Below are 48805 nucleotides of genomic sequence, written 5' to 3'. Positions count from 1 at the left end.
ACCGAAAATCCCTTGTGGGGGCTTGCTCGCGAAGGCGTCAGTACATTCAAAACTGACGTGTCAGACACACCGCTTTCGCGAGCAAGCCCGCTCCCACAGTTGATTGCTGTCGTTCACTGATGTTGTGTTCACCGAAAATCCCTTGTGGGGGCTTGCTCGCGAAGGCGTCAGTACATTCAAAACTGACGTGTCAGACACACCGCTTTCGCGAGCAAGCCCGCTCCCACAGTTGATTGCTGTCGTTCACTGATGTTGTGCTCACCGAAAATCCCTTGTGGGAGGTGTTAGCCCTGATTCTTGAGAATGCGCCCCAAAGTCGCCAAAGCCTCATCAATCCGTGGCGAATACGGCGCGCCACAGCCAATGCGTACAAAGTGATCGAAGCGATGGGCGTTGGAAAAGATATCCCCAGGCGAAATCTGGATGCCGACCTTCAGCGCTTCCTGAAAAAGCATCATCGATGAATGCCGGCGAGGCAGTTCCACCCACAACAGCGTGCCGCCTTGCGGATGGGTCACGCTGGTGCCGATGGGGAAATAACGGCTGATCGCTGCACTCATCTGCTCGCGTTGCACCGTCAGGGTTTTCCTCAACCGCCGCAGGTAACGTTCGTAGGACGGTGTGCGGATGAATTCGCTCACCGCCAATTGCGATAACACCTCACACCCCCGCGACTGCGTATGCTTGAGCATCTCCACGCGGTCGTGCCATTTGCCGGCGCTGATCCAGCCCAGGCGGATGCCCGGTGCCAGGGTTTTGTTCAGCGAGGCGCAATAGATCACGTTGTCGGTGCGGTCCCAATGTTTGAGCGTGGACAGCGGCTGCTCGCTGTCCACCAGGTCGCCGTAGGTGTCGTCCTCGATCAGCACGGTGTTGTGCTCGGCGCACAGTTTCACCAGCCGAGCCTTGTTGGCGTCGGTCATGATGCTGCCCAGCGGGTTTTGCAGGTTGGGAATGACGATCAATGCCTTGACCCGTTCGGGGCCCTGCAGCAGCAGTTGCAGGGCTGCCAGATTGAGCCCGGTGTGGGCCGAGGCCGGGACTTCCAGCGCGCGCAGGTTCAGGCTTTCGAGAATTTGCAGCAAACCGTAGAACGTCGGCGACTCCACGGCCACGGTGTCGCCAGGACGGGTGACCGCACGCAAGGCCAGGTTGATCGCTTCGCTGGCGCCGTTGGTGATCACGATCCGCTCGGGGGCCAGGTGGGTCTTGCTGGCCAGAGCCCGCCGGGCAAGGATGTTGCGCAAGGCGCTGTTGCCGCAGGTCGAACCCGCGGCACCGAGCAGGTTGGCGTCGTAGCGCAGGGATTTGATCATGCTGTCTTGCAAGGTCTTCAGCGGGTACAGCTCTGGCGCGCAGTAGGCGCTGGCGAAATTGACCTTGATCGTCGCGCGCTGACTGGCCTTGAGCACCGCGCAGACCTGTTCATGAATACCGACATAGATACTGGAATCCAGCGCTGGCGCGAAGGCCGGGGCGGGTTTGGGCGCGGAGTCGGGCTGGCGAATGTAGTTGCCGGAGCGCGGCCGGGCTTCCAGCACACCGTAGTCCTCCAGTTCCCGGCACACCTGCACGGCGGTCGACAGGCTGACGGCGTGTTTTTCCATCATCAAGCGGATCGAGGGCAAGCGTTCACCGGTTTTCAGGGTGCCGCTGCGGATCGCGTCCAGATAGTGGTTGGCCAGTTGGCGATACAAGGGAGTCGTGTTCATGATGACCTCAGCAGTTGCACCACCGAGGTCTGGGCTGGAAAGTGAGTTGACGCTCCCCGCAGGCGGACCCGTGGTGCTCATGGGTTAAGGGAAGTGTTGTTCTGCGTCGATACTGGAAGAGTAATCGCGGTTTTGCCCGAATCACGGGCAATAAAAAGCCCCGCACTGATGGCGGGGCTCTTGACTGGTCGCTGAGGACCTTGTGGCGAGGGGGCTTGCCTGTGGCGAGGGGGCTTGCCCCCGTTGGGTGGCGCAGCCACCCCTAATCAAACTATTTGAGTTATTGCAGGAATACCGCATTCGCCGGATTTACGACGGCTTCGCCGCCGAACGGGGGCAAGCCCCCTCGCCACAGGCAAGTCCCTCACCACAACTGCCGTGATTACTGCGCGGCGATGCTGTAACCATCGAACGCGGTCTGCTGCTGCAGGGCGGTGATGATGTTCTTGCGGTTGACCGCTTGCTCGGCGCCGCTGTTGTCCAGGAACGTCTCGCTTTCCAGCTCCGCCTCTTCGCCTTCGCCAACGAAAGTGAATCCAAGGAATTCCAGGGCTTCACGGTCGACGTTCAGGCGCGAACGCGGGGTGCGCAGCGGCAAGGTGACGCTGATGCCGTCCTTGCTGATGGTGAACACTTCGACTTCTTTCTTGGCCTTGGCAGCCTTGCTCTTGCCGCCGCTCGGGTTGCTGATGGCCTGGTGCGTCTGGTTCAGTACTTTCAGGGCCAGGCCGTAGACGATTTCCTGGAACGCCGGATCGTCCTTGAAGCTGGACAGGATGCGGCTGATCGGGAATTTGCTGCTCAGGTCTTCCAGGGCGGCGATGTCTGCCGACTCGGCGTCCTTGAGCTGCTTGAGCTGACCCATCAGTTCGTAGGCCTTATCGTCGTCGAAACTGTCGTGGGCGTGGCGGATCGCGGCGCGAAGTTCGCGGATCTGGTCGCTTTCGCGGGTGGACTGGAACGCGTCCAGCACCATCTCGCTGATGGTTTTCGCCTGGGGTACGTGTTGTGAAAGATTGATGGAGTTTTCGTATTCCGCTTTGGACGACAAGGTAACTACGGATTCGGCGGTGTTGGAATCGGACATTGAAATTTCACTACTTCTTTGAACTTGAATAGGGGCGAGAAAGCTTGGGGGCTTTTTCAGGCCGACTAATCTATTGGACCGGGGCGACGTTGTCACGGGCGAACAGGCGGCTGGTCAAGTTTTTGATCCTTTGCAGGTGCGAGCTTGCTCGCGATGGACGTCAACGATAACGCGTTCATCCTGAATGAACGCGGTGTCCTTGAAACCATCGCGAGCAAGCTCGCTCCTACAAGGTGTGATCAGGAATGCTGCAATTTCTGCGCACGCTTGTCCGCCAGATGCTGCACCACCAGCCTGCCGATCAGCACCAGCAAGGTCAGGCTGATCAACAACACCGAAATCGCCGCGACACTCGGGTCGACGTTATCGCGCAAGCCGCTCCAGATGCGCTTGGGCAGGGTGTCGACGTTGACGCTGGTGATGAACAGCGTCACCGCCACCTCTTCCCAGGACAGGGCGAAACCCAGCAGGGCGGTGGAGGCCAGGCCCAGTTTCAGGTTCGGCAATATCACCATGAAGGTGGTCTGCATCAGGCTGGCGCCGAGGTTGCGCGAGGCCAGTTCGATGCGCCGGTCGATGTTGCTCAACGCCACCAGCATGGTCACCACGCCATACGGCACCACCATGATCACGTGGGCAATCACCACGCCGGTCAGGGTGTCGTAGCCCATGCCCGGCGCGAAGCGGCCGAGCTTGGTTTCCATGAAGTACAGCACCAGCGCGGAAATCACCGGCGGAATCGCCATCGGCAACAGCACCAGGCCGATCAGCGCGGTGGCCCATTTGGAGCGCATGTACCAGATGCCGAGGCTGAAACTCGCCGCGAGCAAAGTGGCGATGATGCTGGTGGCGAAGGCGATGGTCAGGCTCTGGCTGATCGCATGGAACCAGTCCGGGTTGCTGACCAGCGCCTCGTAGTGACGCAGCGACCAGTTGCCTTCGGGCATCGACAGGAAGCGTTTGCTGGTGAACGACACCGGAATGACTGTCAGCAGCGGGAACAGCATGAAGGCCATGGCGATCACGGCCAGCAGCCGGGTACTCAGGCTTGTGCGATGGGTATTCATGGTTATCTCAGCCTACCAGTCGGTTCACGCGGGTCATTTTCAACAACACCCAGATCAGCGCGCTGACCAAGGCCAGCAACACCACGCTCAGTGCCGCCCCCAGGCCCCAGTTGCTGGTCTGGAACATTTGCAGGAACACGTATTCGGCGATCATCACCGTTTGCCCGCCACCCAACAGTACCGGGGTGATGAAGAAGCCCAGGCAGAACACGAAGACCATGATGAACGCGCCGAGAATCCCCGGCAGGGTCTGCGGCAACAGCACTTGCCAGAAGGTGCGCAAGGCGCCGGCACCCAAACCGCGAGACGCCATGAGCACACGCTGATCGAGTTGACGCATGGTCGACAGCAGCGGGAACACCGCGTACGGGATCATGACGTGGAGCATGCCGATGACCACGCCAATCTCGTTGCGGCTCAGTTGCAGCGGCTGATCGATCAGGCCCATGCCCATCAGCCCGTTGTTGAGCACACCGTTGCTGCGCAGGGCAATCAGCCAGCCGAAGGCGCGCACCAACACGGAAATCCAGAACGGGATGAAGATGCAGATCTCCACCACCCGCTGCCAGAACGGCGGGCTGAACACCCAGCAGTACGCCAGCAGATAACCGATCACCAAGGCCAGGCCACTGACGGTCAGGCACAGGCGCAAGGTGCGCCAGAGCATCTCGTGGATGGCCGGGTCCGTGGCGATGCGCTGGTACTGCTCGATGCCCGGCGTCGGCAGCGAGAAGCTCCAGCCGACCACGCCGAGAAATGGCAACACGTAGAACACCAGCAGCAACACCGGCAGCGGGAACAACAGCAAGCCGCGCTCCAGGCCCGGCGAACTGAAGCGGGGCTTGGGGGCGGTCAGGGTTGAGGTCAGGGTGGTAGTCATGGTCACAGGCTCACTTGGACAACCGCGTCAGGTACTCTTCGAGGGCCTTGGAGTAGTTATCGGCGTACCACTGGGCGTTGAGGGCGATCTGCTTTTTCAGGTTTTCTTCCGAGGCGCAGTTCGCTTCCAGTTGCTTGGCCGACATGAGCTTTTCCGTGGCGCTGTTGGACGGTCCGTTGCCCAGCAGTTCAAACAGCTTGAGCTGGCCATCAGGCTGCAACGCTTGCTGGATGAACTGCATGGTTGGCTGGGTGCCGCCCGGGTTGCCGTTGAGCACCGCCCAGCTGCTGGAGTTGATGAAGCCGTTGTCGAAGCTCCAGCGCACGCGGTTGTCGGTGTCTTCGCTGAGCAGCTTGGCGCGGGTGTGCCAGATCGCGCCGACCGACACTTCGCCGTCGACCATCAGTTGCTGGCTCTCGGCGCCCGAGCTCCAGAACGACAGCACGTGGGGCTTGATCTCGTCGATTTTTTTCATCGCCCGTGGCACGTCCAGCGGGTACAACTGATCAGCCGGAACGCCGTCGGCCAGCAACGCCGCTTCGAGCATGCCGTTCATCCACTTGTACAGCGTGCGTTTGCCGGGGAATTTCTTCACGTCCCAGAAATCGGCCCAGGTCTTCGGCCCGTTTTCACCGAATTTTTCGCTGTCCCAGGCCATCACGTAGCTGAACTGGTAGCTGGCGATGCCGAAATCGGAGGAGAGCGCCGGGGCCACTTGATCACGCTTGATGGTGTTGTAGTCCAGCGGTTGCAGGATCTTTTCCCGGCCCAGCACGATGGCGCTGTAGCTCTCGACGTCGACGACGTCCCAGCTCGGTTGACCGCTGGCCAGTTGCGAGCGGATCGCGCCCTCGGTCGGGCCGGCGCCATCGATGCGCACCTGGATGCCGGTGTTCTTGGTAAAGGTGTCGGTCCATGCCGAGCGGAACGCATTCAGGGCATCGCCACCCCAGTTGACCACTACCAGCGGCTTGTCCGCCGACCAACTGATGCCGCTGCGTAGCGCCAGTGGTACCGCGGCCAGCAGGCCCATGGCCTGGATGAAGGTGCGACGGTTGACCTGACCGTCACGGGCCTTTTCGATAAGCACTTCGATGCAGTCTTGTTGGTGATCCTGGCGCATGGGCAAGTCCTCAGGCGGCGGGTGCCTGCGTGGGCACCGGCCTTTTTGTTGTCATTGGAAGAGAGCTTTGTGACGCAATTTCTTGGGGGTCAGGCCTGTAGCAGGAAGCTTTGTTGCACCGGCCAGCTCAGCCACACCGGGGCACCGCTTTGCATCAGCGCGCCCGGGTGATTGCCGGGCACGGACAGGTTGATCGGCAGCGTGTCGCCGCCGACCTTGAGTGCCAGGTGGGTACTGGAACCCTGGTAGACCTTGTCGGTGAGTTGCGCCGGCATCACGTTGTAGCCGTCGCGAGTCGGGCAGTCGCTGTGCAGTTCCATGTGCTCGGGGCGCACGGCCAACACGATCGGTGCCGCGCTCAGTGCGTTCGGGGCCTGGGCATGCAATACGCTGGTGCCGCAACGGCCGCTGGCGGTCTGGCCGTTGCGGGTCAGGTTATCCAGCGGGAACAGGTTCATCTTGCCGAGGAACTCGGCGACGAAGCGGCTCTCGGGGCGGTTGTAGATGTTTTCCGGGGTGTCGACCTGGGTCAGCTTGCCGTGGTTGAAAATCGCGATGCGCGAGGACAGTGCCAGGGCTTCGTTCTGGTCGTGGGTGACGAAGACGAAACTGGTGCCGACCTGACGGTGGATGCGTTGCAGCTCGGTCTGCAGTTGTTCGCGCAGGTTCTTGTCCAGCGCCGACAGCGGCTCGTCGAGCAGCAGCATTTCCGGCTCGAACACCAGCGCCCGGGCAATCGCCACGCGCTGTTGCTGGCCGCCGGACATTTCGGATGGCTTCTTGTGCATGTGCGCGCCGAGGCCGACCACTTCAAGGATGTGCTTGACCCGACGATTGCGTTCTTCGGCCGGGACTTTGCGGATGCGCAGCGGGTAGGCGACGTTGTCGGCCACGGTCATGTGCGGGAACAGTGCATAACCCTGGAACACCATGCCGTAGTTCCGCTTCTCGGCGGAGCGCTTGATGATGTCGACGCCTTGCTCCATCAGCTTGCCCGACGTCGGGCTGAGGAAGCCGGCCAGGATCATCAGCAAGGTGGTCTTGCCCGAGCCGGACGGACCCAGCAGGGTAAGAAATTCGCCTTTGCGAACGTCGAGATCGACGTTATCCAGCGCCGCGAAACGGCCGTAATACTGGCTGATACCTTGAGCGCTGAGCTGAATCGCTGAACGGCTGGACACAATGAGGTTCCTCTTTTTATTGCCCATAAGACGTACGAGGACGGATGTGAATCCGAAATGGGCTTTGAGGCTTATTATTGTTAAAAATATCGCTACATCAATGGAATTATTTTGCTCGTATTGGTTAGTTTTATTGAACAAATAAGCGTTGTTTCCATCTCCGCCAGATGCACCGAAACAGAGCCCAATGTGGGAGCGGGCTTGCTCGCGAAGGCGGCGTCATATTCAACATGTTTGCTGACTGACCCACCGCTTTCGCGAGCAAGCCCGCTCCCACATTGGGTATGCGGTGAGTATTAGAGGGTGTCCTGCCAGGTTTGATGGGATGACTGCAACTGCGTCTTCACCCAATTGCTGAAGGCCTGGACCACCGCACGCTCGGCCTTCTGCGGGTCGGAAGCCAGGTAGTAGCCACGGTGCAGATCAATGGTGATCTCGAACGGCCGCACCAGCAAACCCTTGGATAACGCATCGCCGCTGATCAGGTTGTCGCCGATGGCGATGCCCTGGCCGGCGATGCACGCCGACTGCGCGCAGTGCGCGTCTGAGAACAGGATTCCGCTGGTCGCGTTGACCCCGGAAGCACCGGCGGCGGTCAGCCACACGCGCCAGTCCGAATAGTCGGTCATGTGCAGCAACGGGTAGTTGCTCAGTTCCTGCGGGCTTTTCAGGCCGCTCAAGGCGTTGATCAAGCGCGGGCTGCACACCGGGAAAAAGCGCAGCGCGACGATTTCTTCAACATTCATTTCCGGCCAGTCGCCAATCCCGTAGGCGATGAACAGGTCGACGGCGGGGTTGTTGACGTCGTCCGGTGTGCGCGGGGAGATCAGCTGCAATTGCACTTGCGGGTACTGCCGCAAGAAGGCGCCGATGTGGTGGCACAGCCAATAGGTGGCGAACCCCGGCGCGCAGCTGACGCACAGCCGTCCGGAAATCTCCTGGTCGTCGATCAACTGCCCGGCATCGAGCAGGTTCAACAGAATCCCGTGGACTTCCCGCGCATAACGCTCGCCCTGATACGTCAGGCCGATGCCCCGGCCAATGCGCTCGGTCAGGGCAAAACCGACGCACTCCTCAAGCTTGCTGATCTGGTGGCTGATCGCGCTGCGGGTCAGGTTCAGTTCACGGGCGGCGATCGACACGCTGCCTGTGCGGGCAACCGCATCCAGCGCACGAAGGGCTGTCATCGAAGGAAAGCGCATAATTCATCCCGTTCAAAGATGGAAGAAAAGGCCAGCGAACACCGGTTCCTTGTGGCGAGGGAGCTTGCTCCCGCTCGACTGCGCAGCAGGCGCAAAGCTCGTCGTGTCATGCAATTGGGGCTTCTACGCAGCCCAACGGGAGCAAGCTCCCTCACCACAGGTTCACCTTTGGCCTTCCGTATGGTGACGTAAATCGAACAGTCAGGCCAAAAAAAATCGATTGTTGTATCGGTTGATTCAACAATACTAGCCCCATTCGTCGTTGGGCCGATGCGGCCCCTTATCCAAGAGGTGCTGCATGACCCGTTGTGCCGAGGCGCTCGTTCAGTTGCTGGAAGGCTATGGCGTTGAAACCGTCTTCGGCATTCCCGGCGTGCACACCGTCGAGTTGTACCGTGGCCTGCACGGCAGTCGCCTGCAGCACATCAGCCCGCGCCACGAGCAGGGCGCCGGGTTCATGGCCGACGGTTATGCCCGTGCCAGTGGCAAGCCCGGGGTGTGCTTCATCATCACCGGTCCCGGCATGACCAACATCATCACCGCCATGGGCCAAGCCTATGCCGACTCGGTGCCGATGCTGGTGATCTCCACCTGCAACCGTCGCGAACACCTGCGCCTGGGCCATGGTCACCTGCATGAACTGCCGGATCAGCGCGCGCTGGTCGCCGGGGTCTGCGCTTTCAGTCATACATTGCAGCACCCGTCGCAATTGCCGGAAGTGCTGGCGCGGGCTTTTGCCTTGTTTGGCTGCACGCGGCCACGGCCGGTGCACATCGAGATTCCACTGGATGTGCTGGAGATGTCTGCCGACGATCTGGACCTGCGCCCGCGTTCGTTGCCGGCCGCGCCAGCCCCGGCGCTGGAAAGCATTGACGCGGCGGTTGCGCTGATCAGCAAGGCGAAGCGTCCGTTGATTCTGGCCGGTGGTGGTGCGCACCGGGCCTCTGAAGTCCTGACCGCACTCGCCGAACGCTTGCAGGCACCCGTGGCACTGACCACCAACGCCCGTGGTTTGCTGTGCGCCGAACATCCGTTGCTGCTCGATGGCGTGCTGTCGTCGGCCCATGGTCGTGAACTGATCGCCGAGGCTGATGCAGTGCTGGCGGTCGGCACCGAACTGGGTGAAACCGACTACGACTTTTTCGGCCTCGGCCCGGTGGCGTTCAAGGCGCCGCTGATTCGTCTGGACATCGACCCGCTGCAAATCCTCGGCGTACAAGTGGCCACGGTCGGTTTGCTGGGTGATGCCGAACAGGGCTTGCTCGCGCTGTTGGAGCGCCTGCCGCAACGCCAGGCCGATTCGGCCTGGGCAGGTGAGCGGGTGAGCCGGGTCAACGCCATCGAACGTGCTGGCTGGAGCGCGAAACAGAGCCGTATGCAAGCGTTGCTCGATACGGTCCGTGATCACCTGCCGCAGCCACTGATTGTCGGCGATTCGACTCAACCGGTGTATCAGGGCGCCCTCGGCTACCGCGCGCCAACTCCCAACAGCTGGTTCAACGCCGGCAGCGGTTACGGCACCCTCGGCTACGGTTTGCCCGCCGCCATCGGCGCCAAGCTCGCCCAGCCATTGCGCCCGGTGGTGGCGTTGGTCGGCGACGGTGGCTTGCAGTTTTCCAGCGCCGAACTGATCGCCGCCAAAGAGGCCGGCGTCGGCGTGATCCTGCTGCTGTGGAACAACAGCAGCTACGCGGAAATCCGCGACTACATGAACGCCAAGGCGGTGCCGTTGCTGGGGGTGGACATCCTCACGCCGGACTTCGCCGCGCTCGCGCAAAGCTGCCACGTCAGCCATCACCGGGTGAGCAATCTGCATGGCTTGCGCGAGCTGCTGGGGCAACTCGACAACATCAACCAACCGGTCATGGTCGAGGTCGACGCCGCGACGTTTCTGGCTGACTAAAACAACAACAATTTTTTCAGGTCCCCGACTCGCATAACGAACGGTGGACCTTTCAATCTCCCTGAACTCGAAGGTGGCTTACATGGCTGAGTCCGATAACTTTTCCTCTACCCATTCCGTGCAGGGGACCTATGCCGACCTGATCCTCGTCAACGGTCGCATCTACACCCAGGACCCTGCCAACCCATGGGCCGAAGCGGTGGCGATTCGCGATGGCAAGTTGATCGGTGTCGCCGGGCTCAGCCAGATCGAAATGTTCAAGGGCCCAATCACCCGTGTGCATGACCTGCAAGGCGCGTTCTGCATGCCCGGCCTGCACGACATGCACACCCACCCCGACCTCGCGCTGGCGCCGCGCTACGCCGATGACCTCGACGTCGGCATCGAAGACCCAACCCCGGAACAGCTGCGCGAAAGCATTCTTGCCTACGCCGACAGCCATCCCGGCGACGGCTGGATCTACGGTCAGTACTGGGTGCGCTACACCTTCCGCGAAGCCGGCCTGACCCCGGGCCGGGCCTGGCTCGACAGCGTCATGCCGGACCGCCCGGTGGCGTTGCTCGACCGTATGTGGGGCACCATGATGGTCAACTCCAAGGCCCTGGAACTGGCCGGCATCGATGGCAACACGTCCGACCCGCGCAACGGCTATTTCGAGCGTGACGAGCTGACCGGCGAACCCACCGGCCTGATGATCGACGGCGCCTACGCGATGATCCACGCCGCCATGCCGCCGACCCCGGTCAGCGTGCTGCGCCGCGCCTACCGCGATGGCGTGCACTTTCAGAGTTCCCGTGGCGTCACGGCGAGCAAGTACGTGCACGTCTGCGAACAGCGCTTGCAGGCCCTCAAGGAGCTGGACGACAGCGGCGAACTGACCGTGCGCATCGAGGCGGCGATCAGTTGGCAGGACGACATTTTCCCGGTGCGTCGCCGCTGGGAACTGCTGGCCGGCGAACGTCACTACTACCGCAGCGCACGCCTGAGCGCCAACGCGGTGAAGTTCCATTTCGACGGTACCGTGGAGCCGAAGTCTTCGTATCTGCTGACCCCTTGGCCGCAAGAAAAAAGCTGGCGCGGCAAGCTCAACCTGACCCCGGAACACATTACCGACATGGTGGTGGACATGGACCGCAAGGGCATCCGCGTGATCGCCCACTGCACCGGCGACGGCGCCTCCGACGTGTTCCTCGATGCCGTGGCCGAGGCCCGCCGTCGCAATGGTTTCAGCGGTGTGCGCCACCAGTGCGCCCACAGCACCTTGCTGCATCCGGGCAACCTGCCGCGTTTCAAGGAACTGAATGTCATCGCCGAGTTTTCCCCGGCGGCCTGGTACCCGACACCGTTCGCCAGCGGCGCGCGTTCCGGTTACGGGCAGGAACGCCTCAAGCGTATCTACGACTTCAAGGGCGTGCTCGCTGCTGGCGGCACTGCGGTGATGGGCACCGACTGGCCGGTGGCGTCCATCGACCCGTGGCTGGCGCTGGAAACCATGATCACCCGGCAGAACCCGTGGAACGACGACCCGGCCTGCTTCGGTGACCCGATCAGTCTCGAACAGGCACTGACCGTGATCACCAGCAACGGTGCGATCGCCATGGGCCTGGAGCACAGCACTGGCAGCTTGCAGGTGGGCAAGGCGGCGGACCTGATCGTGATCGACCGCGACCTGTTCGCCGAGCCAGCGCGCAACTACATCCACAAGACCCAGGTGCTGCTGACCTTCGTTGAAGGGCAACTGGTCTACGACCGCCATTCGACGCTCGAAGCTGTCGGCCTCAAGGCCGTGTGGCAGGGCGAACCACCGGTGCTGGAGGGCAAGGCAGAATGACTTCCCAACGCATCGCCGTGACCGTCGTCTCGGGCTTCCTCGGCGCCGGTAAAACCACGCTGCTCAATCGCATGGTGCGCCGTGCCGAAGGCAGTCGACTGGCGGTGATCGTCAACGACTTCGGTGAGTTGAACATCGATGCGGCCATCGTCTCCGAAGTCACCGACGCGGTGTACAGCCTGCAAAACGGCTGCATCTGCTGCACCGTGCAGGAAGACCTGCTGGCGCAACTCGGCAGCCTGGCGCAGCTTGAACCAAGGTTGGAGCGCATCGTCATCGAGTGCAGCGGCGTGTCCGACCCGCAGCGCATCGTGCAGACCCTGGCTTATCCACAGCTGCGCAGCCAGATGCAACTGGACATGGTCATCACCGTGGTCGATGCCACCCGTCATCTGCAACTCGATGGCGAGTACGCGCGACTGGCCCGGGCACAGGTGGCCGCTGCCGACTTGCTGCTGTTGAACAAGACCGACCTGGTCGACGAGGCGCAGTTGCAGGCGCTGCGCGACGCGTTGGGCCTCAGGACTCGAGTACACGAAAGCGTGCAGGCGCAGCTGCCGGATGCGCTTTGGCTCGACACGGATCTGGAGCTTGAGCCGCGCACAGTGAAACCGCTGACGCGGGTGGCCGATGGCGATCACGGCGAGATGTTCAGCAGTTGGCTGTGGCAGAGTGACAAGCCCCTCGATGCAGAAGGATTGCGTGGCTGGTTGCAGGCGCTGCCCAGCGATGTGTTCCGGGTCAAAGGGCTGGTCAAGCTGGCGCAGGGCAACAAGGCGCATTGGCTGCAACACGTCGGCACACGCAGTCAGTTTCTGCCGGCCACGGATGAAGCGCAGGCGGTCACCACACGCCTGGTGTTTATCGCCCGCCGTGGTTTCGACGACTGGGAAGCGTTGGGGCAGGGGCTTGAGGCCTGCACCGTGAAGGTGAGCGCATGAATCCGACCGAACAACGGTTGCGTGAAGAACTTGCCGCCTGCTATCGGCTGGTTGCGCACTTTCGCATGACCGACCTGATCTTCACCCACATCTCGGTGCGCATTCCGGGGCCGGAGCATCATTTTCTGATCAACCCTTACGGGCTGATGTTCGACGAGATCACCGCGTCGAACCTGGTGAAAATCGACCTCGATGGCCACGCCGTGGAGCCGTCGCCATACCCGGTGAATCCGGCCGGTTTCGTGATCCACAGTGCCATCCATGGCGCCCGTGACGATGCGCAATGCGTGCTGCACACCCACACCAAGTCCGGTTGCGCGGTGGCGGCGCTGAAGTGCGGGTTGTTGCCGGTGAACCAGATATCGATGGAGTTCTACGGCCGGGTCGCTTACCACGACTATGAAGGCGTGGCGCTGGATTTGAACGAGCAAGAGCGCCTCGTGCAGGACATCGGCGACAAGCCGGTGCTGATGCTGCGCAACCATGGTTTGCTGACCGTTGGTGAAACCGTAGGCCAGGCGTTCATGCGCATGTACTACCTGGAAAAGGCCTGCGACATTCAGTTGGCGGCCATGGCTGCCGGTGAGTTGGTACTGCCATCAGATGAGGTTTGTGCGCATACCGAGCGGCAATTCAATGACCCGGGGCGGCCGCTGGAAGAGGGGGAGCTGGCTGACCCGGATGTGATGCAACTGGCTTGGGCGGCGTTGTTGCGTTTGCTGGAACGGGTGGCTCCGGGGTATCGCGACTGATCTGAATCCTCGGCTGATTGTGCTGGCCCCTTCGCGAGCAAGCCCGCTCCCACAGGGTGAGTGGATGTACGCAAAATCCGCGACCGACAAAAACCACTGTGGGAGCGGGCTTGCTCGCGAAGAGGGCCTGTCAGGCGACATCGATGGTGGGTGTAAGGACGCCTTCGCGAGCAAGCCCGCTCCCACAGGGTGTGTGGGTGTACGCAAAATCCGCGAGCAACCGAGACCCTGTGGGAGCGTGGCTTGCCCGCGATGCAGGCGCCTCGGTCTGTCAGGCCTGCCGCGGGGTATTCAGGTTCATCGACCGCACCGCCAACGCCGATGCCGTCTCTTCATCAATCGGCAACGAAAACCGAAACGTCGCCCCACGCCCCGGCACATCGATCAACTGAATCTCGCGCCCGTGCAGTTGCAGGATGCGATGCACGATCCGCAGCCCCAGCCCGCCATCACGCCGTGCGCCGCCGATGTTGAACGGGCGCAGGAACAGGCCTTCGCGCAGTTCCGGGGCAATGCCGGGGCCGGTATCGCTGATCGTGACTTCGATGAATGACCCTTGCGGACGCAGGCCCAGTTCGACCTCGCCACCGGCCGGGGTATGGCGCAGGGCGTTGTCGAACAGATTGGTCAGCACCCGCTCGATCAACCCGAGATCCGCGCAGGCCGCCGAGGCATTTGGCGCGAAGGTGGCCTTGAGTTCGACTTTGCGCGCTTCGGCAGTGAGTTCGAATTTCTGGAAGATGTCCTGGGCCAGATCGGTGAGAGAGAAGCGCTCCAGCACCGGTTGCACGAAGCCATGTTCCAGCCGCACCAGTTCCAGCAGCGACTGAGCCAGGCCACCGACCTTGCGGCTCTGGTCCAGCGCGATGCCGAGGTAGCGACGGCGGTCGGCGGGAGACAGCGTGGCGTCCTTGAGCGACAGGGTTTCCAGATATCCGTGTAGCGAAGCCAGTGGCGTGCGCAAGTCGTGGGAGATGTTCGCCACCAGTTCGCGGCGTTCCTGATCCTGGCGGGTCAACGAGCGCCATTGTTCTCCCAGGCGTGCCTGCATCTGCCGGAACGTGGCATCGAGCACGGCGATTTCATCGTGGCTCGCGGTTTTTTCCACCGCGACAGGCAGGGCCGGTGTGACCGGGACCCCATCGATGTCGAACTGGCTGACCGTTTCGGTCAAGCGGCGCAGTGGCCGGGTGATCAGGGCAAACGCGGTGAGACCGGCAATCAGGCACAGCAGCGCCACCAGTCCGATGGATAACAACGCTGTGTTGAGCGCCGCGCTGGTCGCGCCACGTTCGGCCAGGCGGTCGTGATCCTCACCGAGCAATACGACGTAGAGATAACCGGCCGGCTTGCCATCAACTTTCAGCGGTGCGGCGCTGAACACCTTGCGCGCATCGAGGCTGCGCGGGTCATCACCGAGAATCGGCAGGGCATCACCGCGCAACAGGCGCTGGACCGGCGCCAGGTCGACCCGTTCGCGTCGGATCCGGCCCTCGGGCGCAGCGCTGCCGACAATCTTGCCTGCGGAATCGAGCAGGTACACCTCGACGCTCGGGTTGACCTGCATCAGTTTGCTGAACAGGTCACGCACGGCGTTGGGCATCAGGCCCTGGGTGTCCATCAGCACCGTGTCATTGGCGATGTGCTGCGCCAGTTCCCGGGACAAGCCTTGCACCACTTCCTGCTCATGCATCTGGTTGGAGCGCACCTGCATCCACGCCGACGTGCCGCAGCACACCAGCAGCAGCACGGCGAACACCAGTGACAGGCGTTGCGTCAGGGTCAGCCTCATGGCTGTGGCTCCTCACCGGAGGCGAACTTGTAGCCGCGGCCCCACACCGTGAGGATGCGCACCGGTTGCGCCGGGTCGGCCTCGATCTTGGCGCGCAGGCGGTTGATGTGGGTGTTGACCGTGTGCTCGTAGCCTTCGTGGCTGTAGCCCCACACGGCATTGAGCAGGTCCATGCGCGAAAACACCTTGCCGGGCTGGCGGGCGAAGAAGTACAGCAAGTCGAACTCCCGGGGCGTGAGGTCCAGGCGCCGTCCGTCGAGGGCCACTTCGCGGGTGATCGGGTCGATGGCCAGGCCGTCGATGAGCAGGCTGCCGGCGTCCATCTTCAGGTTGCGCGCCATGGCATCGACCCGGCGCAGCAGCGCCTTGACCCGGGCCACCAGTTCCAGCATGGAAAACGGCTTGGCCAGGTAGTCGTCGGCACCCAGTTCGAGGCCGAGAATCCGGTGCACTTCGCTGGAGCGCGCACTGGTGATGATGATCGGCGTGTAGCGCGCCATGGCGCGGGCGCGGCGGCAGATTTCCAGGCCGTCGACGCCGGGCAGCATCAGGTCGAGAACCAGCGCATCCCAGTTGCCTTGCTGCAGCAGGCGCATGCCTTCGGCGCCATCGGCGCTGTGCACCACCTCGAACTGCTCATCGCGAAGATGCAGGCAGATCAGGTCGGCGATGTGCTGGTCGTCCTCGACCACGAGGACGCGTTTGGTCTGTTCCATCCAGGTCAATCCTTCAGCGCAATGTGCAAAAACCTGTGGGAGCGGGCTTGCTCGCGAAAGCGTCAGGTCAGCCAGTACCACCATCGACTGACACTCCGCCTTCGCGAGCAAGCCCGCTCCCACAGGAATAGCAGTGTTCAAGATCGGGCGTTATGCATTGTGCGGGTTTTTCGGAGCCCGAGTTATCACGAATTGTTTAACTTCCCGTGAGGATTTGGCGATCACCCAAAGCCTAGGCTGTGTTCCATGAAACACCCCTGGATTTTTGGGAGACGAGCATGTTTTCACGACGGCAATTTCTTCTGGCGAGCGGCGGGCTGGGGATGACGGCCCTGGCAATCGGCCTGTTGCCAAAGTTTTCCACAGGCACTGCATGGATCAGCGAGGCCAGCGCGGCCGAGGCGTTCGAAGTGACCCACAGCGACAGCGAATGGCACACGATCCTGAGCGATGAGCAGTACGACATCCTGCGCGAAGAGGGCACCGAACGGGCCTACAGCAGCCCGCTGAACAACGAGCACCGCGACGGCACTTTTGCTTGTGCCGGTTGCGAGCTGCCGTTGTTTTCCTCGGCGACAAAATTCGACAGTCGCACCGGCTGGCCGAGTTTCTGGGCACCGCTGGACAAGGCCGTGGCCACCCGTCAGGACCGTGCGTTCGGCATGGTCCGCGAGGAAGTTCACTGCCGGCGCTGCGGCGGGCATCTGGGGCATGTCTTCGACGACGGCCCGAAACCCACCGGCTTGCGCTACTGCATGAACGGCCTGGCGATGAAGTTCGTGCCGACGACGGTGTGATTCCCTACCACTCACTTTTTGCAGGTAATCGCCATGTGGCTGCTGGTCCTCGCTTATCTCGGTGGTGTGCTGACGATTGTCAGCCCGTGCATTCTGCCGGTATTGCCGTTTGTCTTCGCCCGTACCGGGCAACCCTTCGTCAAAAGCGGATTGCCGCTGCTGGTGGGGATGGCGCTGACCTTCGCGCTGGTCGCCACGTTGGCGGCAGTGGGTGGTGGCTGGGTGGTGCAGCTCAACCAGTACGGGCGCTGGCTGGCGCTGGTGTTCGTCGCGTTGTTCGGTCTGACCCTGTTGCTGCCGCAACTGGCCGAGCGCCTGACCCGGCCGTTGGTGGCGGCGGGCAGTCGTTTGTCGGAAGCGGCGGGCGCCGATGCGCGGCCGCGTCCCGGTGCTTCGTTCCTGATCGGCGTGGCCACCGGCCTGCTGTGGGCGCCGTGCGCCGGGCCGATCCTGGGCTTGTTGCTGACCGGTGCGGCGCTGCAAGGGGCGAGCACTCAAACGACCTTTTTGCTGCTGGCGTACGCCGCAGGTGCGGCCACCTCCCTCGCACTGGCGTTGCTGTTGGGCGGCAAAGTCTTTTCGGCGATGAAGCGCTCGATTGGCGCTGGCGAATGGGTGCGTCGCGGCCTCGGCGCGGCGATGCTGGCCGGTGTGGCGGCGATTGCCCTGGGTCTGGACACGGGCGTTCTGGCGCGGTTTTCCACGGCATCGACCGGTGGTATCGAACAAGCACTGGTGGAGAAACTGTCCGGCAAATCTCCGCGCAACAGCGCGGCGATGATGGCGCAGAACACGGCCTCCGAAGGCGCGGTGCAAGTGGCTGACAAAACCCCGGGCACCTTGCCGGTCGAAGGCAACCTGCCGCCGCTGGATGGCGCCGTACAATGGCTCAACTCGCCACCCCTCGATGCCCAGGCGCTGAAGGGCAAGGTCGTGCTGGTGGATTTCTGGACCTACTCCTGCATCAACTGCCTGCGTTCGCTGCCCTATGTGAAAGCCTGGGCCGAGAAGTATCGCGATCAAGGCCTGGTGGTAATCGGCGTGCACGCACCGGAGTTTGCCTTCGAACGCGACGTCAACAACGTCACCAAAGCCATGAAGGACTTGGGCATCAACTACCCGGTGGCCATCGACAACGAATTCAAGATCTGGCGCGCCTTCAACAACGAATACTGGCCGGCGCACTATTTTGCCGACGCTCAGGGCCGCATCCGTTATCACCATTTTGGCGAAGGCGCGTACGACGAATCGGAGCGGGTCATCCAGCAGTTGCTGCGTGAAGCCGGCGCCGCCAAGGTCTCGGACGGGCTGATCAATGCCAAGTCTGACGGCGTGCAAATGGCCCCGGACAGCAACGAAGTGCAGTCGCCGGAAACCTACGTCGGTTATCAGCGCGCGGAACATTTCGTACCGGAAACTGCACTGGTACCGGACAAGGTCGCGGCCTACAACCCACCAACGCAACTGGCCCTCAACGACTGGAGCCTGGGTGGCCAATGGCATGTCGGCGCGGAGCGGGCCACGGCCAACGCACCGGCCAGTCGCATCGTCTATCGCTTCCACGCCCGTGATTTGCATTTGGTGCTCGGCCCAGGCGCCGATGGCAAACCGGTGCGCTTCAAGGTGCTGATCGACGGCAAGGCGCCGGGTGCTGACCACGGCATGGACGTGGCCCCCGATGGCAGCGGCACCGTGACTGACCAGCGCTTGTATCAACTGGTGCGGCAGAACGGTGGCGTGACCGACCGGACTTTCAGCATCGAGTTTCTTGATCCGGGCGCGTCGGCCTATGCCTTCACCTTCGGCTGATATCCCTTCAACGCTTCAGGAGTTCGCCCCATGAAAACCCTCTTTACCTGGCGCCGTACCCTGCTGGGGTTGGCGGCTGCCGGCATCATCAGCCAATGTTCGGCCTTCTCCTTCGGCGGCGCCGAAGAGGCGGTGATCATTCCACCACCGGCCCTCGATGAAACCACCCAGGCCCGCAGCGAATCCGCCGTATTTGCCGGCGGCTGCTTCTGGGGTGTGCAAGGTGTGTTCCAGCATGTCAAAGGCGTGAAGAACGCCGTCTCCGGCTATGCAGGCGGTGCAGCCAATACCGCACAGTACGAGCGTGTCAGCGACGGTAATACCGGCCATGCGGAATCGGTCGAAGTCACTTTCGATCCAGCCCAGGTCAGCTACGGCACCTTGCTGCAGATCTACTTTTCAGTGGCGCACAACCCGACCGAACTCAATCGTCAGGGACCGGACAGCGGCACCCAGTATCGTTCGGCGGTCTTTACCAAAAGCCCCGAGCAGCAGCGGGTCGCACAGGCCTACATCACCCAGCTCGATGCCGCCCATGCTTTCGACAAACCGATCGTGACCAAACTCGAAACCTTCAACGGTTTCTACCCGGCGGAGGAAGAGCATCAGGACTTCCTGACCGAGCATCCGACCTATCCGTACATCGTGATCAACGATCTGCCGAAAGTGGCGCAATTGAAACAGCTGTACCCGGATCGCTATCAGGAACAACCGGTGCTGGTGAAAGCGGGGATGTAAATGGCGATCCGCGACTGCATGGCCTGTTGGATCAACTAGTGTTTGCCCCACATCTGTACGGCGAATTCGACGAAGCGCCGCAGTTTCGGCAACCGGTGGCGATCCTGGGCATAGACCAGGTGCATCGGTCGACTCGGCGGGCAGTAATCGGGCATCAAGGCCAGCAGTTTTCCGTCCTTGAGGTCCTGCTCGACCAAGGCGTCGGGCATCATCACGATGCCCATGCCGGTCCGCGCCGCTTGATGCAACCCCGCCGAACTGTTGATCAGCATCGGACCGCCGACCCCCACGCTGACTTCACCATCGGGGCCCGCCAGGCGCCATTCCTTTTGCACCGATTGCCAGTCATCCCCGGCCGGATAGGCAAAGGACAGGCAGTCGTGTTGACGCAGGTCTTCAGGTGTCCGCGGCGTGCCCCGGCGGGCCAGATACTCGGGTGACGCGCACATGGTCAGGGTGTAGTCGATCAGCGGGCGGGCGATCAGGTTGGAGGGCTCCAGCGCGCCGAGACGAAACGCTACATCCAGACCGTTTTCCAGCAGGTCCGGACGCCGGTTGGTCAGCACCACGTCGAGTTTCACTCGCGGGTTTTGCCGACTGAATTCGCTCAGGGCCGGCGCCAGGCGCTCGGTCCCGAAGGTCAAGGGTGCGGTGATGCGCAAATTGCCGCTCGGTTCGTCGACAGCCTGTTCGGCCAGGCGCTCGGAATCGGCCACCAACCCCAAGACTTCCAGGCAGCGCTGGTAGTACGCGGCGCCGAACTCGGTCAGCCGCTGGCGCCGCGTCGTGCGATTGAGCAGGCGCACGCCCAGCCGTTGCTCCAGGGCCTTGAGGTGGTTGCCGACCATGGTCGTGGACATTTCGCACTGCAAAGCGGCGGCGGTCATGCTGCCGGTCTCCACCACTTTGACGTAGACGGTCATTGCCTGGAACAGATCCATTATCAAGCTCTGCTTTTAAATGATTGAAGTTTTTCGCTGTTTATCCAGCTCTGGTGGCTAACCATACTGCAAAAACACCGACCCTTGCTGGAGCTTGATGTCATGACCGCCGCCTGCCTGATGAGCACTTACCAACCGCTGGCCTTGAGTTTCAACAAGGGCCTGGGCACTCGCCTGTGGGATCAGGCTGGGCGCGAATACCTGGATGCGGTCGCCGGTGTGGCGGTGACCAACGTCGGCCACTCCCACCCGAAAATCGTTGCGGCGATTACCGAGCAGGCCGGCTTGCTGCTGCATACGTCGAACCTCTACAGCATCGATTGGCAGCAACGGCTGGCGCAGAAATTGACCCGGCTGGCGGGCATGGACCGGGCGTTTTTCAACAACTCCGGGGCCGAAGCCAACGAAACCGCACTGAAAATCGCCCGGCTGCATGGCTGGCACAAAGGCATCGAGCAGCCGCTGGTGGTGGTCATGGAGAACGCGTTCCATGGCCGCACCCTCGGCACCTTGTCGGCCAGCGATGGCCCGGCAGTGCGCCTGGGGTTCAACCAGCTGCCGGGGGATTTCGTCAAAGTGCCGTTCGGCGACCTCGAAGCACTGGACAAGGTGCAACAGGCCTTTGGCTCGCGGATCGTGGCGGTGTTGATGGAGCCGATCCAGGGCGAAAGCGGCGTGCAACTCGCACCACCGGGTTATCTCAAGGCCGTGCGCGAACTGTGCAACCGGCGCTCATGGCTGTTGATGCTCGATGAAATCCAGACCGGCATCGGCCGCACCGGCCAGTGGTTCGCGTTCCAGCACGAAGGCATCGTCCCGGACGTCATGACCCTGGCCAAGGGCCTGGGCAACGGCGTGCCCATTGGCGCTTGCCTGGCCCGTGGCAAGGCGGCTGAACTGTTCACGCCGGGCAGTCACGGCAGCACGTTCGGCGGCAATCCGTTGGCCTGTCGGGTCGGCTGCACCGTGCTGGAGATCGTTGAAGAACAAGGGCTACTGGAAAACGCCCGGCGTCAGGGGGAGCACTTGCTCGATAGATTGCGCACAGAGTTGGCGGGCAATCCGAACGTGTTGGTGATTCGTGGCAAGGGTTTGATGATCGGCATCGAGCTCAAGCAACCGATCCGCGACCTGAGCCTGATCGCTGCCCGGGATCATGGCTTGCTGATCAACGTCACTCGGGGGAAAACCATTCGCCTGCTGCCGCCGTTGACTCTTGATGAGCGGGAGGTGGAGATGATTGTCAGGGGGGTGAGTGGTGTGGTGAAAGAGGGCTGAAGTTCTGCTCAGTAATGGTATCTGCACATCACGACGCGTATTTCGCCGTCTTCAACGGCATAGACCAGACGATGTTCAGCCGTAATCCGGCGTGACCAGAATCCGCTCAAGTTATGCTTGAGCGGTTCGGGTTTTCCCAGACCGTCGAAAGGCTCACGCTTGATAGCCTTGATCAACAGGTTGATACGTTTGAGCCCGGCCTTATCGTTCTGCTGGAACCAGAGATAATCGTCCCAGGCTTCCGGAGTGAACTCGATATTCATTCTTCAATCAGTTGCCTGGTTTTGGTTTTGCCGGCTCGCAGGTTACCGATTGATTTGATCAGGCGTTCAGCGTTGGCGGGGGAGCGCAGCAGATAGGCTGTCTCTTCGAGAGCGTTGTATTCGGCCAATGACATCATCACTACCGGCTCGCCTTTCTGACGGGTTACCAGTAGCGGGGCGCGATCTTCATTCACCCGGTCCATGGTTTGCGCCAGGTGTGCCCGAGCGTTGGTGTAGTTGATGGTTTCCATGTGATTGTCCTCGCTTGATGCAGAGAACGTACAGAAATGAGTACATGTTAGCAAGGCGATACCTACGAGTGGTTGTTACGTGGAAAGTGCAGCCACGTCTGTATCGAGTATCGCCGAATGTTCCTCGGGACGTTTCCGTGACAGATGTAATCCCATTCTGAGTGACATGCCATCCATTGGGTTTGTGTTCGACCAAAGCTGCGCAAACTTACAGGTGATGAATCAGCGTCGCGATTTCCTTTCGATCCGCCAATCGGATTTTCGCGCCGCAAAACCCCTCGAAAAGTCGCTGGTGCGCAGCAAATCCACTTGAATCATCACGCTTGCGGTAGCTGCCAGCCCACTCCAGCAATGCCACCAACCGTTCGTTATCCTGTGTTTCTCGCTGGTGAATGTTGGCCACGCATTCCTCGTCCCCGATGCTCAGCCAGATCAACGCCGTGACCCGATGGAGGACTTCGCTGGCGATCCAGCCGTAAACTCCTTCGATTACCCAGCGCTCCTCATCGGCCGCGATCCGCGCCATGGCCAATGCCTGTGGTCGGGGGCGGGCGATGCTGTGCGGGTCCGACAGCCAATGAATCGAATCCAGATCGACCCATGGCACTTGCAGGTGGCCGGCCAGTCGTTCGGCCAGCCAGCTCTTGCCGGACCCGGAATTACCGATGATCAGGGTTCGCGTCAGATCCAGGTCCTGTGCATTGCGACATTTCATCTTCATTCGCTGGAGTCCCGCCGGGTGAACCCGCAGAATCGACGCTCACTCAAGGGAAAGGAGCTCCGTCAGTGTGGATTCGAATTCTGTTGTTGATGATGCTGGGCATGGTTTCAGGCGTAAATTTTGCGACAGAGAAGCCGGGCATTGCCGGGAATTACACGCTGCAGGCCAGGGAAGTCGACTCCAAGCTGGTGCTGGAGCCTGATAACACTTTTGAAGCCTTCATCGAGTACGCCGGAGCCGAAGGTTCCGCCAAGGGTCACTGGAAGCGGGTCGACAATACCCTGACATTGACCAGTGACGCCGTCGAACCGCCCGCCGAAAACCTGCTGTTCAATTTAAGCCGTACCCACAGTCTGGCAGACCTGCAAGATGCGCATCAGCCCGACGGTGGCGACATGTTCAAGCAGGCGCAAAACCACTATGTGCTGAACCTGCGTTACGCCCGCTCCAGCCCCGTGCCGAGCATCGCCCCGGTGATGGTGACGTTCGAGTTCAACCAGGGACCGGCCAGCCAGCTGTTGTGGAACAACGCGGTGGGTCGACAGCTGTACTTGCCGTTTTCCGAACAGCGAACCCTGACCCGCATCGGTTTGCAAAGCAGTGCCGAGCAACCGCCACAATGGTTTGCCATCGACCCCGTGACCCGCACGCTTTCCTTGAGCTGGAAGGTTGATCGCGCGACCGGTCAAATGACTTATGGGCAACCGGATCAGCTTGGCCTGGCACAGTCGCAACAGTTTTTTCGCAATGCCCCCAAAGCGCTCGCGCAAATTGATCACAACTACATCCTGACCCTGATCTACGGAGTGACCGCCGAACCGCCGGCGATCAAGCCTGTGGATATCTATTGGTCGTTCGATGACGGTTCGGAGCAAACCCAGCGCTGGACCGATTCACGGCAAGCGCAATTGCTCATGCCGGCTCCGGCGGGCAAGGCCCTGAAAAGACTCGGTGTGAAGTTGAGCGACGATCAGAGCCCGCAATGGTTCGAGGTCGCGGCAGACAGCCGGGCAATCGACCTGATGTGGGACGAACGCGTCAACCCCACACAGATGCGCGATTTGTCCGGGGTCTTCAAAACCCTGGAGCTGGAGGTCAAGGGCGATTGCCTGGCGGTGGACCTGGGCAATGGCCTGGCGTGTTATCGCCAATAGCTTCAGTCATTGTGCTCGGGGGCAATCATCCGGGTCTTCGGCGAGCCATTCGAGTTGTGCTGATAGATCGTCTGCGGCTGCCCCAGGTCATTGAAAAACACCTGGCCGATGCCCGCCGAGTTCCATAGCCGCTCACCGGCTTCGGCGTGTTCGGGCACGTGGGGAACGATGCGCATGCGCCGCCGTTTGGTCAGCCAGTTCAGCGGCGAGCGTGGCGAGTACAGCCAGCGGTTGAGGCGGTCGAACCACTCGAGCAGGGTGGCGGGGAATTCGTTCTTGATGCCGCTGCTGGTGATCTGCCAGATGCGCGGCCCGGCCTTGCGGTGGCGAATCAGCACTTCGTAGACGAAGGAGTAATGCACATCGCCCGACAGCACCACGTAGTTACCGGGTGTGCGCGAGTGTCGGAAAATGTTCAGGATCACCTGCGCCGCGCCGCGATGGGCCATCCAGTTTTCCGCGTCCACCAGCAGTGGATAACCGCACCAGCTGAATACCCGCTGCACCGTTTCAATCAGCTTGACGCCGAAGATCGGCGCCGGTGAAACGATGATGGCGCTGGGATGGTCCAGCAGTTCCTGCTGCAGTTCGCTGAGGGCTTCCCAGTCGAGCAGGCCGGACGGCTGCTTGAGGTTCATTTCGCTGCGCCAGCGCCGGGTGCGGGTGTCGATCACCACGATGGCGGGGGTAGTCGGCAGCACGTAATGCCAATGCTGAAACTTCAGCAGGTCATCGATCAAGTCATCCTGAACCGAGCAATCGAGGTGACTGTCGTGTGTGCTGGCGCTCAATGCACTGGCCTTTTCCAGCACTGCACCGAACGCATCCGGATTGTTGCCCCAGCCCTGGCACAGCATGTACGCCAGCAGCGCGTTGCCGATGATGCGCCGCGAGAACGGATGGCCGTAGGCCGTTTCCTCCCATTGCGCGCTAAGGTTCCAGTCATCGGTGATGTCGTGGTCGTCGAAAATCATCAGCGTCGGTAGATGCGCCATAGCCCGGGAGACGTTGCCCAGGCCGGCCTTGAAGGCATCGATGCGCGTCTGCTCAAGGGCGTAACGCTGCAGTCTTTCCGGCGTCAGTGTGGGGGCCTGGGGCGCGATCAGGGTCCAGGGCGTTGGCGACCAGACCAGCAAGTACATGGCCATGACTTCGGCGAAGGTCACCAGGTGGTTGTCGGCACTGCTGCTGGTGAAAATCGGCTTGCGCGCCCCACCGAAAAAACGCTCGCGCAGGGTTTCATTGCTTTGCAGCGCCGGCAGCAGATCGGCACGGTGGTAGTAACTGGCCGGGTGCTCATAGAGCTTGGCACTGTCGCTGACCACGGCACCTTCGAGATGCTCCCCGTACAGACCCAGACGCTCGATCAAGGCGTGAATCGCCCGCAACATCGGCCCTGCCACATCGTCGGCGTAGACCTGATCGCCGGTCATCATCAGCAGTGCCGGGCGGTCCGTGGCTTGGTGTTCCTGCGCGAGCAGGGCGTCGACGCACAGCAAACCGTCGGTCGCCGGATGATGAGGCTTGCGACAGGAGCCATGGAGCAGTTGATCGATGCGAGAGCGCAGGACGAAGTTCGGGCAACCCGCATCGCCATACAGCAGGTGCGGCGCCCAATCGGCGATACCTTTGCCGTTTTCCAGCAGCAGGTCGTATTCGATAGGTTCGTCACAGGGCAGGGCGGCGTCCAGCGAGACATCGATCAAATGCACGAAGGCCTGGCCGCCTATCGCAATGACCGTGCACTGCCCGGTATCCAGTCGGATGTCGACGCGGCCCTGCAAGCGCAGGGTCAACGCCAGGGCGCGCGATCCCACCAGCCACAACACCAGGCGCGTTGGCTCCAGCCGCCGCAGCAGCGGGCCGGCGAGGACCGGTGGCAATGAGGTTTGATGTTCAGGCAATTGCAAGGGTACGGACATCCAGGGTCAAGGCTCTTGGCGCACAGGCGGGCGATGATACCGCAGATGGTTTCTGTTGCCTGTTAAGCATTACAGGCTGTTTGGGGAAGGGGATGCCTGAGGCAGAAGGTGAATGATGTAAAGAAATGAGCGTTTTTTTATAGATGAATATTGTGTGGTGCCATAGGTTTAAGTTGGCCCGCTGTTTTTAATGGTGGTGAAAACGTAATTTTAAGTATCTCAAGGGAGAGTTGGTTATATGTGGATGTCAAGGGTTAGTACTCCTTCACCGGAAATGCGTTTTCGCTGCACTGGCCCTGAACTAGCTGAGTTGAGTAGTAAAATGAAGGAGGAACTCGATTCTGTTAGTCAGGGTAAATTAGAGTTATATTTGGTGTTTGAAAAAAGTAAAATGTCGAGCTTATCGAACTCGGAGAAACAAAAGCTCGTAGAGGACTCAGGAACGCTTCTTAAGAAAAGTTCAAAAGGCTTGGAGCTTGCCGCTCTTACTGAGAAACTTGCGAGAGATAATCAACACTATGATTGGATAATGACCATCGCTGATGCTCGAATATATTCTTCGAGTGCAAAGTCGGATGCCGAGGTGATTAAAGATCTCCGCGATGATTGTTTGGAAAGCCTGCTGAAAGGTGAAACTACAAAGAAAAAGTCCGTAAGTTTTGACCCGGAGGTAAAAAAGTACGATCCACCGCGTGATTTAAAATAAAGTTGAAATAACCATTGGGTGGTGTTTTTCACAGCCACCCAATTCTTTATGATGAATCGGTCCATTACAATCCACTGGTATCCTTCCCGACCTCGAGCAGCATGAAATGAACAAAATCCTCCTGCCAGCCCTGGCTATTTTGCTGTTAGCCCAATCCCCGGCCCACGCCATCAATGACAAATACCGCAAGCAACTGGAGAAATCCGGCTGCACCCAGATGAGTGAGTTGCAGGGCTGCGATATTCACAAGACCAAGGCTGAAAACGCCAAGGCAGGGTTCACCAACCCCTCTACACCTGCCGCTGGCGAGAAAGCCGGAGAGCAGGCCCCTGACACAAAGGAGGGCGCCACCCCACCTGTCACGAAATGAAAAGCCATTGTCGTCTGATGAGAAGCGTCTCAACAGGCCTCGTCCTACAGTCCAATCAGCGCAATTCGATGCAACACGCCCATATTGCAGATTGGAGAATAAGAAAAATGGCCAAAGCCGTACGCTTTTACGAAACCGGTGGTCCCGAAGTTCTACGTTATGAGGACGTCGAAGTCGGCGAACCCGGGCCAGGCCAGGTTCGGCTTCGTCATGTGGCAGTCGGCCTGAACTATGCCGACACCTACTTCCGTAACGGTACCTACCCGATTCCGATGCCCAACGGCATGGGCGTCGAAGCCTCTGGCGTAGTCCAGGCCGTGGGGGAAGGGGTCACCAACGTCGAAGTCGGTGATCGCGTCACCTACACCGGTTTCCTCAACACCCTCGGCGCCTACAGCACCGAGCGCCTGATCCCGGCCGCACCGCTGATCAAGCTGCCGGAAACCATCAGCTTCGAGACCGCTGCCGCGATGACCATGCGCGGTTTGACGTCTTCGTACCTGATGCGTCGCATCTACGACTTCAAACCGGGCGACAGCATCCTGTTGCACGCCGCCGCTGGCGGTGTCGGCCTGATCGTTTCGCAGTGGGCCAAGTTGCTCGGCCTGAACGTGATCGGCACGGTTTCGACCGAGCAAAAGGCGGAAATCGCCCGGGCTCACGGTTGCGACCATACGATCAACTACAGCCATGAAGACGTCGCCGCTCGCGTTCGCGAATTGACCGACGGCGTGGGCGTCAACGTGGTGTTCGACAGCGTTGGCAAGAACACCTTCATGGGCTCGCTGGATTCGTTGAAGCCCCGTGGCCTGATGGTCTGCGTGGGTACCGCATCCGGACCGATCCCGGCGTTCGACCCGGTGATGCTGGCGATGAAAGGTTCGCTGTACCTGACCCGTCCGGCCCTGGCCAACTACATCAGCGACCCTGCGGAAAAAGCCGCCCTGGCCGGCGAACTGTTCGACCACGTCGGCAGCGGCCGGATCAAGATCGAGATCAACCAGCACTACGCCTTGCAGGATGCCGTGCAGGCCCATCGCGACCTTGAATCTCGCAAGACCACGGGCTCGTCGATTTTCGTCGTTTAAGGAGCTACCAGCCATGAAAGTCGAACAATTGACCTGCAGCATTGGCGCCGAACTGATCGGCGTCAACCTGGCCGACGCCGTGCATGACGACGGCCTGTTTGCCGAGATCCGCGCCCAGTTGCTCAAGCACCGCGTGGTGTTCCTGCGTGATCAGGACATCACCCGCGCCGAGCACGTGGCCTTCGCCCGGCGTTTCGGCGAGCTGGAGGATCATCCGGTGGCCGGCAGCGATCCGGAGCATCCGGGTCTGGTGCAAATCTACAAGCGTCCGGACCAGCCGGCAGACCGCTACGAAAACTCCTGGCACAGCGACGCCACCTGGCGTGATGCTCCGCCGATGGGCTGCGTATTGCGTTGCCTGGAGTGTCCGCCGGTGGGCGGTGACACCATGTGGGCCAACATGGTCGAGGCCTACGCGCGTTTGCCCGAAGACGTGAAGGTGAAGATCGCCGACCTGCGTGCCCGCCACAGCATCGAAGCCAGCTTCGGCGCCGCCATGCCGATCGAAAAACGCCTGGCACTCAGGGAGAGATTCCCGGATGCCGAGCACCCGGTGGTGCGCACTCACCCGGAAACCGGCGAGAAGGTGCTGTTCGTCAACGCCTTCGCCACTCACCTCAGCAACTACCACACGCCTGAGCGGGTGCGCTTTGGCCAGGACGCCAATCCCGGCGCCGGCGAGTTGCTGCGCTACCTGATCAGCCAGGCGTACATCCCCGAGTATCAGGTGCGCTGGCGCTGGAAGCCGAACAGCATCGCCATCTGGGACAACCGCAGTACCCAGCACTACGCCGTCATGGATTACCCGCCGTGCCATCGCAAGATGGATCGCGCCGGGATCATCGGCGACAAGACGTTCTGATCGAACGCCACCTGCATTCGCACTCGTAAACACGCCTGCCCGGCACGACCCCGGGTGGGCGGGACAATCATAAGAACTGGAGTAGATCATGCAATTCTTCGACGATTCCCTGCACCCGGAAAACATGGATAAGGTAGTCATTACCGTGGCCCCGTACGGCCCGGAGTGGATGCCGGAAGATTTCCCGGAAGACATCCCGCTGACCATGGACGAGCAAGTCCAGAAGGCGGTCGATTGCTATGAAGCCGGCGCCACCGTGCTGCACCTGCATGTGCGCGAACTGGACGGCAAGGGCTCCAAGCGCCTGTCGAAATTCAACGAGCTGATCGCCGGTGTGCGTGAAGCCGTGCCGGACATGATCATCCAGGTCGGCGGCTCGATTTCCTTCGCCCCGGAAAGTGACGGCGAAGCGGCCAAGTGGCTGTCCGACGACACCCGTCACATGCTGGCCGAGCTGACGCCGAAACCGGATCAGGTCACGGTGGCGATCAACACCACCCAGATGAACATCATGGAGCTGTTGTACCCGGAGTACCTGAAAGGCACCTCCCTGGACAACCCGATGATCCACGCTGCCTACAGCGAAATGACCGTTCCGGCCGGCCCAGCCTGGGTTGCCGAGCACCTCAAGCGCCTGATGGACAACGGCATCCAGCCGCACTTCCAGCTGACCGGCATGCACGCCCTGGAAACCCTCGAGCGCCTGGTGCGTCGTGGCGTTTACAAAGGCCCGCTGAACCTGACCTGGATCGGCATCGGCGGCGGTTTCGACGGCCCGAACCCGTTCAACTTCTTCAACTTCATTCACCGCGCGCCGGACGGTTGCACCTTGACCTCCGAGTCGCTGCTGAAAAACGTCATGCCGTTCAACACCATGTCGATGGCCATGGGCATGCACCCGCGTGTAGGCAACGAAGACACTATCATTGACCACAAGGGCGACCGTTTCGGTTCCGTTGCCCAGATCCAGCAAACCGTGCGCATTGCCCATGAACTGGGCCGTGAAATCGCCACCGGCAAAGAGGCCCGCGAGATCTACCGCATCGGCGTGCAGTACGAAACCATCGAAGAAACCCTGTTGGCCAACGGCATGGCCCCCAACCGCAAGGCTGGGCAGAAAGGTACTCCGCAACGCGGTTGACCGAGGGTCGGGACGAGAGGCCGTGACCTCTCGTCTGCCTGACCGTTACACGCTTGATAACAAAAATAAAACAAAGCTCTTGAGGAGGCTGCATGGCCTTTCACCCAATCGCCGCTGACGATGACGACGCAAGCTGCGTCGGCGTTGCGCGCCAATATGCCTGGATCGTCTTTGCCTTGACGTTCGGCCTGTTGATTTCCGATTACATGTCGCGTCAGGTGCTGAACGCGGTATTCCCGCTGCTCAAGACTGAGTGGGCGTTGAGCGACGGACAGCTCGGTCTGCTCAGCGGCATCGTCGCCCTGATGGTCGGCCTGCTGACGTTTCCCCTGTCGTTGATGGCCGACCGCTTCGGCCGGGTCAAGAGCCTGGCGCTGATGGCGTTCCTCTGGAGCGTGGCGACCCTCGGTTGCGCGCTGGCGCAGGACTACCAGCAGATGTTCATCGCGCGGTTCATGGTCGGCGTCGGCGAAGCGGCCTACGGCAGCGTCGGTATCGCGGTGGTGATTTCGGTGTTCCCCAAAAACATGCGCGCCACCCTGGCCAGCGCCTTCATGGCCGGCGGGATGTTCGGTTCGGTGTTGGGCATGGCTTTGGGCGGTGCGATTGCCGCCAAGCTGGGCTGGCGCTGGTCGTTCGCCGGCATGTCGCTGTTTGGCCTGTTTCTGGCGGTGCTCTATCCGCTGATCGTCAAGGAAGCGCGCATTGCGCCACAACGTGCCGCGCAGATTGCGAACAAGACGGCTGCCGCGGTCAAGCGTCCGCTGCGCACCCTGTGGTCCAGCCGTTCGGTGGTAGCGACCTACGTCGCCAGCGGTTTGCAGTTGTTCGTCGGCGGTACGGTGATGGTGTGGATTCCCAGCTACCTCAACCGCTACTACGACATGCCCACCGACAAGGCCGGCGGCATGGCGGCGATCATTGTGCTGTGCAGCGGCGCGGGGATGATCCTGTGCGGCATGTTGAGTGATCGCCTGTGTCGCAACTCGCCGGAGCGCAAGGTCAGCCTGGCCATCGGTTTTTGCCTGGGCAGTTGCTTGCTGCTGTCGGCAGCGTTTGCCTTGCAGGCCGGACCGGTGCAACTGCTGCTGATCTGCCTGGGCATGTTGATTGCCACGGGTACCACGGGCCCCGCCGGTGCGATGGTTGCCAACCTGACCCATTACTCGGTGCACGGTACCGCGTTCGCCACGCTGACCCTGGCCAACAACATGCTCGGGCTGGCACCGGGGCCGTTCCTCACCGGTCGGGTGTCCGACCTGATCGGTCTGCATGCCGCGTTTCAACTGGTGCCACTGGTCAGCCTCGCGGCGGCAGCGGTGTTCTTTTATGCCAAGTGTCATTACCACAAAGATATTGCCCGCCTTCAGGGTCAGAGCGTGCCTGACCCTATCGTTGAAGCCGGGATAGAGGTGAAGTTGTGAGTCGTCGTTTACGTATTGATGTGTTTTTCGATTTTATCTGCCCGTGGTGCCTGATCGGCAAACGCCAACTGGAGCATGCGCAAGTGCAGTTTCGCAGCCGCCATCCGGACGTGCAGATCACCACGGTGTGGCATGGCGTGCAGTTGCTGCCGCAGATACCGGTAGAGGGTGAGCCCTTCGCCGATTTCTACCGCAAGCGCCTGGGCAATGCCGATGCCATGACCATGCGCCAGAAACAGGTGCAGCAGGCTGCCAGTGCGGTGGGCCTGGCCATTGACCTCAGTCGCATCGAGACGATGCCCAACACCGCGGACGCCCATCGTTTGTTCGCGCGTGCCAGCACACTGGGCAATGCCAGTCAGCGTGAAATGCTGCTCGAGCGACTGTTCGCCGCTTATTTCCTGAGACGCGAAAACCTCGGTTGCCGTGAGACCCTGCTCGCCATTGCCCGCTCCTGCGGCATCGCCACGGACGAACTGGTCGATTGCCTGAAGGGCGACGCCACGCCATTTGCAGGCCCCCCCGGCGCGACCAGCGGCGTGCCGAGCTTTCAGTTCGACGGCCGTTTGACCGTGATCGGTGCGCAACCGGCCCAGGCGCTGCTCGGGGCCATGAACGAAGCCCTCAAGGAAAGTGAGCGCGAGCGGCAGCCAGCATGACCCGGCGCATTCCCGTACCGGCCGGCAAATACCCGCCGGCCGGTGGCCGGGCGCTGTTCGAATTCGAAGACAAAAGCCTGGCGCTGTTCAACGTCGACGGGCAGTTGTTCGCCATCGACGACAGCTGTCCGCATCAGGGCTCTTCGCTATGCGGAGGGCGTCTTGAAGGCCGGGTGATTCAATGCCTCGCCCATGGTTTGCGCTTCGATTTGCACAGCGGCTACCTGCTCAATTCAAGGCAGGTCAAAGTCACCAACTACCCGGTCGAGATCATCGACGGCCAGGCGTTTATCGTCATCGCAACCGAGGAGTCCGCGCCATGAGCGCCATTGCTCTCACCCGTATCCACAGTCGCACGCGCGAACTGGCACCGGGGTTTATCGTCAGTCTGATCGTGGCCGCCGCCGCCTCGTTCCTGTCCGAGCACTACGGTGCGCCGGTCATGCTGTTCGCCTTGCTGCTGGGCATGGCCCTGAATTTTCTCGCCGATGACGGCCCGTGCAAGGCCGGTGTCGAGTTCACCGCCCGTACCGTGCTGCGCATCGGCGTGGCGCTGCTGGGCATGCGCATCACCCTGGAACAAATGGCGGCGCTGGGCTGGAAGCCGATAGCGCTGGTGGTGATCCTGGTGGTGGTGACCATCAGCGTGTCTGTGATCGCCGCGAAGTTTCTGGGTTTCTCGCGGCTGTTCGGCATGCTCACCGGTGGCGCCACGGCGATCTGCGGCGCCTCGGCAGCCTTGGCACTGGCGGCGGCGTTGCCGAACCATCCGCAGAAAGAGCGCGCGACCTTGTTCACGGTGATCGGCGTGTCGGCGTTGTCGACCCTGGCGATGATCGTCTATCCAATGATTGCCAACTGGTTATCGCTTTCACCGCAAGTGGCCGGGGTGTTCCTCGGGGCCACCATCCACGACGTCGCCCAAGTGGTCGGCGCCGGCTACGGCATGTCGACCGAGACCGGTGACACCGCCACCGTGGTTAAGCTGATGCGAGTTGCCATGCTCCTGCCGGTGATCGTCACTGCCGCGATGATCACCCGCATGCAAGGCGCCGACCCGACCGGCAAGCGTCCGCCACTGTTGCCGTGGTTCGCCGTCGGCTTTCTGATCCTGGCCTGCATCAACAGCACCGGCTGGATCGCGCCGGCGGTGCAAGGCTCGGTCAACGAACTGTCGCGCTGGTGTCTGGTGATTTCCATCAGTGCCCTGGGCATGAAGACCCGGCTCAGGGAACTGGCAGCGGTCGGTATCAAGCCGATTCTGCTGATGGTCGGGGAGACGGTGTTCCTCGTCGTGCTGGTGCTGCTGTTGCTGCGCTGGGGGCTCTGAACGCGTCACCACCCATACGTGTTATGGCAGGACCACGCGGCGTTGACTCCTCATGCCGTGGGGCTCCAGACCGGTGTCACAAACACCGGTCTTTCGCGGCGACTGTACCAGCAGTCGCCGTTTTTTTTGTGCGGTCGATTCAGAGGTCTTTCGGGCCTGCGACAGGTTTTGCTGAGGATTGTTTTTGCCCACGCCAACTCGCCGGCGGACTATCGCCTGCTGAAGGTCGGGGAGACGGTGTTCCTCGTCGTGCTGGGGCTGATGTTGCTGTGCTGGGGCCTCTGATCGGAGGTTGATGCCTGACCTGTGGGAGCGAGCTTGCTCGCGATAGCGGTTTCACATTCAACACACATGGCGGCTGACACTCCGCCATCGCGAGCAAGCTCGCTCCCACTTTTGTGCGGTCGATTCAGAGGTCCTTCGGGCCTGCGACAGGTTTTGCCGTGGATTGTTTTTGCGCACGCCATGAAGCCGGCGGCATTCCAAACTGACTGATAAACCACCGCGTAAACGAACTCGCCATCGAATAACCCAGCATGTCGGCAATCCGACTCAACGAGTAGTTCGGATTGTCCAGATAACGCAGCACCAGGTCGCGACGCACATCGTTGATCACGTCGTTGAACGCACAGCCGTCGTCCTTGAGGCGGCGTTGCAGGGTGCGCACGTTCATGCCCTGGCTCTGGGCGACCTGTTCGATGGTGGCGCGGCCCATGGGCAGGAGCAGGTAGATGGCCTTGCGCACTTCGAACAGCATCGAGGTGCCTTCGTGGCTTTGCAGTGAGTCGAGGTAGCTTTGGGCATAGCGCGCCATGGCCGGGTCGGCATTGGGGTTGGTCATGTCGAGGCTGGCGTCGGAGCAGACGATGCCGTTGAACTCGCTGCCGAACTCCAGTTTGCAGCCGAACAGACGCCGGTGCAGGTGCAGGTTGTCCGGTGCCTGGTGCATGAAGTTGACGCTGTAGGGGTGCCAGTGTGAGCCGAGCAGGGCCGCGCAGAGGCGGAACATCACGCCGATGGCCAGCTCCGTGGCCTGGCGGCTGGGCATCGGGGTTTCGGTGACCACCTCTTCGCGGATGATCACCATCTTGCCGGCCTCTTCAATGAATATCGCCAGCGAGTCATTCATCAGGTGCCGGTAATGCACCACCACCTGCAAGGCATCGCGCAGGGTGCGCTGGTGGCTGAGCAGCAGGCTGACCACGCCGAAGTCCGAGAGCTGGCGCGACTCGGCCATGCTCAGGCCGAAAGTCTGGCAGCCGCTGGCGACGGCCGAGTCTTCCAGCAAGCGGACGGCGGCATCGATCTGGATACGGTGTTCAGGGGCTTGCAGTTGGGCCTTGCTCAGGCCGACAGCGGCCAGCACGTCGCGCGGGTTGAAACCCAGGTACTGGGTGACCTCAAGGTAGTTGGTCAAGACGGCGGCGCGAACAAGCTTGGTCATGCAAAGTCTTCCCTGGGCCGATGGTGATTGGCGTGAGCGTGGCGACTATATCCAGCGTATCAACAGTTGAACAGTTGTCATGTCGTTGATGGTTTTCATGCTGTGCGCTCACCCATCCTCTGCGCTGCATGGTGCCATCCGCGTTCATCCGTTGATTACAGTGACCCTGCGCCAACCTGCGGGGTTTTTCGACCAGTGGTCTAGCTGTCCGGATGTCCGACAATTTGTCATCAAAAGAAAAGTGCCTGACGTCCAATGTAAAGCGCTTCGGGTGGGCGAACTTTAATGTCGACCCTACAAAAAGCCCCTGGCGAAAACAGCCAGTCGAGTTATCGAGAAAGCGAAGGTGTTGACCGTGGACAAACTGCAAACTGCCGCCACCGTTCTGATCGTCCCGGGTCTGCGCGAGCACGTGGCCGAACATTGGCAAACCTTGCTGCAAGCCCGGCTGGGCAAAGTGCGTAGCGTCCCGCCACTGGAGACCGACAAGCTCGATTGCATGGCCCGTGTGCGGGCAATTCAACACGAACTCGAACAGATCGAAGGCCCGGTGATTCTGGTGGCCCACAGCGCCGGTGTGCTGATGGTCGCGCACTGGGCAGCGCACTACAGCCGCCCGATCAAGGGCGCTTTATTGGCTGCGCCACCGGACCTCGATGCGGTCTGGCCGGCAAACTATCCATCTTCCGAAACCCTGCGTAACCAGGGCTGGAATCCTCTGCCACAAGGCCCGCTGCCATTTCGCAGCATCGTGGCCGGCAGCACCAACGATCACCTTGCCACGCTGCCTGCGGTCACCCGCATGGCAGAAGGCTGGGGCGCCGAATTGCTCAATCTGGGCGATGTCGGCCACCTAAATCCGGCCGCAGGATTTGGCCACTGGCAGCAAGCCGAAGCACTCATCCTGGAGCTGGACCGCTAGTACAAGGAGCTGGACCGGCAGTACGCCACCGGCATTTGCCCTCATTCCTTAAAACGTAAACCCAAAGAGGTTTGCGTGAGGGCGGCTGCGCTTAAAACAAATACAAAAAGGCGGAGACAACGCAATGCACAACAATAAGAGTCACGGCTTCACCACCGTACGCTACACCTTGCTGGCCTCGGCCATTCTGGCCGTGATCGCGCCGCTGGCCCATGGGGTCGAGATCGACCTGGGTAACCCGGACTGGACCGCGCGCCTGGATAACACCGTCAAGTACAACTACGGCGTGCGCACCGAAAGTGCCGACAAGCGCATGTTGGGGACGCCGAACAATAACGACGGCGATTACAACTTCCGCAAGGCCGGCACCAACATCACCAACCGTATCGACCTGTTGACCGAAATGGACGTGGTCTACAAGAACGCCATGGGCTTTCGTGTCAGCGCCGCCACCTGGTACGACAAGGCCTATGACAACACCGGTTCCAACTCCAACCCGTTCGTCAACGGCAATGGCTCGACGTCGGGCCTGATCGCCAACGACCCGCGCCTGGCTGGGGTCACCCATGACAACGTCGGCAATGGCAGCTCGCACCTGAGCAACTATGCCCAGCGTTACTACAGCGGTCCTTCGGGCGAAATCCTCGATGCCTTCGTGTTCTACAGCACCGAAGTGGGCGAGGAGTCGATGCTCAGCGTCAAGGCCGGTCAGCACAACGTGTTCTGGGGCGAGACCATTCTCAACCCGGTGCACTCGGTCAGCTACGGCCAGTCCGGCCTCGACCTGGCCAAGCTTGCCGCATCGCCTGGCACCGAAGCCAAGGAACTGTTCGTGCCGCGCAACCAGTTGTCGATGTCGTTCACCGTCAATCCGGAATTGACCGTGGGTGCCCAGTACTTCCTCGATTGGGATGCCGCGCGTCTGCCGGAAGCCGGGACCTACTACGGTGGTTCCGACCTGGTCGGCTTTGGTGCGCAATCCTTCCTGCTCGGCAACACCAACGCCGTGGTGCCTGGCAGCCCGCTGGGTTGTGGCCTGGCGCCGTGCAACGCGTTGACCAACGTGCGTCGTGGCCATGACCTGACTCCGGGCAGCAGCGGCGACTGGGGCGTCATGGCCAAGTGGTCGCCGGCCTGGCTGGATGGCACCCTCGGCGTCTACTACCGCGAAACCTCGGAAATCCTCCCGCAAGCCTGGCTGGATGCCCGGGGCATTACCTCGGCCAACCCCAACGGCACCCGTCCGGCAGGGCAAGTGCCTGCGGTGGTCAACACCCTTAACTCGCTGGATTCCGCCACCTATCAACTGGCCTATGCCGACAACATCAAGATCTTTGGCCTGAGCTTGTCCAAGGACGTGGGCGGGATCAGCGTCGGTTCGGACCTGAACATCCGTCACAACATGCCGCTGGCCAGTATCCCGGCGATCGTCAGCACCAACAGCCCGCTGGGCCTGGGCAAGGGCCTCGGCCTGCTGCCTGCGCGTACCGACGCGACGGGTGTGATCTACGACACCCCGAGCCGTGGCGACAGCATGAGCGCCACTGGTGACACCCTGCACTGGACGCTCAACGGTCTGATGACCCTGCCGAAAACGCCGGTGTTCGATCAGGCGACTGTGCTTGCCGAGCTGTACTACAGCAACCTGCTCAAGCTCGATAGCAAGAACGAAGCACTCTACAAGGGCAAGGACAGCTATCGCGGCATCGACGCGCCGACCCGGGACAACTGGGGCCTGGCAGTCAACTTCACACCGACCTGGTACCAGGTGTTCCCCGGTGTCGACCTCAACGCGCCGATGTCGGTCAACGTCGGTCTCGACGGTGTGTCGCCGGTCTCCGGTGGTGGTGCCAAGGACACCGGCAACTATGCCGTGGGCGTCGGTGCCGTTGTGTACAACAAATACTTTGTCGACCTGAAGTACGTGGACTCCTTCGGCCAGACCGACAAGTGCAACACCAGCGGTGTGAGTACCGGCCCGAAAGGCGGTGACGGCTCTACCCCGAACGCCTTCAGCGGCAACGAAAACTACGCCTGTTACGCCGGCGGCTACTCGTCCTTCTCCGGAGGTGGTGCCACGACCGAGGACCGTGGCGCCGTGTACTTGACGATGAAAACAACATTCTGATTCACCACTGATTTGCTCAATGCAAGCAGGAGAATAACAAGATGAAATTTGTACAAACCGTGTTGGCCGCTTCACTGGCCATGGTCCTTGCCGCTCAGGCACAGGCCGCTGTTTCAACCCAGGAAGCTGCCAAACTGGGCACCAGCCTGACGCAGGTAGGGGCTGAAAAAGCCGGGAACGCTGATGGTTCCATCCCAGCCTATGCCGGTGGCCTGACCACGCCGCCAGCCAGCTTCAAAGCCGGCGACAGCATGCGTCCGGATCCGTTTGCCAGTGAAAAACCGCTGCTGGTGATCGACGGCAAGAACGTCGATCAGTACAAGGGCCTGCTCACGGCAACCACGGTAGAACTGGCCAAGCGCTTCCCGACGTTCCGTGTCGACGTGTTCCCGACGCACCGCACCGTTTCGCTGCCTCAGGCGATTCTGGATAACGGCGTGAAGAACGCCAGCGGCGCCAAGTCCCTGGAAGGTGGCCTGGCCATCGACAACGTGCTGCCGGGCATTCCGTTCCCGATTCCGCAATCGGGCAACGAAGCGATGTGGAACTTCCTGTTGCGCTACCAGGGCGTCAGCATCAGCTCCAAGTACGACTCCTGGAACGTCGACTCGGCCGGCGTGGCGAGCCTGGCGACCACCGGGCAAGCGAACATCTCCTATCCGATCTACGAAAACCTGTCGCAGCCGATCAGCAGCGCCGACGTGTACTACCAGATGAAGCTGGCGTACACCGGCCCTGCGCGCCGCGCCGGTGAGGCGATCATGCTCAAGGACGCCGCCAACCCGTTGCAGCAGCCGCGCCGCGCCTGGCAGTACTTGCCGGGGCAGCGTCGGGTGAAACTGGCGCCGAGCCTGGCCTACGACACGCCAAACCCGGGTACCGCTGGCGCGGGCACTTACGATGACGTGTTCGTGTTCAACGGTGCACTGGACCGCTACGACTGGAAGCTGGTGGGCAAGCAGGAAATGATCGTGCCCTACAACACCTACAAGTTGACCTACGTGCAGGATCCGAAGTCGCTGACCACCGCCAACCACCTGTCACCTGACTTCGTGCGCTGGGAAAAACACCGCGTGTGGGTCGTTGAAGGCAACCTCAAGGCCGGTGCCCGTCACATCTACGCCAAACGCCGCTTCTACCTCGACGAAGACAGCTGGACCGCTTTGGCTTCGGATCAATATGACGCCCGTGGCCAGCTCTATCGCGGTTCCTTCGCCTTCCTGAGCCAGAGCTACGACAAGCAGGTTCCGGATTCGACGCCCTTCATGATCTACGACCTGGTCGGTGGTTCGTACAACATCAACGGCGTGGTCGGCCCTTACGGCGGCATCAAGTACATCGAGCCGCTCTCCAAGGCCCAGTGGTCTTCGGAATCCCTGGCAGGCGCCGGTATTCGCTAAGCCAACCGCATTGTGGGAGCGAGCCTGCTCGCGATGGTCGTGAACGATGACGCGGGGGGTCTGGTTCCCCGCGGTGTTTTTGAGTCCATCGCGAGCAGGCTCGCTCCCACATGGAGTTGCACAGCGCAAGGTGTGGCGCGGTTTTCCGATGAGGACGCAGTATGTGTTCGTATAAAAATAATATTCTGCAGCTGGCGTTTGGCGTTGTGCTCTGCCTGTCGCAGGGCGTCAGCCAAGCGGCCGAATACGTCGATGTGCTGGACCTGCCCACCAGGGTCAGCGCCTTGGCGATCAACAGCCCGTTGTCCGGCATGGCCCGCGCCGGTGAGCGCGTGATCGCCGTCGGCCAGCGTGGCCATATTCTGTTTTCCGATGATTCGGGAAACCACTGGCAACAGGCCGTCGTACCGGCCAGTGCCGACCTCACTGCGGTGAATTTTCCGACCACCACCCAAGGCTGGGCGGTGGGTAATGACGGCGTGGTGCTGCACAGCAGCGACGCCGGCGCGACTTGGCAAAAGCAACTCGACGGTCGTCAGATCGGCGCCTTGCTGGTCAAGCATTACACGGCGCTGGCCAGCGCCGAACCGGGCAACGAGCAATGGCCCCAGTTGGCTATGGAAGGCCAACGACTGGTCGATCAGGGCGCGGACAAACCGCTGCTGGACGTCTGGTTTGCCAACGATAAAACCGGCTATGTGGTCGGCGTGTTCAACCTCATCTTGCGCACCGACGACGGCGGCCAGACCTGGACCCCGTTCCAGGACCGCACCGACAACCCGCAGGGTTTTCACCTCAACGCCATCGCCTCCACCGGCGACGCTTTGTACATCGCCGGTGAGCAGGGCCTGCTGCTCAAGTGGGACGAAAGCGCCCAACGCTTCAATGCCGTGCCGACGCCCTATCAAGGCAGCTTTTTCGGCGTGCTCGGCAAGCCTGGCGAAGTGCTGATCTACGGCCTGCGCGGCAACGTGCTGCGCAGCACCGACGGCGGCCAGAGCTGGACCGCACTGGACAGCGGCCTGCACGTCAGCATCACCGCCGGCCTGATCGATGCCCATGGCAATTATCGCCTGTTCACCCAGGGCGGGCAGATGCTGGTCAGCCAGGGCACTGGCGCGCAGATGCAGTGGGTGCGCAAGCCCGCACGGACTCCGGTGTCCGCTGCCACCCAGTCCGCCGCTGGCGCGTTGGTGGTCGCGGGCAGCCGTGGCGCCCAGACGCTAGCCCTCGAACCCTAAGAGCGAGAACCCAGACATGGGCAATATCAAACAAGACGCCATGCCGGTGATCCGCGATCTGCGGGATTTCGACCACCGCTCCGGCAACCTCCTCGAGCGGCTGGTGTTCAACTACCGCCCGCTGTTCATGCTGCTGATGGCGCTGGCCACCGTGGTGCTGGGCTTCATGGCCGTGACTCGCCTGGAGTTGCGCCCAAGCTTCGAAAAAATGATTCCGCAGAGCCAGCCGTACATCCAGAACTTCCTGGAAAACCGCGCTTCCCTGCGCGGCCTGGGCAACTCGGTGCGGGTGGTGGTCGAGAACACCCAGGGCGATATATTCGATCCCGAATACCTCGACGTACTCAAGCAGGTCAACGACCAACTGTTCCTCACCGAAGGCGTCGACCGCGCGTGGATGAAGTCGCTGTGGAGTCCGGCCGTGCGCTGGACCGAAGTCACCGAGGACGGTTTCCAGGGTGGCCCGGTGATGCCCGACACCTATTCGGGGCAGCCTGAGCAGATCGAACAGCTGCGCCAGAATATTTCCCGCGCCGGCATTGTCGGCAGCCTGGTGGCCAGCGACTTCAAGTCGACCATGCTGATCGTGCCGCTGCTGGACAAAGCCGCCGCTGGTGGTCAACGCATCAACTATCACGCGTTCTCGCAGATGCTCGAAGAGCAGTTGCGCGACAAGATCGAATACGCCGGCGACAGCGCTGCGCGTAAATCCGGGGTAGAAGGCAGCGGCCATTACAAGGTGCGGGTGATCGGCTTCGCCAAACTCATGGGCGACCTGATCGACGGCCTGATCCAGGTGATGATGTTCTTCGGCCTGGCCGTGGTCACTTCGCTGGTGATCATCTACGCCTACACCCGTTGCGTGCGCAGCACCTTGCTGGTGGTCGGCTGCTCGCTGATCGCGGTGGTCTGGCAACTGGGCATCGTCGCCTGGCTCGGCTACGCCATCGATCCGTACTCGGTACTGGTGCCGTTTTTGATCTTTGCCATCGGCGTGTCCCACGCGGCGCAGAAGATGAACGGCATCATGCAGGACATCGCCCGTGGCACCCACAAGCTGATCGCCGCGCGCTACACCTTCCGCCGTCTGTTCATTGCCGGCGTCACCGCGTTGCTCGCCGATGCCGTGGGCTTTGCGGTGCTGATGCTGATCGACATCCCGGTGATCCAGGACCTGGCAATCACCGCCAGCATCGGCGTCGCCGTGCTGATCTTCACCTCGCTGTTGCTGATGCCGGTGGCGCTGTCCTATGTCGGTGTGGGCGCGAAAGCGGCCGAGCGTGCGCTGAAAATCGACAACCGCGCCGAGAAGCACAAAGGCTTCGGCAAGCTGTGGGACGCGCTCGATCGCTTCACCACCGCCAAGTGGGCCACCGGTGCGGTGCTGGTCGCGGTGTTGATGGGCATTGGCGGTTACGTGGTCAGCCTGAACCTGAAGATCGGCGACCTGGAAAGCGGGGCGCCGGAGTTGCGCGCCGACTCGCGCTACAACCGCGACAACGCCTACATCACCCAGCATTACGCGCTGTCCAGCGACCTGTTCGCGGTGATGATCAAGACCGCGCCGGAAGGCTGCCTGAACTACAAGACCCTGGTCCTCGCCGACCGCCTGGCCTGGGAGCTGCAACAGTATCCGGGCGTGCAGGCCACCGCGTCGCTGGTCAACGCGGTACGTCAGATCACCGCCGGCACCTACGAGGGCAACCCCAAGCTCAACAGCATCCAGCGCAACCAGGACGTGCTCAACTACGCCGCGCAACAAGCCTCGGTCAACTCGCCGGAGCTGTTCAACACCGACTGCTCGCTGATGCCGGTGATCACCTTCCTCAAGGATCACAAGGCCGAGACCCTCGACGCGGTAGTGGCGATTGCCGACAAGTTCGCCAAGGAAAACAGCACCCCTGATCGCCAGTTCCTGCTCGCCGCCGGCACCGCCGGGATCGAGGCCGCGACCAACATCGTGGTCCGTGAAGCCAACCGCACCATGCTGCTTTACGTGTACGCGGCGGTGACGCTGTTCTGCCTGATCACCTTCCGCAGTTGGCGCGCCACGCTGGTGGCGCTGTTGCCGCTGGTGCTGACCTCGATCCTCTGCGAAGCCCTGATGGTGGTCATGGGCATCGGCGTGAAAGTCGCGACCCTGCCGGTGATCGCCCTCGGCGTGGGCATCGGCGTCGACTACGCCCTGTACCTGCTCAGCGTGCAACTGCACTTCCAGCGCCAGGGCCTGCCGCTGTCCGAGGCTTACCGCAATGCGGTGTCGTTCACCGGCCGCGTGGTCGGGCTGGTGGGCATCACCCTCGCGGCGGGCGTGGTGTGCTGGGTCTGGTCGCCGATCAAGTTCCAGGCCGACATGGGCATCCTGCTGACCTTCATGTTCCTGTGGAACATGCTCGGCGCGCTGATCCTGATCCCGGCCCTGTCGTACTTCCTGCTACGCGAACGGGCACCCAAGCCTGGTTCTGTTGCGGCAGACGAAAACACTGAATCCACTGAACGTCCGGGCGTGCCACATGCCCTGACCACTTCCGAGTAAGCCAAGATGTCTGATTACAAAGCTCCCCTGCGCGACATGCGCTTCGTACTCAACGAGGTTTTCCAGGTGTCCCGGCTCTGGGCGCAATTGCCCGGCCTGGCCGACGTGATCGATGAAGAAACCGCCGCCGCCATCCTCGAAGAGGCCGGCAAGATCAGCGGCGAAGTGATCGCACCCTTGAACCGCGCCACCGACGAGCAGGGCTGCACCTGGAGCAATGGCTCGGTCAGCGCCCCGGACGGTTTTGCCCAGGCCTATCAAGCCTTCGCCGGCGGCGGTTGGGTGGGTGTCGGCGGTGATCCGCAGTACGGTGGCATGGGCATGCCCAAGGCTATTTCGGCGCAGGTCGAAGAGATGGTCAACTCGGCCAGCCTGTCGTTCGGCCTGTACCCGATGCTGACCGCCGGCGCGTGCCTGTCGATCAAGGCCCACGCCAGCGAAGAACTCAAGCAACGCTTTCTGCCGAACATGTACGCCGGCATCTGGACCGGTTCGATGTGCCTGACCGAAGCCCATGCCGGCACCGACCTGGGCCTGATCCGCACCCGCGCCGAGCCGCAGGCCGACGGCAGCTACAAGGTCACCGGCAGCAAGATCTTCATCACCGGCGGCGAGCACGACCTGACCGAGAACATCATCCATCTGGTACTGGCGCGACTGCCGGATGCACCGGCTGGCCCGAAAGGCATTTCGCTGTTCCTGGTGCCCAAGGTGCTGGTCAACGCCGACGGTTCGCTGGGTGACAACAACGCGCTGTCCTGCGGTTCCATCGAACACAAGATGGGCATCAAGGCGTCAGCCACCTGTGTGATGAACTTCGACGGCGCCACCGGCTGGATCGTCGACGCGCCGAACAAAGGCCTGGCGGCAATGTTCACCATGATGAACTACGAGCGTCTGGGCGTGGGCATCCAGGGCCTGGCGCAAGGCGAGCGTTCGTACCAGAACGCCGTCGCATACGCCCGTGACCGTCTGCAAAGCCGTGCACCGACCGGCGCGCAAAACAAGGACCACTCCGCCGACCCGATCATCGTGCATCCGGACGTGCGCCGCATGCTGTTGACCATGAAGACCTTGAACGAAGGCGGTCGTGCGTTCTCCAGCTACGTCGCGCTGCAACTGGACACCGCCAAGTACAGCGAAGACGAAGTCACCCGCAACCGCGCACAAGAATTGGTGTCCCTGCTGACCCCGGTGGCCAAGGCCTTTCTCACTGACATGGGCCTGGAAACCACCCTTCACGGCCAGATGATCTTCGGCGGCCACGGCTACATCCGCGAATGGGGCCAGGAGCAACTGGTGCGCGACGTGCGCATCACCCAGATCTACGAAGGCACCAACGGCATTCAGTCCCTGGACCTGGCCGGGCGCAAGATCGTCGGCAGCGGCGGGGCGCTCTACCGCCTGTTCGCCTCGGAAATCCGCAACTTCACCGCCAACGCCAGTGCCGAACTCGACGAGTTCAGCAAGCCGCTGAATGCCGCCGTGGACAGCCTCGACGAGCTGACCGCATGGCTGCTGGACCGGGCCCAAAACAACCCGAACGAAATCGGCGCGGCCTCGGTCGAGTACCTGCACGTGTTTGGCTATACCGCGTACGCCTACATGTGGGCGCGCATGGCCAAGGCCGTCATGAGCGGCGATGCCGAGGACGATTTCTACACCAGCAAACTGGCGACCGCGCGCTTCTACTTTGCCCGCTTGCTGCCGCGTATCCACTCGTTGAGCGCATCGGTCAAAGCCGGTAGTGACTGCCTCTACGAGCTGCAAGCCGATCAGTTCTGATCGAAGGACAAGGAACTCCAACCATGCTGAAAACAAAAATAATCCCGCCCGCCGACGGCGCTTATGCCTATCCCTTGCTGATCAAGCAACTGCTGCTGTCCGGCGTGCGCTACGAGCCGGGTCGGGAAATTGTCTACGCCGACAAGCTGCGCTACAGCTACCAGACGCTCAATAAGCGCATCCGCCGCCTGGCCAACGCGCTGACCGCAGCGGGGGTCAAGGCAGGTGACACCGTGGCCCTGCTCGACTGGGACAGCCACCGCTACCTGGAATGCTTCTTTGCCGTGCCGATGATCGGCGCGGTGCTGCACACGGTGAACATTCGCCTGTCGCCGGAGCAGGTGTTGTTCACCATGAACCACGCCGAGGATGACCTGGTGCTGGTGCATGACGATTTCCTGCCCCTGGTCGAGCAGATCCACGGACGGCTGGAAACCGTAAAAGGCTACCTGCAGCTCACCGATGACGAGGCGACCACGACCTCGCTGCCGGTGCTGGGCGAGTACGAGCACCTGTTGTCCCTGGCTCCGGACCAGTACGACTTCCCCGATTTCGACGAGAACTCGGTGGCCACGCTGTTCTACACCACCGGCACCACCGGCGACCCGAAAGGCGTGTACTTCAGCCATCGGCAACTGGTGCTGCACACCCTCAATGCGGTCGGCACCCTGGGCGCCTATCAGGGCCAGCCGCTGCTGCGCTCCGACGACGTGTACATGCCGATCACGCCGATGTTTCACGTGCATGCGTGGGGCGTGCCGTATGTCGCGACCCTGATGGGGCTCAAGCAGGTCTACCCCGGCCGCTACGAGCCCAATAGCCTGGTCAGGCTGTACCGCGAAGAGAAGGTGACCTTCTCCCACTGCGTGCCGACCATTTTGCAGATGATCCTCAACTGTGAAGAAGGCAAGGCGACCCGTTTCGACGGCTGGAAAATGCTCCTCGGCGGCAGCGCGCTGACCCTCGGCGTCGCCAGCGAAGCCAATGCCAAAGGCATGGTGGTACACGCCGGCTACGGCATGTCCGAGACCTGCCCGTTGCTGTGCCTGACGTACCTGCGCGACGAAGACCTCAAGCTATCCGCCGAAGCGCAACTGCCGATCCGCATCAAGACCGGCACGCCGGTGCCGATGGTCGACCTGAAGATCATCGACGCCGACGGCAACGACGTGGCTCATGACGGCGAGTCCCTGGGCGAGATCGTGGTGCGCGCGCCGTGGCTGACCCAGGGCTATCTCAACGCCCCGGACAAAGGCGCGGAGCTGTGGCACAACGGCTGGCTGCACACCGGCGACATGGCCTCGATCGACAAACTCGGCGGCGTGGAAATCAAGGACCGCATCAAGGACGTGATCAAGACCGGCGGCGAGTGGATCAGCTCCCTGGAACTGGAAAGCCTGATCAGCGAACACCCGGGCGTGATGTCCGTCGCCGTCGTCGGCATCGCTGACGAGCAATGGGGCGAGCGGCCGATGGCGATGGTGGTGGGGGAGCCGGGGCATTTCCTCGACCGCAAGATCCTCGAGACGCACCTGCAAGCCTTCGTCGACGGCGGGCGCATCAACAAATGGGCGATCCCCAAGCAGTTCAAGTTCGTTGCCGAAATTCCCAAGACCAGCGTCGGCAAGATCAACAAGAAGCTGATCCGGGAAACGGAAGCGAACTGAGGGGCAACCCAAAAACCTTGTAGGAGCGAGCCTGCTCGCGATGGTCGTTAACGATAACGCGTGTTATCTGGTTAACCACGGCGCTCTCGAGTCCATCGCGAGCAGGCTCGCTCCTACAGGAATCCATCGTCGTCAGGCGGTTTCTGGATAGCCCCATCGGCGTCATCTTTGCCATAGTCCCCGCTAAAGATAACGCCCCATTGGTCGCAGTTTTCAGCACTTGTGCCAAGCTGAACGGGGTATTGAACCGCTGCGCATTCAAATGCCGGTCAGGCAAACCCCAGGAAGCCCATGATATGAACCTCAATCATGCAGCAAACGTCCGCCACGAATTCTACAAAGCCGTCTGGTTCTACTTCAAAGTGGTGTGGCCGATCTTCTCGATCCTGCTGTTAGTGATGGTCGCGTTCGGCCTCATCATCGCCCAACTGGAAGGGTGGAGCCCTGATGACGGGGTCTACTTCGCCTTCGTGACCGGCCTGACCATCGGCTACGGGGAGCTCGTACCCAAACTCGGCGTCTCGCGAGTGCTGGCGGTCCTGCTGGGCTTCAACGGCGTACTGATGACGGCGACATTCGCGGCGATTAGCGTGCGGGCGATTGAAGTGACCGTGACGGCGTCGAGGAAGAAGGAGGTCGAGTAAAGACGTGATGGCTGCGGCCGGCGGGGCTCAATGCGAGTGGCGGTGATGGATGTCGGGAAAGTGCGGGTGACTGTGGACTTCGGTGAGTGTTGGTGCACATGTCTATGGGGCTGCACACCATCCCACTCAAAATCATGTTCATGCTGGTGATGCTCATCATGAACCTGCTTGTGGTCGTGGATTTGCGGTTCGTGTCGATGTTCGTGTGAGATGAATCCACACCCCAAGCCCCATCAAGCCGGCAGCGATCCAGAACACCCAGGTCACGGTTTCACCGAAAAACAGGATGGCTATCGCGGCTCCCAGGAACGGCGCCGTAGAAAAGTACGCCCCGGTCCGCGCCGTACCAAGACCGCGCAACGCCAGGCCATGCCAGCAACACGCCCCCGGCGACAATGGCCCCGATGAACCACGGCCATTCAGGGGCTGTCAGGCCAGTCGGCTGCCGGCGCCGAACAGGGCAGCACATTCAACATCAATGTCGCCTGAACTGACGCCTTCGCGAGCAAGCCCGCTCCCACAGTTATTTCAGCCAGCAGGCTGAGCCGGGATGCCAAGGGGCAGCGAAATGAATTTATAAAAGTGAGCGAAATTTGAAAGAGTAAATATTTTATTGCGTTATAGGCTTCAAATTCAGCTGTCTGTAATGGGGCAGTAACCTGTTCTGCGGCTGCTGTATGTAAATGCCTTGCGTATTTAAAATTACTCTGGAGATAAGTGGCGATGAACGTATCTAGTAGTCATGGCTTAAGGGAGATGTCTTTTGATACTGCCCAAAAAACTGTGCATAAAAGCGATATTAATAAGTTGGCTCGTAGTATAAATACTGTACTGCAAAGCGCCTCGGAAATGGTTGTGGAGCTCAAGAGTCAGAAGCCTTCTGCTGATAAGAAAATAACTAGCATGAGTGATGCTAAAGCTATTCGTCAGACCTTGTCTGATCAGTTGGTAGAGGTCAACGCCTGGAAAGCTCAATTAGGGCGGAGCTCTTATGAGCATGCAAGCTTTAAAGCAGACAGGTTAAACTCAATGGCCAAAAAAATAGACTCGGCTATCGATAATCTGAAGTCCGCTAAAAAAGCCGGTATAGATGGAAATCCATTCCTCGACGGGTTGCGTAAAGTAACAAATCAAGGAGAGGCTAAGGGTCTTAAACTAGATCAAGATCACAAGGGGAAGATTGGATGGGTGTTCGATGAGAACAATGTGAAGCAGTAAAGTAATAAGATCGATATCGAGTGCTTGGTGGTCGCTCCCGTGGCCACCAAGCTCTTCGAAATAGTTAGCCCTGCTGCAAGGGCTGAGCGAATACTAACCAAAAGCGGGTTGAGGGCTTTTCCTCAACCCTAGAATCTCCCACAGTTCCCCTGGTCTAAGCCTCCCAACCCGCCCCACTC

General features: G+C 61.2%; 42 protein-coding genes and 1 pseudogene. 27 read left to right on the top strand and 16 right to left on the bottom strand.

Going from position 1 to position 48805, the window contains the following annotated elements; all coding sequences use genetic code 11:
• Window positions 1-284: 284 nt before the first annotated feature.
• From KGA88_RS21740 to KGA88_RS21710, 7 genes are all read right to left on the bottom strand, one after another.
• The gene (locus KGA88_RS21740; RefSeq protein ID WP_223594210.1) at window positions 285-1712 is read right to left on the bottom strand and encodes a PLP-dependent aminotransferase family protein; all 1428 of its coding nucleotides are present in this window, start codon (window positions 1710-1712) and stop codon (window positions 285-287) included.
• A gap of 382 nt (window positions 1713-2094) precedes the next feature.
• Window positions 2095-2799 (bottom strand): hypothetical protein, encoded by a 705-nt coding sequence (locus KGA88_RS21735; RefSeq protein WP_110662110.1) that lies wholly within the window; start codon window positions 2797-2799, stop codon window positions 2095-2097.
• 239 nt (window positions 2800-3038) lie between these two features.
• The gene (locus tag KGA88_RS21730) at window positions 3039-3866 is read right to left on the bottom strand and encodes an ABC transporter permease (RefSeq protein WP_110662111.1); all 828 of its coding nucleotides are present in this window, start codon (window positions 3864-3866) and stop codon (window positions 3039-3041) included.
• A gap of 7 nt (window positions 3867-3873) precedes the next feature.
• On the bottom strand, window positions 3874-4746 hold the full coding sequence (locus KGA88_RS21725) for an ABC transporter permease (RefSeq protein WP_110662112.1): 873 nt from the start codon (window positions 4744-4746) through the stop codon (window positions 3874-3876).
• 10 nt (window positions 4747-4756) lie between these two features.
• On the bottom strand, window positions 4757-5869 hold the full coding sequence (locus KGA88_RS21720) for an ABC transporter substrate-binding protein (protein WP_223594209.1): 1113 nt from the start codon (window positions 5867-5869) through the stop codon (window positions 4757-4759).
• Between the two features lie 89 nt (window positions 5870-5958).
• Window positions 5959-7050, bottom strand: coding sequence for an ABC transporter ATP-binding protein (locus KGA88_RS21715; RefSeq protein WP_223594208.1), 1092 nt, complete (start codon window positions 7048-7050; stop codon window positions 5959-5961).
• A 296-nt stretch (window positions 7051-7346) separates the two neighbouring features.
• Window positions 7347-8252: a LysR substrate-binding domain-containing protein gene (locus tag KGA88_RS21710; RefSeq protein ID WP_110663185.1), complete on the bottom strand. Its 906-nt coding sequence runs from the start codon at window positions 8250-8252 to the stop codon at window positions 7347-7349.
• A 298-nt stretch (window positions 8253-8550) separates the two neighbouring features.
• Between KGA88_RS21710 and KGA88_RS21705 the strand changes: the two genes are divergently transcribed.
• The 4 genes from KGA88_RS21705 (at window position 8551) to KGA88_RS21690 (ending at window position 13679) form a co-directional block, all read left to right on the top strand.
• Complete coding sequence (locus KGA88_RS21705) at window positions 8551-10155, top strand: 5-guanidino-2-oxopentanoate decarboxylase (RefSeq protein WP_223594206.1); 1605 nt, start codon at window positions 8551-8553, stop codon at window positions 10153-10155.
• Window positions 10156-10237: 82 nt separating this feature from the next.
• On the top strand, window positions 10238-11986 hold the full coding sequence (locus KGA88_RS21700) for an amidohydrolase (RefSeq protein ID WP_110662206.1): 1749 nt from the start codon (window positions 10238-10240) through the stop codon (window positions 11984-11986).
• Window positions 11983-12927 (top strand): CobW family GTP-binding protein, encoded by a 945-nt coding sequence (locus tag KGA88_RS21695; protein ID WP_223594205.1) that lies wholly within the window; start codon window positions 11983-11985, stop codon window positions 12925-12927. The genes KGA88_RS21700 and KGA88_RS21695 overlap by 4 nt, the downstream gene beginning before the upstream one ends.
• Complete coding sequence (locus KGA88_RS21690; protein WP_223594204.1) at window positions 12924-13679, top strand: class II aldolase/adducin family protein; 756 nt, start codon at window positions 12924-12926, stop codon at window positions 13677-13679. Before KGA88_RS21695 ends, KGA88_RS21690 begins: the two co-directional genes overlap by 4 nt.
• A 271-nt stretch (window positions 13680-13950) precedes the next feature.
• Here KGA88_RS21690 and KGA88_RS21685 read toward each other — a convergent pair whose 3' ends face one another.
• Both KGA88_RS21685 and KGA88_RS21680 read right to left on the bottom strand, forming a co-directional pair.
• Window positions 13951-15471, bottom strand: a complete 1521-nt coding sequence (locus tag KGA88_RS21685) for a sensor histidine kinase (RefSeq protein WP_223594203.1) — start codon at window positions 15469-15471, stop codon at window positions 13951-13953.
• Window positions 15468-16187, bottom strand: a complete 720-nt coding sequence (locus tag KGA88_RS21680; protein WP_223594202.1) for a response regulator transcription factor — start codon at window positions 16185-16187, stop codon at window positions 15468-15470. The genes KGA88_RS21685 and KGA88_RS21680 overlap by 4 nt, the downstream gene beginning before the upstream one ends.
• Window positions 16188-16465: 278 nt before the next feature.
• On the opposite strand from KGA88_RS21680, the gene msrB reads away from it, so the two are divergent.
• Genes msrB through msrA form a run of 3 tightly spaced genes read left to right on the top strand, consistent with a single transcriptional unit; the run spans window position 16466 to window position 19531 of the window.
• On the top strand, window positions 16466-16984 hold the full coding sequence (msrB, locus tag KGA88_RS21675; protein ID WP_223594201.1) for a peptide-methionine (R)-S-oxide reductase MsrB: 519 nt from the start codon (window positions 16466-16468) through the stop codon (window positions 16982-16984).
• Window positions 16985-17017: 33 nt separating this feature from the next.
• A complete protein-coding gene (locus tag KGA88_RS21670; protein ID WP_223594200.1) occupies window positions 17018-18793 on the top strand; it encodes a cytochrome c biogenesis protein DipZ in 1776 nt (591 codons plus the stop codon).
• 30 nt (window positions 18794-18823) lie between these two features.
• Window positions 18824-19531, top strand: coding sequence for a peptide-methionine (S)-S-oxide reductase MsrA (gene msrA, locus KGA88_RS21665; protein WP_223594199.1), 708 nt, complete (start codon window positions 18824-18826; stop codon window positions 19529-19531).
• Window positions 19532-19566: 35 nt separating this feature from the next.
• Here the strand turns inward: msrA and KGA88_RS21660 are convergent, their stop codons facing one another.
• Window positions 19567-20472 (bottom strand): LysR family transcriptional regulator, encoded by a 906-nt coding sequence (locus KGA88_RS21660; RefSeq protein WP_223594198.1) that lies wholly within the window; start codon window positions 20470-20472, stop codon window positions 19567-19569.
• Between the two features lie 102 nt (window positions 20473-20574).
• Here KGA88_RS21660 and KGA88_RS21655 point away from each other — a divergent pair, with 102 nt between their 5' ends.
• The gene (locus KGA88_RS21655) at window positions 20575-21750 is read left to right on the top strand and encodes an aspartate aminotransferase family protein (RefSeq protein WP_110662029.1); all 1176 of its coding nucleotides are present in this window, start codon (window positions 20575-20577) and stop codon (window positions 21748-21750) included.
• An 8-nt stretch (window positions 21751-21758) separates the two neighbouring features.
• Here KGA88_RS21655 and KGA88_RS21650 read toward each other — a convergent pair whose 3' ends face one another.
• The 3 genes from KGA88_RS21650 to KGA88_RS21640 form a co-directional block, all read right to left on the bottom strand.
• Entirely contained in the window at window positions 21759-22013 is a 255-nt protein-coding gene (locus KGA88_RS21650; RefSeq protein ID WP_223594197.1) for a Txe/YoeB family addiction module toxin, read from the bottom strand.
• Window positions 22010-22264 (bottom strand): type II toxin-antitoxin system prevent-host-death family antitoxin, encoded by a 255-nt coding sequence (locus KGA88_RS21645; protein ID WP_056728535.1) that lies wholly within the window; start codon window positions 22262-22264, stop codon window positions 22010-22012. The genes KGA88_RS21650 and KGA88_RS21645 overlap by 4 nt, the downstream gene beginning before the upstream one ends.
• A 208-nt stretch (window positions 22265-22472) precedes the next feature.
• Window positions 22473-22955, bottom strand: a complete 483-nt coding sequence (locus KGA88_RS21640) for an adenylate kinase (RefSeq protein ID WP_223594211.1) — start codon at window positions 22953-22955, stop codon at window positions 22473-22475.
• A gap of 95 nt (window positions 22956-23050) precedes the next feature.
• Between KGA88_RS21640 and KGA88_RS21635 the strand changes: the two genes are divergently transcribed.
• On the top strand, window positions 23051-24139 hold the full coding sequence (locus KGA88_RS21635) for a hypothetical protein (RefSeq protein WP_223594196.1): 1089 nt from the start codon (window positions 23051-23053) through the stop codon (window positions 24137-24139).
• A gap of 2 nt (window positions 24140-24141) precedes the next feature.
• On the opposite strand, the gene KGA88_RS21630 is transcribed toward KGA88_RS21635, so the two are convergent.
• A complete protein-coding gene (locus KGA88_RS21630) occupies window positions 24142-26061 on the bottom strand; it encodes an alkaline phosphatase D family protein (protein WP_223594195.1) in 1920 nt (639 codons plus the stop codon).
• Between the two features lie 322 nt (window positions 26062-26383).
• On the opposite strand from KGA88_RS21630, the gene KGA88_RS21625 reads away from it, so the two are divergent.
• The 9 genes from KGA88_RS21625 (at window position 26384) to KGA88_RS21585 (ending at window position 33641) form a co-directional block, all read left to right on the top strand.
• Window positions 26384-26767, top strand: coding sequence for a hypothetical protein (locus KGA88_RS21625; RefSeq protein ID WP_110662450.1), 384 nt, complete (start codon window positions 26384-26386; stop codon window positions 26765-26767).
• Between the two features lie 106 nt (window positions 26768-26873).
• A complete protein-coding gene (locus KGA88_RS21620; protein WP_110662451.1) occupies window positions 26874-27137 on the top strand; it encodes a hypothetical protein in 264 nt (87 codons plus the stop codon).
• A 107-nt stretch (window positions 27138-27244) separates the two neighbouring features.
• The gene (locus tag KGA88_RS21615) at window positions 27245-28225 is read left to right on the top strand and encodes a quinone oxidoreductase family protein (protein WP_008050013.1); all 981 of its coding nucleotides are present in this window, start codon (window positions 27245-27247) and stop codon (window positions 28223-28225) included.
• Window positions 28226-28238: 13 nt separating this feature from the next.
• Complete coding sequence (locus KGA88_RS21610) at window positions 28239-29087, top strand: TauD/TfdA dioxygenase family protein (RefSeq protein ID WP_223594194.1); 849 nt, start codon at window positions 28239-28241, stop codon at window positions 29085-29087.
• 88 nt (window positions 29088-29175) lie between these two features.
• Window positions 29176-30228, top strand: a complete 1053-nt coding sequence (locus KGA88_RS21605; protein WP_223594193.1) for a 3-keto-5-aminohexanoate cleavage protein — start codon at window positions 29176-29178, stop codon at window positions 30226-30228.
• A 92-nt stretch (window positions 30229-30320) separates the two neighbouring features.
• Complete coding sequence (locus KGA88_RS21600) at window positions 30321-31652, top strand: MFS transporter (RefSeq protein WP_223594192.1); 1332 nt, start codon at window positions 30321-30323, stop codon at window positions 31650-31652.
• Window positions 31649-32311 carry a DsbA family protein gene (locus tag KGA88_RS21595; protein WP_223594191.1) on the top strand — a complete coding sequence of 221 codons (663 nt, stop codon included), beginning with the start codon at window positions 31649-31651 and terminating at the stop codon, window positions 32309-32311. Before KGA88_RS21600 ends, KGA88_RS21595 begins: the two co-directional genes overlap by 4 nt.
• Window positions 32308-32634: a Rieske (2Fe-2S) protein gene (locus tag KGA88_RS21590; RefSeq protein ID WP_160387147.1), complete on the top strand. Its 327-nt coding sequence runs from the start codon at window positions 32308-32310 to the stop codon at window positions 32632-32634. The genes KGA88_RS21595 and KGA88_RS21590 overlap by 4 nt, the downstream gene beginning before the upstream one ends.
• Window positions 32631-33641, top strand: a complete 1011-nt coding sequence (locus KGA88_RS21585) for a YeiH family protein (protein ID WP_223594190.1) — start codon at window positions 32631-32633, stop codon at window positions 33639-33641. The genes KGA88_RS21590 and KGA88_RS21585 overlap by 4 nt, the downstream gene beginning before the upstream one ends.
• Window positions 33642-34050: 409 nt before the next feature.
• On the opposite strand, the gene KGA88_RS21580 is transcribed toward KGA88_RS21585, so the two are convergent.
• The gene (locus tag KGA88_RS21580) at window positions 34051-35085 is read right to left on the bottom strand and encodes an AraC family transcriptional regulator (protein ID WP_110661911.1); all 1035 of its coding nucleotides are present in this window, start codon (window positions 35083-35085) and stop codon (window positions 34051-34053) included.
• A 355-nt stretch (window positions 35086-35440) separates the two neighbouring features.
• Here KGA88_RS21580 and KGA88_RS21575 point away from each other — a divergent pair, with 355 nt between their 5' ends.
• The 8 genes from KGA88_RS21575 to KGA88_RS21540 all read left to right on the top strand — a co-directional run bounded on the left by KGA88_RS21575 (window position 35441) and on the right by KGA88_RS21540 (window position 47408).
• Window positions 35441-36007, top strand: a complete 567-nt coding sequence (locus KGA88_RS21575) for an RBBP9/YdeN family alpha/beta hydrolase (protein ID WP_110661912.1) — start codon at window positions 35441-35443, stop codon at window positions 36005-36007.
• A 124-nt stretch (window positions 36008-36131) separates the two neighbouring features.
• Complete coding sequence (locus KGA88_RS21570; protein WP_110661913.1) at window positions 36132-38135, top strand: DUF1302 domain-containing protein; 2004 nt, start codon at window positions 36132-36134, stop codon at window positions 38133-38135.
• A gap of 41 nt (window positions 38136-38176) precedes the next feature.
• A complete protein-coding gene (locus tag KGA88_RS21565; protein ID WP_223594189.1) occupies window positions 38177-39535 on the top strand; it encodes a DUF1329 domain-containing protein in 1359 nt (452 codons plus the stop codon).
• Between the two features lie 161 nt (window positions 39536-39696).
• Complete coding sequence (locus KGA88_RS21560) at window positions 39697-40776, top strand: WD40/YVTN/BNR-like repeat-containing protein (RefSeq protein WP_223594188.1); 1080 nt, start codon at window positions 39697-39699, stop codon at window positions 40774-40776.
• 16 nt (window positions 40777-40792) lie between these two features.
• Window positions 40793-43312 carry an efflux RND transporter permease subunit gene (locus KGA88_RS21555; RefSeq protein ID WP_223594186.1) on the top strand — a complete coding sequence of 840 codons (2520 nt, stop codon included), beginning with the start codon at window positions 40793-40795 and terminating at the stop codon, window positions 43310-43312.
• A 6-nt stretch (window positions 43313-43318) separates the two neighbouring features.
• Window positions 43319-45097 (top strand): acyl-CoA dehydrogenase C-terminal domain-containing protein, encoded by a 1779-nt coding sequence (locus KGA88_RS21550; RefSeq protein ID WP_223594185.1) that lies wholly within the window; start codon window positions 43319-43321, stop codon window positions 45095-45097.
• Window positions 45098-45120: 23 nt separating this feature from the next.
• The gene (locus KGA88_RS21545) at window positions 45121-46764 is read left to right on the top strand and encodes a fatty acid--CoA ligase (protein WP_110662223.1); all 1644 of its coding nucleotides are present in this window, start codon (window positions 45121-45123) and stop codon (window positions 46762-46764) included.
• A gap of 296 nt (window positions 46765-47060) precedes the next feature.
• Window positions 47061-47408, top strand: a complete 348-nt coding sequence (locus KGA88_RS21540; protein ID WP_223594184.1) for a potassium channel family protein — start codon at window positions 47061-47063, stop codon at window positions 47406-47408.
• Window positions 47409-47435: 27 nt separating this feature from the next.
• Here KGA88_RS21540 and KGA88_RS21535 read toward each other — a convergent pair.
• Window positions 47436-47774, bottom strand: a pseudogene (locus tag KGA88_RS21535) (EamA/RhaT family transporter); the annotation flags it as partial.
• A gap of 357 nt (window positions 47775-48131) precedes the next feature.
• Between KGA88_RS21535 and KGA88_RS21530 the strand changes: the two are divergent.
• Complete coding sequence (locus tag KGA88_RS21530; protein ID WP_223594183.1) at window positions 48132-48626, top strand: hypothetical protein; 495 nt, start codon at window positions 48132-48134, stop codon at window positions 48624-48626.
• Window positions 48627-48805: the final 179 nt, after the last annotated feature.

The organism is Pseudomonas sp. A-R-19 (assembly GCF_019956575.1).
Taxonomy (GTDB): domain Bacteria; phylum Pseudomonadota; class Gammaproteobacteria; order Pseudomonadales; family Pseudomonadaceae; genus Aquipseudomonas.
This window is presented reverse-complemented; position numbering and strand designations above follow the sequence as displayed.

Excerpts from the sequence above, each read along its gene's own strand:
- KGA88_RS21695 (WP_223594205.1), top strand. The coding sequence starts at position 11,983 with ATGACTTCCCAACGCATCGCCGTGACCGTCGTCTCGGGCTTCCTCGGC.
- msrB (WP_223594201.1), top strand. The coding sequence starts at position 16,466 with ATGTTTTCACGACGGCAATTTCTTCTGGCGAGCGGCGGGCTGGGGATG.
- KGA88_RS21710 (WP_110663185.1), bottom strand. The coding sequence starts at position 8,252 with ATGCGCTTTCCTTCGATGACAGCCCTTCGTGCGCTGGATGCGGTTGCC.
- KGA88_RS21590 (WP_160387147.1), top strand. The coding sequence starts at position 32,308 with ATGACCCGGCGCATTCCCGTACCGGCCGGCAAATACCCGCCGGCCGGT.
- KGA88_RS21610 (WP_223594194.1), top strand. The coding sequence starts at position 28,239 with ATGAAAGTCGAACAATTGACCTGCAGCATTGGCGCCGAACTGATCGGC.
- KGA88_RS21655 (WP_110662029.1), top strand. The coding sequence starts at position 20,575 with ATGACCGCCGCCTGCCTGATGAGCACTTACCAACCGCTGGCCTTGAGT.
- KGA88_RS21685 (WP_223594203.1), bottom strand. The coding sequence starts at position 15,471 with ATGAGGCTGACCCTGACGCAACGCCTGTCACTGGTGTTCGCCGTGCTG.
- KGA88_RS21720 (WP_223594209.1), bottom strand. The coding sequence starts at position 5,869 with ATGCGCCAGGATCACCAACAAGACTGCATCGAAGTGCTTATCGAAAAG.
- KGA88_RS21565 (WP_223594189.1), top strand. The coding sequence starts at position 38,177 with ATGAAATTTGTACAAACCGTGTTGGCCGCTTCACTGGCCATGGTCCTT.
- KGA88_RS21650 (WP_223594197.1), bottom strand. The coding sequence starts at position 22,013 with ATGAATATCGAGTTCACTCCGGAAGCCTGGGACGATTATCTCTGGTTC.
- KGA88_RS21705 (WP_223594206.1), top strand. The coding sequence starts at position 8,551 with ATGACCCGTTGTGCCGAGGCGCTCGTTCAGTTGCTGGAAGGCTATGGC.
- KGA88_RS21600 (WP_223594192.1), top strand. The coding sequence starts at position 30,321 with ATGGCCTTTCACCCAATCGCCGCTGACGATGACGACGCAAGCTGCGTC.
- KGA88_RS21740 (WP_223594210.1), bottom strand. The coding sequence starts at position 1,712 with ATGAACACGACTCCCTTGTATCGCCAACTGGCCAACCACTATCTGGAC.
- KGA88_RS21645 (WP_056728535.1), bottom strand. The coding sequence starts at position 22,264 with ATGGAAACCATCAACTACACCAACGCTCGGGCACACCTGGCGCAAACC.
- KGA88_RS21730 (WP_110662111.1), bottom strand. The coding sequence starts at position 3,866 with ATGAATACCCATCGCACAAGCCTGAGTACCCGGCTGCTGGCCGTGATC.
- KGA88_RS21735 (WP_110662110.1), bottom strand. The coding sequence starts at position 2,799 with ATGTCCGATTCCAACACCGCCGAATCCGTAGTTACCTTGTCGTCCAAA.
- KGA88_RS21550 (WP_223594185.1), top strand. The coding sequence starts at position 43,319 with ATGTCTGATTACAAAGCTCCCCTGCGCGACATGCGCTTCGTACTCAAC.
- KGA88_RS21585 (WP_223594190.1), top strand. The coding sequence starts at position 32,631 with ATGAGCGCCATTGCTCTCACCCGTATCCACAGTCGCACGCGCGAACTG.
- KGA88_RS21570 (WP_110661913.1), top strand. The coding sequence starts at position 36,132 with ATGCACAACAATAAGAGTCACGGCTTCACCACCGTACGCTACACCTTG.
- KGA88_RS21560 (WP_223594188.1), top strand. The coding sequence starts at position 39,697 with ATGTGTTCGTATAAAAATAATATTCTGCAGCTGGCGTTTGGCGTTGTG.
- KGA88_RS21670 (WP_223594200.1), top strand. The coding sequence starts at position 17,018 with ATGTGGCTGCTGGTCCTCGCTTATCTCGGTGGTGTGCTGACGATTGTC.
- KGA88_RS21605 (WP_223594193.1), top strand. The coding sequence starts at position 29,176 with ATGCAATTCTTCGACGATTCCCTGCACCCGGAAAACATGGATAAGGTA.
- KGA88_RS21530 (WP_223594183.1), top strand. The coding sequence starts at position 48,132 with ATGAACGTATCTAGTAGTCATGGCTTAAGGGAGATGTCTTTTGATACT.
- KGA88_RS21690 (WP_223594204.1), top strand. The coding sequence starts at position 12,924 with ATGAATCCGACCGAACAACGGTTGCGTGAAGAACTTGCCGCCTGCTAT.
- KGA88_RS21555 (WP_223594186.1), top strand. The coding sequence starts at position 40,793 with ATGGGCAATATCAAACAAGACGCCATGCCGGTGATCCGCGATCTGCGG.
- KGA88_RS21620 (WP_110662451.1), top strand. The coding sequence starts at position 26,874 with ATGAACAAAATCCTCCTGCCAGCCCTGGCTATTTTGCTGTTAGCCCAA.
- KGA88_RS21700 (WP_110662206.1), top strand. The coding sequence starts at position 10,238 with ATGGCTGAGTCCGATAACTTTTCCTCTACCCATTCCGTGCAGGGGACC.
- KGA88_RS21660 (WP_223594198.1), bottom strand. The coding sequence starts at position 20,472 with ATGGATCTGTTCCAGGCAATGACCGTCTACGTCAAAGTGGTGGAGACC.
- KGA88_RS21625 (WP_110662450.1), top strand. The coding sequence starts at position 26,384 with ATGAAGGAGGAACTCGATTCTGTTAGTCAGGGTAAATTAGAGTTATAT.
- KGA88_RS21725 (WP_110662112.1), bottom strand. The coding sequence starts at position 4,746 with ATGACTACCACCCTGACCTCAACCCTGACCGCCCCCAAGCCCCGCTTC.
- KGA88_RS21630 (WP_223594195.1), bottom strand. The coding sequence starts at position 26,061 with ATGTCCGTACCCTTGCAATTGCCTGAACATCAAACCTCATTGCCACCG.
- KGA88_RS21615 (WP_008050013.1), top strand. The coding sequence starts at position 27,245 with ATGGCCAAAGCCGTACGCTTTTACGAAACCGGTGGTCCCGAAGTTCTA.
- KGA88_RS21545 (WP_110662223.1), top strand. The coding sequence starts at position 45,121 with ATGCTGAAAACAAAAATAATCCCGCCCGCCGACGGCGCTTATGCCTAT.
- KGA88_RS21580 (WP_110661911.1), bottom strand. The coding sequence starts at position 35,085 with ATGACCAAGCTTGTTCGCGCCGCCGTCTTGACCAACTACCTTGAGGTC.
- msrA (WP_223594199.1), top strand. The coding sequence starts at position 18,824 with ATGAAAACCCTCTTTACCTGGCGCCGTACCCTGCTGGGGTTGGCGGCT.
- KGA88_RS21680 (WP_223594202.1), bottom strand. The coding sequence starts at position 16,187 with ATGGAACAGACCAAACGCGTCCTCGTGGTCGAGGACGACCAGCACATC.
- KGA88_RS21540 (WP_223594184.1), top strand. The coding sequence starts at position 47,061 with ATGAACCTCAATCATGCAGCAAACGTCCGCCACGAATTCTACAAAGCC.